Genomic DNA, 57,671 nt, shown 5'->3' on the forward strand with positions numbered 1-57,671 from the left:
GGACAAAAGATAAGAGGAATGGTGAAAACCTGAACATCTCGTCTTCTATGGTAAACAGTACTTCCTAAGCGTCGTCAACATACGAAGACTCCTGTGGGAACAGCACGTGTCTCGAGACCCCGCAGGAAGGGATTTTCCCCGAGGGCCCGCAGGATGCGGGTCAGATCGGCGTCGGCACAGGATGTGCCGTTCTTAGCCGATCCTCCTTTATTCGAGCCGTGCCCACGGAAAGCGAAGTATTTTGACGGAGCGATAAATAGGACAGAACGAAAATTTCCGAACGATTTATGGATTAATCGTTCGGAAATTTTTATCTTATAATGGTATTGTCCCAAACTCTTTTTGTTCTTCACTTATAGGGGAATTTCGATGCTGTCCCCGTTAAAAGATTCCTTTTAACGATTCCGGACTTTCGCCAAGGATCAGCTGGCATAAAGGTCTATATTTAATAGGACGGCAGGTTTGGAAAAGCTTTTTCACTTCTTCGGCCTCCGGATGACGTTTCAGGCTTTCAATTTCCTCGTGATACAAACGAAGAACCGAAGAGCGGATGTGCGGCCTCCTGTACCTTTCCGGATCCTGATCCAGCAGCAGACACCCTAGATAATCACAGTGGAGCTGCATTTGTTTCGTCAGGCTGACGATGTGCACCAGCTTTTCAAACAACTCCGGATATCCGTCTTTCAGGTCTTCTATCCGCTGCCTCGCAGCATGAAGTTCTTCCAGACTGGACAATGCGATCATTAGAGATTCGCCTCCTTGTCTTCCCATGGTTTCTGCAGACTAATAGAGCCGGCCAGTTCCTTACTTTTTCTTCTCTTTAATTTCCGGATTTCTTCTCGTTCCGGCGCCGTCTCATACAGCTTTATTTCTTCCTCTGTTTCCGGCTCTATATCCGGCACTTCCATCGGCCGCTTTTCTTCATCCAATGCGACGAATGTTAAGAAGGCGGTTGTTGCGATTCTCCGCTCTCCTGACAGCATGTCTTCCGCAATCACTTTACAGAATATCTCCATGGAGCTTCTTCCGGTGTAGGAAACGAAAGACTCCACACATACGGAGTCGGATTGATAAATGGGGCTGAGAAAATCAATCGAGTCCGTGGAAGCTGTCACGCACTCTTTTGCTCTTGAATGACGTCTCGCGGACAGTACAGCACAGTTGTCGAGTTTTTTCATTAAGACGCCGCCAAACAATGTATTGTAATTATTTAAATCACTGCATAACACTTGGTCGGTGTTTACAATTTTACTTTCTTTGGGATGCTTTTTTTCCAATATTGATGCACCTTCCATCCTGTTTCATTCCTTATATATGATAACGGTGGAAGGGGGGACAGGTAAAATGGAATTATTTCATAAGGATGGATAACCTTTGTCTATGAAACCGTTCCCTTCTCCGTGAGGTGCTGCTTTGCAAATCGGATCCATTCTTCCGCAGCATGGGAAAGATAGCTGTCCTTCCGCCAAATGATGGCAAGGCGCCAATACATGTCTTCCTGCTCCACCGACAGAATACGGATATTTCCTTTCACTTCTCTGCCTATACTTTCAGGAAGCAGGGTCACTCCTAATTTCGAAGCCGCCATTTTTCCGAGAAGATCCCATTGTGAACTTTCGAATACGACAAACGGGTGAAAGCCTTCATGGCTGCACGCTTCCATAATACGATTACGCAGGGCAAAATCGCTGTTCAGCAGCATAAAATGCTCGTTTTTCAAGTCGGCCAGCGAAATGTTATCTTTTTCAGTTAACGGATGGCCGGCATCTACCACTAATTTAATATCTTCTGTCCCAAACGAAAAATGGGAGAAGATTTCTTCCTTGACTGGTTCTACCACGACGCCGATGTCCAGAATACCATCTTCTACATCACTTGCTATTTTGTTCGACCCGTCTTCCATTAACTCAATCGTGACTGCCGGATACTTCTCGCGGAAACGGCCGATAATCATCGGAAAGTAGCTGGACCCTACCATCGGCGGCAGGCCGATCCGGAGATGTCCCTGTTTTAACCCTGACAAATCTTCGAGCTGACTTTCCAAATCTTTAAAAGCCTGATGAATTACCTGCGCCTGTTCCAAAATAATTTTTCCGGCATCCGTGAGGACTACCTGCTTTTTTGAACGGTCAAACAATACCACATTAAATTCTTTTTCGAGGCTTTTTATCATCTTGCTGATCGTAGGCTGCGTGACGTATAGATGCTCGGCGGCTTTGCTGAAACTGTTAAACCGGTTAATCTCAATAAAATACTCGAGCTGTTTGATATCCACTTCGAATCACCTGACTTATCATTTTTGTGTCCTTATCTTACTATAAAAAGCCAGACTTTTTCACAATGAAAAAACCTGGCCGGCTTGTATTGTTTGGATTTGTTACGGGGTGAGCCGCAAGATGATTTCTTCTGCGATCATCTTTGATGTTCTCGACTGGGCTTCTTCTGTCAGCCCTGCAATATGCGGGGTAATAAAACAATTCTCCAGGCTGAGCAGAGGGTGAGTTGGATCAATCGGTTCGTTTTCGATGACATCCAGGAAGGCTCCGCTAATCTCTCCGTTTTCAACAGCATGAAACAAATCGTCTTCTTTTATAACCCCGCCTCTTGAAGAATTAATAATCCAGCTTGCGGGTTTCATCTGCTGCAGCCGATCTCGATTCATTAAGTACTGGGTAGCCGGGGTTAACGGTACATGGAGACTGACAAAGTCTGCGTGCTGTAAGACCTCATCCAGCGCCATCATCTCTATCCCTGTTTCCATCACAGCGTAATCGTACGGCTTAACAAATGGATCGTAACCAATCACCTTCATTCCCAAAGCTTTTGCTCTGCCGGCTGCGCGCAGGCCCGTTTCTCCCGTGCCCACCAGACCAAGGGTTTTGCCGTACAGCTCCCCTTTCGTAAATCCTCTGCGGTCCCAACGTCCGGCTTTCACATCCTGCGCTGCTGCTCCCAGAGGCCGCGTGACATGAAACATCGCTGACATCACGTATTCTGCCACCGAAGCGGCATTCGCGTTTTTCGCCGTGATCACTTCGATATCCGCCCGTTTTGCCGCCTCCAGATCTATGTTATCCAGGCCCACTCCCAGCCTTCCTACTGCTTTCAGATGGACTCCCTTCTGTAAAAGACGTTCATCGACGCTGGTCTGGTTTCGGACGATAAGGGCGGCGGCGTCTTGGAGGGCATCTTCCAGCTCCCCTCTTTTTTTCCACAAGTCCGGATCATAGAGGACTTCAAACCCTTCCTCCTTTAATAAATCCATCCCTATCGGCCAATTGAGCTCCGTAATGACTATTTTCATAACACCACTCCTTTTTACAGCGGGTCAGGAAAGGAAACATTATATTTCTTTCCTAACTGCTGCAGTTCCTTCTCTATGTTTTCTGTTACAGGTATTCCTTCCCGGGCACTCTTATCATACGAACGCGCCCTTCGTTCCCCCGGGTATAGAATTTCTTCAAATCCGTCAGCTAAAGGTGACTGTTTTATTTCTCCCAGCATCTGTTCCACCCTGTCTTCATATACATTCAGATCCATCCAATGCTTGATATCCAGCAGAATAAAACCGTGTCCCACGTTGGCGGGAGGGTTCCCGGATTGAAAAATGCTGTTGACATGTGAACCAAAAGCAGCCCCTGTCAGGACCCCTGCTATCATCTCAACAGCCATAGCCATTGCATATCCTTTTGCTCCCCCTAACGGCAGAAGCGATCCGGCAAGTGCTTCCTCTGGATGGTTGGTTGGAGCCCCATTCTTATCAAGCGCCCAGCCATCCGGCAGGTTTTTTCCTTCTTTCTCCGCGACTAATATATTGCCTCGTGCGACCACGCTCGATGACATATCAATGATAATGGGCGACCCTCTTCGATGAGGAAAACCAAAGGCAAGGGGATTGGTCCCAAAATAGGCCCGGCTCCCTCCCCAGGGGGCAATGCCGGATGGCGAATTCGTCACAGCTATTAACGCCATATCGTGTTCAAATGCTTTTTGACAGTAATAGGCCGCCGTCCCGAAATGATTGCTTTCCGAAATAAATATACTTGCTGACCCGTAGTTTTCAGCAATCGAGAATCCTTTTTCCAGTGCTTTTTGGGAAACCACCTGCCCTAATCCATTATCTCCTCTCACCTTCAAAACCGCACCCTTCTCTTCAAAACCGGGTTCCGGATGAGGGTTTATCTGTTTTTCTTCCAGACGCGGGACATACATGAGCAGCCGATTCACACCATGCGTCCCTGCTCCTTCCATATCCGCACGAACAAGCGAACCGGCTGTTACTTCCGCTTCCTGCAGGGGCATGCCTGTTTTTTGCAAAACAGCTGTGCTGAACTGCTGCAAAGCTTTGCTGTCATAACGTTTATCCAATGCGATACCTCCTTCTTCGCTCTATTGAAAAAAGCCTGTTGGAAGCTGTACTAAAAAGATATAGCGGAATAATAAAAAGAAGACCACCGTGACAGCAATAGAGCTTCCTGCTGCATTCACCAGTCTTTTTCTGCCGGAAACATATCCCCCCTGTAAATACCAGGTCATGATCCCTAAAAAGAGTAGACTGGCTAAGAGAAATCCTATCAGCCATATTAATAAAATATATCCCAGCAGCCCCAGCGAAGTCATCAATGCTTCCCTGGAAAATATTTTAGACGTTTCCTCCTCCTGCTGTCCCGCCTTAAATAAGCTGACCATCAGATAGACAATGGAAAAAAGGAGCAGAAGGCCTAAAATAAGAATTGGAAAAACAGCACTCATCGTATTGAACGTCCTAGCGGACCAGAGCCCTCCGAGTGCAAGGATAATGAAAAAAACAGCATTCCCTGTATCTTTTGTCATTTTCTCACCCCGCTTCTTCCTTTTCTTCTTTTTGCTTTTGGTTTTTTAACAGTTTTCCCAAGTAAGGACTTAACAAGGAGAGAACACACAATATCATGAGAAGAACGGTGATAGGCCGGGTGAAAAACATGGCAAGCAGACTTCCTGTTCCTTCACTGATTAAAATAGACTGGGAGAGTCCTTCTTCCGCAATCGGACCAAGGATGAGCCCCAGCACAATAGGCGCTGGGCGGAAGCCTCTTTCTGCCAGAATATATCCAATTAACCCAAACACTATTAACGTCACGACATCCATGAAATTGTTTCGAATGGCATAAGAGCCGATAATAGTTAGAAAAACGATAGCCGGCGCCAAATAATAGGTAGGAATATTAATAACCCGGCCGATATATTTCGAACCAAAAATAGCCAATATGAGCATCACCACATTAGCCAGTATAAACGCGCTGATGAAGGTATAGATCAGATTTGCATTTTCTTCAAAAAGATTCGGGCCGGGCTGAATTCCCTGCATCAGCAGTGCTCCGATAATTACTGCCGCCGGCGGGGCTCCGGGAATACCCAGTGCTAATAAAGGAACGAGAGAACCGCCTACTTCTGCGTTATTAGCCCCTTCTGAAGCTGCCACTCCACGAACATCGCCTTTGCCAAATGTCGACTGATCTTTGGATAGCCTCACCGTGGCGTCATACGACAACAGACTGGCAACATTTCCCCCCGCTCCGGGAATGATGCCAACGATTATACCTATAACAGCCGATCGTAAAATAAGGAAGGGACGGATAAACAGCTGTTTAAAAACATATCCGATCACCCCTTTCTGAGATTGAAACGGCTCGACCTGCTCCTTAGCATCTGTTTGATTTTTTATCATTTTAATAACCTGGGGGATACAGAAAAAGGCAATGAGCATGACGATCAATTCAAATCCGGCCTGCAGCTGCGACAACCCAAAGGTGAACCTGGAAGATCCCCCAATCGGGGCCAGACCGACAGTACTTAAAAGAAGTCCGATGGTGCCACCGATCAGCCCTTTTAACAAGGAGCCTGCTGATAAGGTGGCAACCATGGTCAACCCTAGTAGGGCTATCCAAAAAAATTCCGGCGGGCCGAATTTTAAGGCAAGGGCTGCGAGAAGTGGGGTTAAAAAGAGGAGAGCCAAACCTCCGATGACCCCGCCTATCCCTGAACTGACGGCAGCGGTAATAAGCGCCTGGTCCGGTTTTCCCTGCTGCGTCATGGGATAGCCGTCAAAGGTAGTGGCAATGGAAGATGGAGTCCCGGGAGTATTAATTAAAATAGCCGCAATACATCCTCCAAATATCGCCCCAATATAAATGCCTCCTAATGTAATTAATGCTGTATCTGCCGGCATGGAAAAGGTAAAGGGAAGCATAACGGCAATCGCCATTGTTGCTGTTAATCCCGGCAGCGCTCCTACTATCATTCCGGCCGCCACCCCGAATATCATGTAAATGATAGTAAAAGGCTGACTCAGAGAGCTTAACACTTCTTGGAAAATCTCCATCGTTCTACCTCCTCATTGGACAGCATGATGATGTTATTCAATCTCACCCAGCTCTCTCATCGTTTCTTCGAATTCTTCGGTACGTTCCTCGATATAGTTCTGCGTGTCTTCCCGGCCCATAGCAAGTGGTTCGAATCCTTCATTTATCATTTCTTCCTGAACACTTTCATCATTAGCGATTTCTAAAAATGTATCTTCCAAGGTTTGAATAATTTCTTCCTCTGTATCAGGCGGTACGGCAACCCCCCTGTCAATACTGGCAGTAAAGTCCACCCCTTCCTCCTGGAAGGTCGGTACATCCGGCAGGGCTTCAAACGTTTCCTCTGATCCAATGGCCAGGATATTCATGTCATCTTTATACTTCACCAGATCGTTGGAATTGGCAAAAATGGCATCCGTATTGCCGCCAAGAAAGTTTTGAATCGATTCCGCCGCCCCCGTTGAAGGAACATATTCCATATCTAACTCTTCGAGACTGGATAACTGCATAAATGCCAGGTGGTGCCCGGAGTAGGTGCCAGAACCTGCTATCGTCACTTGGCCCCCGCTGTCAGCTTCTTCAATAAAATCATCCAATGTTTCAATCCCGCTGTCTGCCGGAACAGCCAATCCTATCGGCGTTCCTTGGAAAATGGCGACCGGATTAATCTGCTCGGTCTCATAGCCGGCATCATCCTGTGTCATCGGCTGTAAAATAATGTGTGGGATATTCATCCCGGAGATGAAGTATCCGTCCGGCTGTTCACTCACCAGTTCGGTCCAGCCGACAGCCCCGCCAGCTCCTTCCTTGTACGTAATATTAACCTCCGTATCTAATTTTTCTTCCAGCATTGGCTCCTGTCTGCGCGCTTCCACATCAGACTGGCCGCCCGGGCCGAACGGAATACTATACGTGATGGTTTCACTCGGATAATCCCCCGCTCCTCCACCTGTTCCACAGCCGCTCACGGCAAGGATGGCTGCAGCTGCTGCCACCGTAAAGGAAAACCTGCGTTTCATGGATGAGTCCCCCTTTTGTTAAAATCATAATAGAAAACGCTTACAGTCTAATCGAAAAAAACAGCCTCTTGATAGAAATAGTATTTTCTTCACGAGACTGTTTTTTCCTCTGGTTTACGCACTGCGATACAATTTCGTCATGACAAACTCCTGGTGGCCAAGCGCTTCCGCACTGGTTAAACGGCCGTTCACCGTCCGCTGCAGGCATGTCATCAATTGATCTCCCGCCTGGGTCAGGTTAATCTCTCTCGATAGCAGTCCTTTCACATCTACATCGATATGCTCGCTCATGGTTTCCGCGGTGTCCGGATTAGCCGTTACCTTAATGACCGGTTCAATCGGGTTGCCAATAATATTGCCCTGGCCGGTTGGGAAGAAATGAACGACTGCTCCCCCGGCTGCCATTAAGGTAATGCACTCGGCAGCAGCAGAAGAAGTATCCATAAAATAAAGTCCGTTTCCATTCGAAGGCGCTTCCGCTGGGTCAAGCACCCCTATGACTTCCTTATCGCCGGTTTTTGCGATATTGCCGAGGGCTTTCTCTTCAATCGTGGAAAGGCCGCCTTTAATATTTCCCTGGGTTGGCTGTGAACCTAACAAATCTACCGCCTGGGACTCAATTTCTTCAATATAATTGTTATATACGGCCATGAACTTATCTTTTAAATCAGGGGTGGCCATCCGATCCGCAATAAGATTTTCTCCGCCGGTTAACTCCGAGGTCTCCCCGAAAAATACCGTTGCTCCAGCATCTACCAATCTATTAACGGCCTGGGAGACGGTTGGGCAGGACCCCAGCCCTGTCGTAGTGTCGGATTCTCCACATTTGATGCTTACCGTTAAATCCTTCAGTTCCACCGGCACTTTTTGTAATTCGGAGGCCCACTGGACGTATTCTTTTGCTTTCCATGAAGCCTGCCGGACCGTTTCCAGATCACCAAACCCTTCAATCGAAAAACCAGTGACGGGTTTTCCGGTTTCGGCTATCCCATCTACGATTGTTTTCGTCCAGTTTTCTTCAATGCCAATGACAATCACCGCTGCCACATTAGGATTAGATCCGGTTCCTATCATCGTCCGGAAATGAAGGTCAAGATCAGCTCCGTACTGCAGACGACCATAAGCATGAGGGAGAGGAAGGGTCCCCTTTATTTGATTCGCTACTGCTTCACAGGCTGCATTGGAAATATCATCGACCGGTAAAATAACAACATGATTGCGAATCCCTACTTTTCCATTTTCTCTGCGGTATCCGAATAATTGATCCATGTTACCACCTCTTTGTTTTAATATTATGGGTGTGCACGTAGTCGCCTTTTGCCAACGGTTCCGTCGTTTCTCCAATTGCCACCTGGTACTTGACAACGCTTTCACCTTTTGCCAAATCCACCACGGATATCTTATGTCCTAAAGGTATATCTCCATGAGACGTTACTTCCATCGACTCGTCATTATCCATATAAACCCCTGTTACTTTTTCGCCCTCCTTAATAGGAGAGGTCGCTACTCCAACGTGATCGCCCTGATTGTGAATCAAAAACTTATGCAATCTGCCTGCCTCCTTTATCGGTATATAGGTTAGGTGACCCAACCAATTTGCCCTTATAATATATGAGTATTCAAAAAATTTCAATACAACTTTTCTTAATTCTTTATTTCCCGGCAGTAGTAAAATGCCTGAAAATCCTTCTATATCAGTGAATCTAAAAGAAAGAAGCGGGAATTATAAAGGTTCTCTATATCTTTTATCAGTCGTTTTAATCAATGAGATTTATCCTTCCGTCCCAAAGTCTTCCTGCAGGCTTTCTGTGATCGACCTTTCCACACTTTCTAGATGTTCGGCCATATAATGTTGGGCTTGATCCACCTTTCTTGCCTGAACAGCTCCCACTATCTTTACATGTTCATCCACAGACTTCACCGGCCTGCTCGGTATTTTCATAGATTGAAGCCGTGATTCCTGAAGTAAATCAATCAAGTTATGCATGACGTGAATCAGGACTGTATTGCCAGACAAGTGAGCTAACGCGAGATGAAATTTCTGGTCCAGTTCGGCCAGATTGTGGTGATCATTTTTATTTTTCGTTTCACCTTTTGCTTCTTCTACAATACCAGCCAGTTCATTTACCTGGGACGGTGACGCATGTTCGATGGCCCATTCCACAGCACTGTTTTCTAAAATTTTTCGTATCGCAAACAAATCCTTCAGTTGATCCGTGGAGACAAAGAAAAAAGAAGCCATTTTACTGATTTGATATTCTTCTGAGGCAACAAATATACCTGTTCCATGCTTTATGGTTATATAGCCATAAGCCTCCAGAATTTTATAAGCTTCTCTCACTGTATTGCGGCTCACCTTTAAATTGGCGGCCATTTCTCTTTCGCCGGGAAGCTTTTGGTTTACTTTATATTTTCCTTCCACAATAAACTGTTTAATATAGTCAGCGGCCCTCTCCGAAATTCCTTTTCTTTCAAACTCAAACGATTCAAACATTAGAAGAACTCCCCTTTCCGGTTTACAAAATTGGATGATAGACCCAACCACTTTATTAATTATTACTATATCAAAAATGAAAAATTCCTGCTAATTTCTATTTAAATTAATGATTACTTTTTATTGTTAATCCTAATATATTAACTAGAAACATATTTTTCCCCGTTGAACACCAGCAAGGGAATATTTGTTAAAAAAGATAGTATTTATTACTTTTACTGATAAATAATATAAAAAACCTTCATAACCACTGCTGCTGATCTTGTGCTATGGTACGTTTAATCATTCTTTTAACGTATGGAAGAAGGAGGGATGTTTTATGCTGTCCGGGCAGCGTATTCCATATGGGGCAGAGCATTCTGCCGCGGTGAAAAAAGAAAAAGCCCTGGGCCTTTATCAAGGGATCCTCTTAACCTTTATTCTGGCTATGCTGGCAAACAGCTTAGCAAGCCTTCCATTTTTCTCTATTTTAGGTGTTATGATTATCGCTATATTGCTGGGCATGACCTGGAAAGCAAGTATGGATATTCCCGTGCATGCGGCTGCCGGCATTACCTTCAGCAGCAAATACATTTTGCGTGGCGGTATTATATTGCTGGGTGTCCGTTTAAATTTAATGACGATCGTCGATATGGGCTTTACCATTTTGCTTATCGATGCTCTCGTCATTGCCGGCACCCTGAGCTTTATTGTTTACCTGGGACACGTGTTGAACGTCAACAAAGGGCTCACTCTTTTAATCGGAGTTGGAACAGCTATCTGCGGAGCAGCCGCTATTGTGGCTGTGGCTCCGCTATTAAAGGGAAGTGACAGGGGAAATGCCCCCCTTGCTGTAGCCTGTATTGCCATTCTCGGAACCGTCGGCGCCCTTGGATTTATTGCCCTGTATCCTTTTCTTGATCTGACCAATGAATCGTACGGTATTCTCGTTGGTTCCACCCTGCATGAATTAGCTCATGTGGTGGCGGCATCCGTTCCGGGAGGTGACATCAGCAGCGAATCGGCCATCGTTGTCAAGCTTGGAAGGGTGCTGATGCTGGTGCCTGTGGCTTTTCTGTTATCCATTATCTTTAATAACAGTACCCAAGAACGGACAAAAATAAAGGACATCCCATTTCCCTGGTTTATTATAGGATTTTTAGCCATGAGCATCATCAATACGACAGGAGTATTTACCGCTGCGGTGCAGGATTTTCTCACGACCTCCAGTGTTTATTTGATGGCCATGGGGATGGCCGGTTTAGGGCTGAGCATGAACTACCGTGATTTTCAGAAGGCAGGATTGCGCCCTGTCATTGTAGGAGTCCTTGGCTCTATCTTTATTGTTCTTCTCGGCAGCATCCTCCTGCTTTTGATATGATAAAAGAAAGAAGGAGGCTGGGACATGAATCTAGAACACTTGAAAGCCTTTTATATTCTAGCGAATCATCAAAACTTCTCGGCAACAGCCAAAATTTTACACCTAGCCCAACCGACGGTCAGCCTGCAGATTAAAAACCTGGAGCAGGCCCTCGATGCAACATTGTTTGAGCGTACCACAAAAAGTGTGAAGTTAACTCCCTCCGGCGAAATCCTGTACAAATATGCCGATCAGATCTTTTCCTTAGTAAGACAGACAGAAAAGGAACTGGATATGCTGTCGGAAACGATTCATGGGGATCTGAATATCGGAGCCAGTTTAACCATCGGAGAACATATCCTTCCTTATGTTTTAGGCCGTTTTCGTAAAGAATTTCCTCATATCCATTTGAACCTGAAAGTATATAACTCCGAACAGATCATGGAGCATCTCGGCAATGATGAAATTGATCTGGGCTTTATTGAATCCACAAAATCCTATCCGGACTATAATCAGCTTGCTTTTTTAGAAGATGAGCTGGTCGTGACAGCTTCTGCCTCCTCGTCTTCTCCGGTTAACCCGCAAAAACAGGAAATATGGCCGGAAGAACTGTTTGATTTTCCTATTATTATGCGGGAGCGGGGCTCCGGTACCCGTCAGGTTGTAGAAAATCATCTCCAAAACCACGGCCTGGATCCCGGAAAACTGGATGTGATTATGGAGCTCGAGCATACGGAATCGATCAAATCCGCCGTCGAATCCGGACTGGGTATTATGATCATTTCAAAAAATGCCATAAAAAAAGAGTTAAAACTTGGCACGCTGCGACAGATCCCTATCCACGGCATCCGGCTCCGCCGTTTCTTTCATGCCGTTTATAAACAGGAAAAGCTCACCCTGCCAAGTGAATCTTTCTTATCCTTTATACAAAACTACTATCTGGAAGAGAAATTCCATCTTTAAGAAACAGAGCTTGGGAAAACCGCTCAAGCACGGCAGCCATCTGATTCACTCCTGCGTCTTGAAGGGACTGCCATAAAAAGTGGTGGACAGTGCAACGAAGTTATTTTACGCTGGTCGGTTCCATGTATGGGTTGGAGGACAGCAGGGTTCTCCTTTTTCTGTTTGTGGTTTCAAAGAGCATTTGGAGGACACTACTTCTCGATTCGTTCCCGCTGATGGGTTCAAAAACGATATGGAGGATGCTAAGTACATCAATCTGTTGATTAACGGCCTCCACCACTCTCCCTGGAAAAGGGGAAGGGTCTGAAAAAGCAATGTTCAACTGACTTCGGAATAAGCACCTCTGCGGCATTTAAGGAATTTTTCTATCAAGCAAATGGAGACACTCCTTTCTTAAAAGAGTGCCTCCTTCTTCTACCCTTATTTCACCTGAACCTGTTGCAGCATGTCGTGGATATCCACGACTTCCCCTGTCTTGATGGAGCGTTCCGCTGCTTCTCCTATCACAATGGACCAGAATCCTTCTTCTGCTGTAGCGGTGGACCTGGTATCGCCCTGTATATTATCAATAAAATATTTGTGTTCATAGTACGTCGCTCCGTTGTGCCCGCTGTCCTGAATGACCTTGGGATAACAGGGGGAGCCGACCCGGGCTGTCCCATTTTCGCCGCTCAACACTTCCATATGGGTGGACGGTCGTTCCAGGGGCAGAAAGTCTTCGTTTTCATAAGCCTTCAACCTTCCCTGGCTTCCGCACAAGGTGATTTCTTCGTAAAACATCGGAGCAAACATACATAAGTTAAACTGGGCTTTCATTCCGTTTTCGTATTTCACTGTGACAAACGCGTCATCAATAATGTCAGCGTCCTGTCCATCATAGTGAAAATCACGGAAATTAACGTCCATGTCCCCCACCGCATAGACACTGACCGGTTTGGACTGGGCGAATAAATTCATCAGATCGAAATAGTGACAGCATTTTTCCACAAGGGTCCCGCCGGAGTATTTGGCAAACTTGTTCCATTGATTGACTTTATCTAAAAATGGGATGCGGTGTTCCATGATGCTGATCGTTTTAATATCTCCAATCGTTTTTCTTTCCAGAGCTTCATGCACCGCTTCCCTGTAAATTGCCTTATACCGGTATTGCAGTCCGATTTGGAATACAGCTTGATACTTCTCCGCCATTTCTTTCAGTTCGACCGCATCTTCTAAGGTCGTCGCCATCGGTTTTTCCAACATAATATGCTTGCCGGATTTGACGGCTTCTTTTACAATCTCCAGGTGAGTGAAGTTGGGGGTGCAGATAATTAAACCATCTGAGGCCGGATCCATACAGGCTTCCTGCAAGGAATCGTACACGACCAGGCCGCGCCCCGGGAATTCCTTTTCAAACATTTCCTTCGTGTTCTGCCGGCTGTCTGAGTTGCTGTCATAAATGCCATGGATCCCCCCCCGGCCTTCCAGCATCGTCACTCTAATATGCTCCTGCCCGATCATTCCTGCACCGATAATCGTAAATTTCCAATTCCGTTGTGTCTCTGCAAAAATATATTTATCTTTGTCTAACAAATGATCCGATTTAAAAAAGCTGCTGTAATAGTTGGTGCTGCCCTGCTGCATCAGCACGCCTCCTTCTCCCCTGTCGTTATAAATTAAATACGATGAGCCGTTCTTCCGTCATTTCCCGTATCGCATATTTCGGGCCTTCTTTTCCATTTCCGCTTTGTTTCACCCCGCCGTACGGCATATGATCCACGCGATACCCAGGGGTGTCATTGATGATTAACCCGCCGACTTCCATTTCATTGGACGCTTTCATCGCAAAATCCAGAGAATTGGTGAACACCCCGGCCTGAAGCCCATATTTTGAATCATTCACCCGCTGGATCACTTCTTCCTCCGAGGAATACACAGCAACAGAGACGATTGGTCCAAATACTTCTTCTTTGCAAACTTTCATGTCATCCTGAATATTGGTGAGTATCGTTGGTTCATAAAAAGGGCCGTTTCTTATGCCGCCTGTCAGCACGTCCGCCCCGGCTTCGACCGCTTCTGAAACCCATCTTTCCACACGGATGGCTTCGCTTTCCGAAATCATTGGACCAACATCTGTTGTTTCCTTCCCCGGGTCTCCTGTTGTTAATTTTTCCGTTTCCTGTTTCAACTGCTGCACGAACGTGTCGTAGACCTCCTTATGCACATAAATCCGCTGCACCGAAATGCAAACCTGCCCCGCATTGTTAAAACTTTTCTGAGCCAAAGCTTTAGCCGCCGTTTCAAGGTCGGCATCATGGTGAACCACGGCTGCTGAATTATTTCCAAGTTCGAGCATTACTTTTCGCAGGCCGGCCTTCGCCTGCAGATGGCTGCCTACTTCCGGACTTCCGGTAAAGGTATACATGTTCACATCGGGATTTCCGCAAAGCCAGTCCCCAATGTCCGATCCGGAGCCTGTTACCACATTCAGCCGTCCGGCAGGAAGTCCAGCTTCATCAAGTATTTCAGCAAGACGAATGGCGGAAAGAGGTGTGGCACTTGCCGGTTTCAGCACAACACTGTTGCCGGCAGCCAAAGCAGGGCCGACTTTATGGCAGACTAAATTAAGCGGGACGTTAAAAGGGGTAATGGCTGCTACGACACCCACAGGCACCCGTTTTGTAAAGGCCTGCCGGTTTTCAGAGCCCAGTGCTGCTTCGACCGGCACGCCATGACCGCTGAGTCGTTTCGCTTCTTCTGCTGAAATTTCCATCGTTTGCGCAGCCCGGATTACTTCTCCTTTCGATTCTTTTATCGGCTTGCCCACCTCGGCCACCAGAATGGAAGCTAGCTCCTCCTCGTTATCCTTGATGAGCTCGGCGGCCTTTGTTAAAACTTCATAGCGCTCATAAGGCGTAAATGTCGTGTGATACGCCTTTTTGGCAGCGGCAGCTGCTTCATCCACTTCTTCTTTGCCGGCGCTTGCCGTTTGTAAAAATACAGTCTGCGTAAATTTGTTATATACATCTTGTGTTTCCTCTGACGCTTTCCACTCGCCGCCTATGAACAATCCGGTTTTTATTATCGTTTTCGTCATGACAGTACCTCCTTTTCCTTCTCTTCCTGAAGCAAGCCCGCCGCTTTTCGATTGCTGTGAAAAATTCTGATTTTTTCCTTCACTTTTTCTTTCATAACTGTTTTTCCACGGCCCAGCGAGTGGGCCAGGACAATTTCATCCTTGTTTTCCTCGAAAATCTCCTGAACGCCCCGGGTGAAAGCCTGCCGCAGCTCTGTATCGACATTTATCTTGGCCACTCCGAGAGAAATAGCACGCTGGACCTGCGCATCCGGAACATCAGAACCGCCGTGCAGGACAACGGGCCGCCGGATTTCCCTTACAATGTCAGCCAGCCGTTCAAACCGAAGATTGGGCGTTTCTTTATAAATTCCATGGGCCGTCCCAAGAGACGCAGCTAAATAATCTACATTTGTCGCTTCGACAAACGCTTTGGCCTCTTCCGTCGTGGTAATCATAGCATCCTTTTCGTCCACCGTGATCTCATCTTCTGTCCCCCCGATTTTCCCGATCTCCCCTTCGGAGCCTATGTTCAAGGAAGCGGCGATGTCTGCTGTTTTTTTCGTTAAAGCCGTATTCTCTTCAAAGGAAAGGGCGGAGCCATCAAACATAACAGACTGGAAGCCGAGCTGAACGGCTCTCATCGTCTGCGTAAACTCTCTGCTATGGTCCAGATGAATACAAATAGGAACAGCTGCATGGCGTCCATACCAGTCAATCAGCATTTTCATAGGCTCCATGCCGATCGTTTGAATAACCTTCTGCCCCACTTGAATCATAATCGGGGCCTGCTCTTCTTCTGCTGCTTCGATGATCGCCTGAACTGTTTCTGCATTATGCGCACTAAATGCGCCGATGCCATATCCATTCGCAAAGGCATGGTCCAGCATCGTTTTTCCATTCATAAAAGTCATGCCGTCTCCTCCTTTCGTCATCGATTCAGTTCAATATCGTAATGATACTGATCGCTGCGGTATTTTGTTTTCGTGAATTCCATCGGGTGGTCATTCATCCCAAAGCTCAGCCGGGTCATCTCAAGCAATGCTTCCCCGGGCCGTATTCCAAGCAGATCTGCTTCGTGCTGGGTGGCGTTAATGGCAATGATTTTTTCTGATGCCTTTTTCAGAAAAATATTGTGATCTTCAAGGATTTCATAATACCTGGCCTCATTCAGGTCGTATTCCATTAAGATGCTGCCGATGGGATACGGCCAGCATGTTCGTTCCAGAGCCACAGGGACTTGATCGGCAAACCGGATACGTTCTACGAGTAAAATAGTGTCTTCTTCATCGACTTCAAGCATTGTTTTCTCCGTATAAAGCTGATCGCTGAATTCTGCCCGGATCAGCTTCGAGCGTGGAGTCTGCCCTTTTTCCACCACTTCTTCGGCAAACCCTTTCAACCGGCCGAGACTGCCTACCAGCTTCTGCGGTTTTACAATCGTTCCTCTCCCCTGCGTTTTTTCCACCAGTCCTGTCTGTACAAGAATAGAGATAGCCTGACGGATGGTGCTCCGGCTGACATCAAACTCTTTCATTAACTCCTGTTCCGTTGGAATCAAGGAATGAGCTTCCCATATTCCTTCTTGAATCCGCTGGATTAAAATATCCTTAATCTGGAGATATAACGCTTCGTTTTTATTTTGATTTATCTTGTTCGAAGACATGAGAATTCCTCCTTTGCAGCGGGGGAGGGTAGGCTGCTGCTTCCTTTCCAACTAAAGGCCGGAGCCATTCATTATACGCCTGCTGGTCCTTCATAAAACGGGCAGGAAGTTTCCGTTCTCCGCTGCTTCCTACTGCTTCAAGAGAAACAGGAATATATTCAATACGGTAGGGGGTTTCGCTCACACGTTGCAACGCTGCCATGACACCGGTTCTCTCCTCCCGCACCCACTCTGCTCCCATTTCACCAGTTTCCAGAGCTTCCTGAAAATCTGTGGAGGAAACGGCGGCGGAAAAACTTCGTTGATTCATCCCCAGCAGTTCGGCACGGACCATGACGTTCAAATGGGTTTTCAACACCTGCTCCACTTCATTTGAAATCCCGCCTAGGACTGGCCGGCCGCGGACATAATCCCGCTCCACCTGATACGCTTCGTCCCATACTGCTCCTTCGCTGACAATGACAAGGGCGCAGCCATATTGTTCAATGGCCCTGGTTGTACCTTTTATCAATGCTTCCGGCGCAAGCGGGTCCTCGGGAAGACTGATAACGTGCGGACCGTCCTGGGGATGATCATTCAGCAGCCCTGCTGCCGCTGTCAGCCAGCCGGCATTTCTTCCCATCGTTTCCAGAATGCGAACCTGTTCGAAATTATTCATCGCCTGCAAATCACGACTCATATCCCGTGCGGCGTGGGCCACATACTTTGCCGCACTGCCAAACCCCGGCGCGTGATCTGTTTCTCCCAAGTCATTGTCCACCGTTTTAGGCAGACCAATTACCTGAAGAGCATAGCCCTGATATTCCGCTTCTTTTTTTAACCGCGCCAGGGCCTGCATCGTTCCATTTCCACCTATGAAAACGAGGGTGTTTATTCCGCGGCTGCGCAGATTTTCAACGGATACTTTTATTTTTTCCCGGTCGAATTCATAACGGCCGGCCCCAAGAAAAGCTCCGGGAACTTTCTCATGCTGAAGCAGATTGGTGATTGTATCCTTTTCAGCATCCATCAATAAATTGTCAGCCAATCCTTCATATCCGTTGATAACGAAGGAGAGAGCGTGGTCTTTATATAATTTACGGACAAAACCGGCCAACGTCGCATTGATGACTGCTGTGGGACCTCCGGATTGCCCAATGGCAATATGTTTCATCATTCCGCAGCTCCCTTCACCATAACTTGTAGACAGATACCGGCAGACCCAGCTGTTTTCCAAGCATCGTCAAATCTTCCGTGACGTCTTCATATACAAGCCCGTAATGAGGTTCAAACCCTTCCTCCATCAGCCCATATAATGTTTCTGTTACATTTGTTTCAAGCTGGACCTCCACCGATGTGCCGTTGAATCGCTGCGGTGTATCCAGTGCTTCCCCTCTCATCACTAATAACCGATAGCCCTGCGGCGTCCAGCCGACTCGGAATATCGTTACTTTTCCAGGTTTCAACCCAAATTCCATCGTGAATCCAAGTTTACGATTCGGATGAACGCCGGGGCGTGCTCCCTGCTCCGGATGGGCCAAAGAGTAAGCACCAGCGCCGCAATGCCAGTACACAACGGAATTACTGGCTTCATTTACGTGAACCATGTCTCCCAAGTATGGTGATTTCCCGCCGGCAAGCTCCTGTAAAATAAACATAGTCACCGCCCCGTGAATATCCGATTCACAGGAGGATACCACTCCTTCTTCTGTGAATTGAGACAACGTAGAGCAGGCTGCCGCTCCCAATTCATTGAAAAATTCCGGCCAGCATCGGATCGCAAGCGCCGAGATATTCTGTTCGTATACCTCCTGTCTCACATAGGAAGAAAACTGAGCAAAACGCTGGACCGTTTCATCCGATCGCTGCAAGCCGGCGACCTGTTTTTCGGCCCGCTCTATTTCCGGCTCCCATTTTTCCTGCGGCATCTGTTTGCTTTTATCAAAGGCCTTTTGCAGATCCAGCCTCAGGACATCAATGCCGAACTGCTCTTTCAACTGCTTTTCATCGGTGCCGGAGAAGAAAAATCCCGGTTGATAGTCTCCTATCACTCCAATTTTAAAGTTCTGCAGCTCCGTAAGAAGGGCCTGGATTTTCACATGCTGTTTAATCCGCTGCTGGACCTGCGCTTCTTCCGTGTTGCCGAACACAAACGTATATCGGTGACCGGCGCATTTTAAGACATGACTGGTACTGTTTCCTCCGGTCAGGGAATTCAGGCGCAGTCTTGCTCCCACCGCCGGTTCCCTGATTGACCAAACAATAATAGAAGCAGAAAGTTTATCGAGCACGGTTTGGATAAACTCCCCATCTGCAAAGGTAATACTCTGATAGATTACGACCGACACGTGATGAGGATCTATCGTCTCGAGAAAGTTTTCCAGCTCTTCTGGAGAAGTCAAAATTCCTTCTGGTTCCAAGATCTGCTCTGTTATTTGATGCAGAAAGGCAGAGCTTTTCTTCCTTTCTTCTTCTCCCGTTTCCAAATCAAATGTTTTTCTTCCAATCGGAAGATATACTATATTCTCCACTCCGTTCCCCTTCCTTTCTTTCTAGTAAGATGGTTCCATCCATTGTATTTCCAGGTCAGGCCCCTCCAGTCCGGCATGGGCTCCTTTCGCGGTGAATTTTTTATTTTCAGGATGAGACAGCAGCCATTTATTTTTCATGAAAAGGAGCTTATCATCTGCTGTTTTTTCCAATGGAGCATTGGTCCCGCGGGGAAGAATGACCATGCATTGGAATCCAGCCCCCGTTGTTTTACATGGGGCCAGATGCAGGGTCGTCTGAAATAATTCCACCGCTGTTGCTTCTGGAACATAAAAGGCCTGGATGTTCTTCGTATGAAACCGGTCCTCTTCGATATCGAGCACGGAGCCAAGCAGCAGGACAAAATCTGTGGCTCCCACATTGATTTCACTGCCTTTATGAAATTCGAGACCTTGAAGCGATGAACTGTTTCCATTGCAATATCCGATCTGAATCGGCATTTCTCCGTAATACATTTTTTCGATGTGCTGACGAAAAGTATCATTTTCCCACCTGTCCACCGAAGGGATATAAACATTTCCCCCGGCCGGAATGTCTGTTTCTTTCAGTCTATCCACCGCCTCTGCTGCAGGAAAACGGGGAAGGACCCGCCCAAAAGTGGAAAAAGAACGGTCTTCCACGTGCTGGATGGCAAGGTGAGAATTCAGGGACTGCAGCTGTTTCAGCATTTCTTCTGCCTCCTCTATCTAAGAAAAATACGTCTTATAAAGGGAAAAGGACTCCGCTGCAGGCGGACATTTTCCGCAATCTTAAAAACGCGAAATTTTCTACTTTTTGAGCCATGAAAAACAATTATCCTTTGACAGCGCCTGAAGTCATACCCGCGACAAAATAACGCTGCAGGAAAATATAAGTAATAACCATCGGCGCGGAGGCGATCAGTACACCGGTGAACAACATGGGGTAGTTCGTGGAATACTGTCCCTGAAAATCCAGAAGCGCCAGCGGCAGTGTTTTATAGGAATTATCCGTGATGAACAACAACGGATACAACAAATCATTCCAGTGCATGACAAACAAGAATATGGCCGTCGCGGATAAGGATGGTAAAGACAGGGGTAGTGCCACTTTCGCATACATTTTCCAGTTGCCGGCCCCGTCTACCGTTGATGCTTCAAACAACTCTTTTGGCAGAGTTTTCATAAAACCGGTCAAAATGAAGACAGCCACCGGCAGCGTCGACGCGATATTTACTAAGATAAGGCCGAGCAGGCTGTTCGTTAACCCAAGGTTCAAGACCACAGAATACAGCGGGACCATATTGACCTGGGGCGGCACCATCATTCCAAGAGAAAACAAGACAAACAGAGCATTTCCTTTCCAGTTGTTCAAGCGCGTAATGCCATATGCAATCATCGAAGCAAAAAATAAGGTGAGTGATACCGAACAAAGGGTTACCGTCGCACTGTTCACGAAATAGCCCGCCATCGTCTGCTCGTAGAAAATAGAAACAAAATTATCCGTGTTTATACCTGCTTCCGGGAGCCCTAACGGGTTTTGAAAGGTTTCTTCCCGGGTTTTCATTGAGGTCAGCATTACCATAATAAGCGGTATCAGAATTAACACCGCGTATATGAAAACAGCAAATCTTCTAAAAAACATGGCCACCCTTCCTTTCCTTAATAGGACACCCGGTTCGAACGAAGCACTTTAAACTGAATAAACGTAATTAGCGCGATCATTGCCATGAAAAGAACGGAAATCGCAGAAGCATACCCAAAGTCATACCCCCGGAAGGCAATTTCATAAATATAGGTGGAAATGATCTCTGTCGTATTATTCGGACCGCCGCCTGTCATCGCGAATACTAAATCAAACGCCTGGAACGATTGGATCGTAGTATACGCAATAACAATCGTGGCAGAGGGGGCAAGCAGCGGCCACGTTACCTTCTTAAACGTCTGCCACTTGGTCGCTCCTTCTATTTTTGCCGCTTCATACAGATCAAACGGAATGGCGTGCAAGCCGGCCACAAAGATGATCAACATCTGTCCCGCGTGAAACCAAACCTGCGTAAAAGCAAGCGAATAAATCGCTATATTTCCATTTCCGAGCCAGTTCTGCGTAAGAAATTCTAAACCTATTAAGCTCAAAAGTTGATTTAAAATCCCAAGCGAAGGATCATAAACAAAGGTCCAGATAAAAGCTACTGATACCGATGACAATATCGTTGGAAAGAAAAACAGCGCCCGCAGCAAGTAATTAACCTTCGTGTTTTTTACGAGCAGAATAGCAAAAATTAATGCGATGATGGTTTGAAAGATTACGACAAAGAGCATAAACTCTAAATTATTGCCGACTGACTTCACGAACACACTATCTCCGGTGACAGCTTTTTCATAGTTTTCTAACCCAACAAAATTGAAGTTTTCACTTATCCCATCCCAGTTCGTAAACGAGTAGAAAATCGCGCTGATGGTTGGATATAGAAAAAATAAAGCATAAAGGATCAACCCAGGGATAAAAAAGAAATAGATTGTTTTAGAGATTCTCATGAAATCAATCCTTTTAGTAGTTTACTTGCTGCGGGCTTTCACACAGCACTAATTTGTATTTTCCTCCACAATCTGCTGAGCTTCTTCGGCTGCCTCTTCAGGGTCTGTGCCGCCAAGAACATTTTCAATGGAACCCAGCACAGCATCTTCTACAGAAGCTTCTGTAATTAAATAGCGAGGCTGAAATCTTGTGTCTTTTTCATCAATCCAATGAGACGTATTCTGCAAGGCGTCCGACTCGTATTCTACATCGTTCACTGTTAAATGCTGTCCGGTTTCATTCGCATACTGAGAAGCAATATCAGGCTGGCTTAAAAACTCGATAAACGTCTTCGCCTCTTCTTTCTTCTCGGAGTTATCATTGACAGCCAGCATAAAGGTGGCGGTATGGATCCCTTCATATTCGACTTCGTCTTCCGGAACCGTGATCGGCGGAAGGAAGCCTAACTCAAGTTCTGGATTCAAGTCCTGCAGGGAAGCCATATGGTACGAACCGGTAGCCAGCATCGCTGCTTTTTCATCTGCTACCATCTGCATCGCTGAATCCTGGTTCGTACCCAACGCATCTTCCTGAAAATAGCCATTATCATTAAAATACTGAAAGTCTTCCAGAGTTTTGGTCCACCATTCATTCGTCAGGGTCTCTTCCCCGCTTTCCAATTTGGCGAACACGTCTTCATCCTTCGCATTGTTCATCATCATACTGTTCATTGTTTGGTTCGGTCCTATGTCAGCTCCCGGGAACGCAATCGGTGTGATGTCATTCTCCTTCAGCGTTTCAGCCATCTCCTGGTATTCGGACCAGCTAGTTGGAACGTCAAGGCCCAGCTCTTCAAACATTCCTTTGTTATAGACCGGCATATTGAATACGAGCTGATAAGGAAGGGCAAGCTGACTGCCGCCGGACTGACCAACTTCCAGAGACGTATCGGCAAAATTATTTACAAACTCCTCATCGGATAAATCCGTAAAAAATCCGGCGTTATTAATGGTTTCAAACTGGGTACCGGGGAACGATGTGAATACATCCCCAGTAGAACCATCCCGAAGCATCTGCTGGGCATTCGATTGATATTGCTCCGATGGATAAATGTTCATCTGAACGGTGATGTCTGGATGTTCTTCTTCGAATTGATCAATGATATCATCAAAAACTTCTTCATCTTCCCCTCTCCAGTGAATGAAGCTGATTTGGGTAGCATCTTCTTCCGCCGCTGACGATTCGGATCCCTGATTTTCATCTTCTTCCTGATTTTGCTGACTGGTGTCATCCGCACAGGCAGTTAATAATAAAATAAAACTAAAAAGACCAGCACTCCAGCTCACCATTTTCTTCATCATTCACAACCCCTTTTAATTTGTAATAACCAATACATAAAGGTACGTATCTTTTGATTCAAAATTTAAAGCGCTTTCAAAACGCTTTAAAAAATTTTTCCTCCCTTCTATTCTCTTTTTCATTACTCCCAGTCTCATGTCTTCCTTCGAAGTTAATTATAATTAAACCACCCTTCTTGATTTTTTTCAATACTTTTTTAATTTTGTAACAATTAAAATGATTAATAAACCTTATATATTTCTTTCATAAATGCGGAGAGGAAAGCGGCTGCCTTCCAGATAAGGACTGCCGCGTAATCGTTCCATCCTCCCGCCATAGTAATGGCTGGTGTCCACCACTTTCGGCGTTATTTTCACTCAAACCGTCACCTAACTCTTTTCAGCGTTTCTCTCTACCATTTTTTCACAGCAGCACATCGCCTTCCTCCATATGCTGAAAGGCCTGTTCCACGAAGTTCACCCATTCTTCTGCCGCATGAGACTGATAGCTCTGCCGGCGCCAGATCAGTGCCAAATTCCAGTGAATCGATGGATCGGTGACGGATAACACTGCGACATCGTGGAGATTGGCTTTTTTTACCACCGTTTCCGGTAAAAACGCCACACCAAGGTCCGCCATTGCTAATTCAATTAAAAAATCCCACTGGGTACTTTCGTGCTCAATCACCGGCTCAAACCCTGCTTGAATCGCTCCTTCCCGTACCCGGTCGTATAAGGAAAATCCTTTTCGGAACATGAGGAAACGTTCGTGCTCCAGTTCTTTCATCGTTACGTTCTCCCGCCCGGCCAACAAATGCTCCTTAGAAACAACGAGCAGCAGTTCCCGCTTTACGATCGGCCGGACTTCAAACTGTTCCTCATCGACCGGCAGGATCGCCACCCCGACATCGATATTTCCTTCCAGCAGGGACTGCTCCATAATTTTTGCCCCTTCTTCGACAATATGCATTTCTGCTTCGGGATACTGTTTTCGAAAGGAGGCAATAATAGAAGGAAAAAAACTTGAGCCGATTACCGGAGGCAGGCCAAATGTGAAGCTCCCTTTTTTACGAAACTTTATTTCATTCGCTGCTTTCGTTAGATCTTCCACATCCCGCAGCACTTTTTGCGCATGTTTTCGTATCATTTCCCCTTCTCCGGTAATTTTTAAATGCCGGGTGGAGCGGTCAAACAGACGGATATCCAGTTCTTCTTCGAGCTGATGAATGACTTTGCTTAATGCCGGCTGGGACACATGTAATTTTTCACTGGCTTTTGAAAAGCTTTCCTCTTGATGCACCTCTAAAAAATAACGCAGCTGTTTCAGTTCCATTGAATTCTCCTTTTATTCCTATAAAGAATAAATATATTATATTTATCTATTTTACGCATGTAAGCGCTTGTAGTAAAGTGAAAGAAAGAACTTTTACAGAAAAGGAGCGGGTAAAGGATGACAAAACGATCAACGTCCTTTGAAACCAGTGTTCGATCCATAAAAGACGGCGACACGATTATCGTAGGAGGCTTTGGTCTCTGCGGTATTCCGGAAAAAGCGATCACCGCCCTTGCCGAACATGGAGCCAAAGACCTTACTGTCGTCAGTAACAACTGCGGCGTCGATGACTGGGGCCTGGGTCTGCTGCTGGCGAACAAACAGATTAAAAAAATGGTAGCCTCTTACGTCGGGGAAAATAAAATATTTGAAGAACAGTATTTGAATGGGGAACTCGAGGTGGAGCTTGTACCGCAGGGAACCCTCGCTGAGCGAATCCGAGCCGGCGGAGCCGGGATCCGCGGCTTTTACACCCCGACCGGCGTTGGCACCCCGATTGCGGAAGGAAAGGAACACAAAGAATTCGACGGCAGAACCTGTATTCTGGAGGAGGCCATTACCGGCGATGCCGCTCTCGTCAAAGCATGGAAGGGCGATCCCTACGGCAACCTCATCTACAGAAAAACAGCCCGTAACTTCAATCCACTCGCAGCAGCTGCCGGGAAAAAGACGATAGCGGAAGTCGAGGAGCTTGTAGAAGTCGGACAGCTGGATCCAGATTTCATTCATACCCCGGGACTCTATGTCCAGGACATTCTTGAAGGCGGGGCATATGAAAAACGAATTGAAAAACGCACCGTAGCCCAGGCTTAATAAATAGAAGAAGGAGGACGAAAAAGATGAGTAATTCCCGCGAAAAAATCATTAACCGGGCGGTACAGGAAATCGAAGACGGTATGATCGTGAACCTTGGAATCGGCATGCCTACCATGATTGCTAATCATATCCCCGCAGGAACGGACGTCTTTTTGCATTCTGAAAACGGGCTGCTTGGCATCGGTCCTTATCCGGACGAATCCGAGCTGGATCCGGATCTCATTAATGCCGGGAAAGAAACAGTCACGGTGAAAAATGGCGGTTCCTTTTTTGACAATGCCGAATCATTTGCCATGATCCGGGGCGGTCATATTGATCTGGCCATTCTTGGCGGCATGGAAGTATCTGAAAACGGTGATCTCGCCAATTGGATGATCCCAGAAAAAATGGTAAAAGGCATGGGAGGAGCCATGGACATCGTCCAGGGTGCCCGCAAAGTGGTGATCATCATGAATCACGTGAATAAACACGGGGCCTCTAAAGTCCGGAAATCCTGCGACCTCCCCCTTACCGGTGAGCAGGTAGTCAGCCGCCTGATCACGGACATGGCAGTATTTGATTTCACCGAAAACGGCATGATTCTGAAAGAAGTGTTAAATGGTGCTGATATTGCATCTGTCCGCGAGAACACAGAAGCTTCCTTTACTGTGGATGAAGCCCTTATGCAGAAGGAGGATTCCAAATGACAATGGAAAACGTAGTTCTGGCCGGGGCAGTCCGCACTCCCATTGGAGGTTTTCGTGGAGCTTTCAAAGACGTATCTGCCGTTGATTTAGGAGCTGCTGTCCTAAAGGACACCCTGAAGCGCTCCGGTGTAGAGGCGGAGCAGGTCGACGAAATTATCATGGGAAATGTGCTTCAGGCCGGCCTTGGTCAGAATCCGGCCCGGATCGCAGCGATGCACGCTGGTTTTCCAGAATACACCCCGGCAATGACCATCAATAAGGTCTGCGGCTCCGGTTTGAAAGCGGTACACCTTGCCGCGCAGGCCTTGCAGACCGGAGAAGCTGATATTGTCATCGCCGGCGGCATGGAAAACATGAGCCAGGCCCCCTATCTCAGCATGAACGCACGGGAAGGCCTCGGTATGGGAGATAAAAAACTAATAGACAGTATGATTCACGACGGGCTCACCTGTGCCATGGAAAATTATCACATGGGCCTCACCGCCGAAAATGTGAACGATCAGTACGGTTTCAGCCGGGAAGAACAGGATGAATTTGCCGCTTCTAGTCAGCAAAAAGCGGCTGCCGCCCGCGATAACGGCTTCTTTCAGGAAGAAATAACCCCAATCGAAGTCCCCCAGCGTAAAGGAGATCCGATCGTGGTAGAGCAAGATGAGCACATCCGCGCCGGCACGACGGCAGAAAAACTGGGGCAGCTGCGCCCGGCTTTTCGCAAAGAGGGCAGTGTAACAGCAGGAAATGCCTCCGGAATTAACGATGGTGCAGCCGCCGTTGTGGTCATGAGTGAACGACGCGCCCGGGAAATGAATATCACCCCTCTCGCCCGACTACGCGGTAACGCCAGTGCAGCCGTGGAACCTCGCATTATGGGGACCGGTCCTATTCCGGCAACCAAACGGGTCCTCGCAAAAACCGGCTTGAGTATCCAAGACCTGGATTTGGTAGAAGCAAACGAAGCCTTTGCTGCCCAATCCCTTGCCGTGCAGCAGGATCTGGAAATCCCCAAAGACCGGCTGAACGTAAACGGCGGAGCCATCGCCCTCGGTCACCCAATCGGCGCAAGCGGGACCCGCGTGCTCGTCACTCTGCTGTATGAAATGAATCGGCGGGGCAGCAGCACCGGGCTCGCCACTCTCTGCATCGGCGGCGGCCAGGGGGTTGCCACTATCGTCGAGCGTCCGTAAAACCCAGACTCTATAGGACGCTGCGGACATATATTCCGTTAATCTCGGAGCTAATAGGTTTTTTAAAGTTCGGACATTTGTTCCTCTATTTGCAGCAATCGAGGCTATTTGGGCCCTGAAAACGGGGAATAACGTATTATATGTCCGAACCCCTTTCCGAAAAGGGAAAAATCCAGAAAATAACGTACTATATGTCCTATTATTCTCCCGGCAAGAAGGGGATGACCTCCATTTTGGTCATCCCCTTCTCTCATTTGCAAAAACAAGCTAAAAACGCTTTTTAAAACATATGTTTTATCTGCTTCACGATATTTTATACTGTAAACCCGTATTCTTTCAGGATGACACTGCCCGGTGCGGAAGCACCGAATGTTTCGATTCCAAACACTTTTCCGTGATCTCCTGTATATCTTTCCCATCCTAATGGGCTTGCCATTTCTATAGCTGCCCGGTGTTTCACTTCCGGAGAAATAACAGCCTTTTTATATTCTTCCGATTGCTTCTCAAACAAATCCCAGGATGGCATACTATCCGAGCCGGAGGCTAATAGGAGCAAATTGGGGTCCTCTGACTCTTCAACCAAATACCGCCGTGAAGCACAAGTGGCTTTTCGGTCTGATTATTGATCGCTTCCTTCACGATATGAACAGCGGTATGAAAACCTCCCATATAATTCATAGCTCCTTTGGAAAGGCCGCATATAACCGGAGATTTTTCATCGCGGGCTGCTTTCAGAATAGCCTGGACAAATTCAAGATTGTTGATATTGAACTGACCTACGGCATACTTTTCTTTTTTCGCTTGTTTCAGCATCTCCGTCATAGAAACGAGCATGATACTATTCCTCCTGTTTTACCTAACGTTTTCTGAAAGCTGCGACTTTATATGGACAGATTCAATGACATGATACTGCTGGGCCGCCGCTAGAAATGTCTGAGACTGCAGCATGTCACCGCTTTTAGATTTTACTCCTTTTAACAATGGTCCATCGGTAATTCCTGTCGCTGCAAAAAAACATCGGTCCGTAGAAACGATATCATCGAGTGTTAAATATCTCTCCGGATCTGCGATTCCCATAACCCGACAGCGGTTATATTGTTCTTTATTTGAAGGCTTGAGCCTTCCTTGAAAATCGCCGCCCAGACTTTTCATCGCAGCAGCCGCAATGACACCCTCTGGGGCACCTCCGGTTCCTACAAGCATGTCGACATCTTTGCCGTCCACGGCTGTGGAAACGATGCCGGTAATATCCACATCCGAAAATAAGGTAACACTGGCTCCCATCTTTTGAATAGCTTTAATAAGAGAATAATGTCGTTTTCTGTCCTGGACCAGAACGTTTAGTTGGGATACTGGCTTCCCGAGTGCTTCTGAAACCGCTGTTACGTTTGATTCTATCGGGGCGCTGACATCAATTCTGCCTTTAGCTTTTGGACCGACCGCTATTTTTTCCATATACATATCCGGAGCATGCAGCAGGCCTCCACGTTCGGCGGCGGCTAATACAGCAATGGCGTTCCCCTGCCCTTTTGAAACAAGCGTGGTTCCGTCAATGGGATCCACTGCAATATCGACTTTAGGCTCATCAGATGCTCCAAGTTCTTCCCCGATATAAAGCATCGGAGCATTGTCCATTTCCCCTTCTCCGATAACCACTCTTGAATGAGCATTCAGAGAATGAAGCGTTTCCCTCATCGCTTCCGTCGCTTTATGATCGGCAAGTATTTTGTCTCCTTTGCCGATATGGGGAAAAACAGAAATGGCTGCTTCCTGTGTAACGTTCAGAAATGACATCGCTAATGACTGCATCCCAATCCCCCTCTCTTTTTAATAAAGCGTAAGCTCCCTGAATAGAGGAAGTTTAGCAAAGAACACCACCTTCTGGTGCTGAACGGACCTGCAGGCCTTCGAGCGAGCGGCTGGAGGTTGAAGCTGGATCTCAAAAACGCCAAAGTAATCTTCCTAACTACTGAAAAATAATAACCGTCAGGCTGCCCCCAACGGTTAAGATAACCCATTCGAGATTTGTACCCACTATTACCTCTTAGCCCCGTATTCTTTTTCTCTATCTATGATTTTTTGAATCTTTCTTTCGGAATTACCACCGTCAAATGTGACATTTAAATAACTTTCAACTATTTTTTTTGCTACTTCCACTCCAATAATCTTAGCGCCCATGGTTAATATTTGGGCGTTATTACTCAGTTGAGCTCTTTCCGCAGAATAAGTATCATGACAAAGAGCTGCCCGGATCCCCGGTACTTTACCAGCAGCAATTGCCACCCCGATTCCAGTCCCGCAAATTAATACACCACGTTCCGCCTTTCCATTTGAGATGTCCTGGGCTACCCCAAACGCTACATCAGGGTAATCCACCGCGTCGCAGCTGTAGCAGCCATAATCCTCTACATCGTGGCCCAGGTTATGAATATATGCTTTTACTTCTTCTTTTAAATCGAATGCATGATGATCACTACCTAGCGCTATTTTCATTTAAGTTCGATCCTCCTTTATTATTTTTCATTTTATAACTTTTATTTTCATATGTCAATTTATACTTTCGTTTATTTTTGTTATTCGTTTTATTGTAATTCATTTCTAATTATTATATAGAATGATAATCTTATTCCCGCAACAATCGTAATCCTGTACAACGTTCTCGAAGAAGATAAGCTTTTTGCAAACTTTTCTTCACTAATTCTCCGTCAATCCCTAATTCCTTCGTTGAATTTGGCCCTCCGGCCATTTTTAACCACTCCGCTAGTTTTTCGGGAGTGGGGAGATCATTTATACGAGAATTTATTTCATTCCAATGATTTATTACTGTTTGCTGATATTTGGATTCTTTCGTTTTTAAACTTTTTATAAAGGAGGTGAATTGCTCTTTGTATATTTTGGTAATAAGTATCGTAGCTACCCCTACTTTGGCACCGTGAAGCAGCTGTTTTGCATTTTTGTCTAACAGCTCCATTTCCCAAAAATGCGACAAATGATGTTCGGCTCCGGAAGCAGGTCGGGAGTAATCCAAAACGAGCATTACCAGACCCGAAGCAATTAAAGCATCCATTAATATTTCAACCCCTTCAACATCATGACTGGATATTTTATCTACGTTATTCACACATTGCCGAAGAGCCTCGTTAGTAATTTCTGCTGCCTCCGGAACGTATGGTTCATTCGCAAAACAGGAGGAAATATACCAGTCTAACAGAGACGTATATTTTCCAAGCATATCTCCAAAACCACTTGCTGTCATCTCTGGAGGCGCTTTTTCGAGTACATCAAGATCTGCAATAACTGCTATAGGAGAAGCAGTTTGTATAGTTTTCTTGAATCGCTGTAAAAGAAGGGGAGAGCCTTTTGAAGTAAACCCATCAACAGAAGCAGCTGTAGGAAAAGAGATAAATGGTATTTTCATTTTACTTCCAATAAAGCGAACAATATCATGAATCGTACCGGTTCCCACAGCAATCAGTACATCAGTATTATCAGGCAGTGCCACCATACAATCCATAATGGTTTCTTCATTTGGAACAACCTGATGATGCTGATCGGTTAACAGGGAATACTCAAAAGTTTCAAACACTTTCGTTTTATTATTTTTTAAAAGATCGCATACCATATCTCCTGCTGCCATAAACGTATAATCATCATAAATAACGGCAGGTTTTTTGTAATTGTATTCATTTAATAAATCTAACAAAAAGGATATCGCGCCTTTTTCCATAACGATATCCGGAAGTTGAATATTATGATTACCTATTTTACTTATAAATGTTTTCATTTGTTGAGATGTTGATAACAAAAGATATTCCTCCCCTTGGGAAAAGTCTATAATTGAACAGCTGCAATAGAAGAAAAAATGTAGTCCGGAGGTTTTACAGCTGAGTCAGCTTCCGCTTTGGTTGTATTTCCGGATAACACCAATGCTGTTTGATATCCAAATGCATACCCCATAACAATATCCGAAAACAAACTATCGCCGATAATCATACATTGCTCCGGGGGATGAACCATTTTTTTTCATGACAGCTTCCATCATAAAATGAGATGGCTTCCCGATAACTATATCTGTCTGCCGATTGGCTGCTGTCTCAATTGCTCCAATCATTCCAGCAACATCAATGGATTCTTTTCCTTCCTTATCAGGTACAGATTTGTCTTTATTTGTGGCCAAAATATTCGCACCTGATTTGACCGCGCGAAAAGCTGCATTTAAGTCCTTGTAAGTCAAGGTCTCATGTAATGTAATAACAACCCAGTCTGCATCTTCAGGTTTGGCTGCCAGCTTAATTCCGTCTGCTTCCATCTCTTCTCTTAATCCCTTATCACCAAATAACCAAACTTCTTGAGTAGGGTAATAGGTTTTTAAAAAACAAGCGGAAACGTATGAAGAAAGAATCATCTGCTCGTAGTGAACATTCACTCCAGCTCGTTGTAAACGAGCCGCAGCTGTTTTCCTGGAGATGTTTCCCCTATTACTTAAAAAGACCATTTCCATGCCACGTTGATCCCAAAAATTGAGTATTTCCGCAGCTCCATCAATGACTTGTTCTCCATGAAAAACCGTACCATCTATATCAATTATTAATCCTTTAATTTCTTTTTCCCTCATCGCTTCCTCCCAGCTGTTGCAGCTATTTAGCAACACTATACTTTCCATCAAACACCATCTATTGAGAAGAGCCTGTATAAATAGGAGGGGGCGGGCCCTGCCCCCCGCTCCTCCTGTAAATAAGAACAATACAAAATTAACTAAATTGTTCTACAAACAGCGAAAAAATTAAATAGGCAGAAGTTGCTCCAGGATCCTGATGACCAATAGAACGTTCTTTCAATCTACTGGAACGCCCCCTTTTGGATTCAAGCTGTTTCGTCGACTCCATCCCCTGTTTCGCCGCGTCCAACGCTTTTATCAAGTCCCCTGAACGTTTCAGTTCCTCCTGAATTGGAAGAAAAGTGTCTACCATCGTTTTATCACCCACTTGAGCCTGCCCTCTTTCATGTACACCTGAAACGAATTGTATCCAGAAAACGACTGCGTCTTGATGAGATATTTCAGCTTTTCCTTTTACTGCCTTTGCTCCACTAATTAATCCAGAAGCATATAACGGGCCTACAGATGACCCTACCGCACTAAGAAAGGTTCGCCCAACTTTCATTGCAACCGTTCCACAATCATTTTCGTTTTGTAAATTAGTTTGCAGTTCTTCCTTCACAGCTTTCCATCCAATGGACATCGTAACACCGTGGTCCCCATCTCCCAGCTTTCGATCCAGTTCGGAAAGATAGTCTTTCTCCTTTTCCACCATATTGGAAATCCTCGAAAAATATTGTTTCCACTCGTATGCATTCATTATATGTAACCTCCAGCTGCTAGTTTTGTTCAAACATGGGACAATGCGCTTGAGCGTCAATGAAAGGTTTCAAATCTTCTTCCATTTTCAATAGAGTAATGGAACATCCTCCCATTTCCAGCGACGTACTATAATTTCCTACATAGGATTTATAAATGTGGATTTCGTTTTCACTCAGGATTTCTTCCACTCTTTTATACATAATATATAGTTCCATCCGGGTGGTTGAACCAAGACCATTCACAAGGACCGATACCTCTTCTCCCTTATTTAACGGCATATCCTCTAAAATGTCGTTCATTAATCGATCTGTCACCTCGTTTGAAGATAGCAGCTTCTCTTTTTCAACTCCAGGTTCCCCGTGATGCCCCAGTCCTATCTCTATTTCATCTTCCATCAATTCAAAACTCGGCTTGCCGGTTTGGGGAAGCGAGCATGGAGTCAGCCCAACTCCCATCGATCTGACATTCTGATTTGCTTTTTCCGTTAATTCATAAACCTGCTCTAAAGAATAACCCGTTTCAGCTGCTGCCCCAGCCACTTTTGTTACAAAAAATTCTCCAGCAATTCCTCTTCGCTTATCTGATTCCTCTTTAGGCGCCGAAGCCACATCGTCTTTTACGATCACCTGTTTCACCTGGATATCACTTTCCATTTCAGCTAAATCGGCTGCCATTCCAAAATTCAATAAATCACCTTGATAGTTCCCATATACCAGCAGCGATTCTTTTCTTGTGTCTACTGCTTTTACCGCTTCCAACACTGGATCCGGAGGCGGTGATGCAAAAATATTCCCGACAGCCGCACCATCTGCCATCCCTGTACCTACGTAACCCATAAATGCAGGTTCGTGACCAGACCCTCCGCCTATAATGACACTTACTTTCTCTTGTTTATTAGCGTCTGCACGAATAATACTGCGTGAATTTGCTTCTATTCCTTTGACTAAAGAAGGATGTGCTTTTAAGAAACCATCTATCATTTCATCTACTACGTTTTCAGGCACATTTATTAACTTTTTCATTTTTTCACCGCCTATGTTAGGATTGCTTCCTTTCAAACCAGTTTATAAATTAAACGCTTTCACACTTCCTGTAGAACGTTTTCAATTCTTTCTCCTGAAGATGGGTGAAAGATATGAATTCGGTGTTGTTCAAATTTCAGCTTGACCGGATCCCCCTGTTTTAAATTCAACAGCTCGCTGCTTACTATACTAAACATGGTCTGCTCCTCCAGTCTTATGTGAACCCTGCATTCTTCCCCCAGATTTTCAAAAATAGAAACATTTGTTTCAACCGAAAAATCTTCCCCCTCTACTACGGAAATATCAGTTGGTCTGATCCCAAAATGATAGGTTTCATTCTCTCTTACATATTGTACATAGTTATCAGGGACCGGAAATGAAATAACATTGTTTTTTGTTTTAAAAAATAGCCGCCCTTTATTCCTAATTGTCAGCACTTCCATGATATTCATAGGTGGTTCCCCAATAAAACCAGCGACGAATTCATTTTGCGGATGATTAAATACTTCATAAGGCGTGCCAAACTGCTGCAACTCCCCTTCTTTAATAATAGCAATTCGATCAGCAAGCGCCATAGCTTCCAATTGATCATGCGTTACAATAATCGTTGTTGAATTAATTTCGGTGTGAAGATGTTTAATTTCTGTCCTCATTTTTTGTCTTACTTTTCCATCTAAATGGGAAAGAGGCTCATCAAGCAGCAATACTTCTGGTTCTCTTATAAGTGCCCGGGCGATGTTAACCCGTTGTTTCTGACCGCCTGACAACATTCCTGGTTTGAAGTCCAATAAGTCCTGAATATCCAGCAGTTCCGCAATTTTATTGATGCGTTGTTTAATTTCTTTTTTTTGAACTCCCCCTGCTCTTAAATTAAAGCTGATATTGTCGTAAACCGATAATGGAGGGTACATAGCATAATTCTCAAACGCTAAACCTATGTTCCTGTCTTTTGGATGAAGATCATTCACTTTACGACCGCCGATAAGAATGTCTCCCTCTGTAATTTCTTCTAAACCAGCGATCATTCGTAACGTGGTTGATTTTCCACAACCAGAAGGGCCGAGTAATGCAACAAATTCACCATCGCTGCAATCAAGATTCAAATTTTTTACCGCATAAACTTTTTCATCTTTCTTGGCATATATCTTTTTTAATTGATGTAAAACTAATTTTGCCATGCCATCCCCCTCCTTTTTGCTGAAAATTGGCTCAGCAAATTATTGCCCAGCTCATCAAAATAGATCGCAGTATTTAAGTCTATTTTGATATAAACATCCTGGTTGATAGAAATATCTTCATTGTACTTCATCGTGATTCGAATATACTTGCCATTAATTTCAACGGTGAGTACTGCTTTTGCTCCAAGAGGTTCAAAGCTGAATACTTTCCCTTTTATATATTCCTTGCTGTTAACTGGTTCAAATTGAAAATGGATATCTTTTGGACGCAGACCGATTCTAATTGTTTGCAGCCCCTTATTGCCCAACACTTGCTGTTTTTCTTTAGGCAGGAAACCGAATGCGGATTGGCCAAAAAATGGGCTGAAATCCACTTGTTCACTAGTCATAATATCGCCTTCAAAAATATTGATTTCAGGTTCCCCAAAGGAACCCGCCACAAATTCATTCTCTGGAAAAAAATAAACTTCTTCTGGTGTTCCTACCTGCATAATCTGTCCTTCATTAATTACGGCAATTCTATCCCCTAAACTCAGGGCTTCCAGATAATCGTGGGTGACATAGATCGTAGTAGTATCCAAACTTTTTTGCATTTCTTTCAACTCCGCCCGCATCTGATGTCTTAATTTAGCGTCAAGGTGAGTGATCGGCTCATCCATTAAATATACATTGGGTTCTCTAACCAATGCTCTGCCTAAGCCCACCCGCTGCCGCTGCCCATTTGACAGCTGATCCGGAGAGCGCTCCAGCAGCCACTCTATATTTAAAATTTCTGCTACACGTTCCACTTCTTTTTTTATTTCCGGTTCGGGTTTTTTGTAACGAGGACTTCTTAAAGGAGAAGCGATATTATCAAAAACGGACAAATGGGGATACAGCGCATAATCCTCAAACACCATTGCAATATTTCTATCTTCCGGTTCCACGTGATTAATATATTGATCTTGTAAATATACAGCACCATGGTTCGGCATATGGATTCCAGCTATTACATTTAATAAAGTCGTTTTGCCTGCGCCGGCGGGGCCAAAAATAATAAAAAATTCTTTATCTTTCACCTCAATATTCACGTCATTAAGAGCAATATCATTATTAAAACGTTTAGAGATATTCTCAAGTCTAATATCAGCCATCACTTATCCCTCCTTATCCTTTAACTGCTCCCATACTTAAACCGCGTACCAAATGCTTTTGAATCGCCAACGCAAGGATAATAATAGGCAATGCAGATATAAGTACGGCAGCTGCCATCTGTCCATAATGAACGGTATCTGATGATAAGTAACCGACCATTGCAACAGTTGTAGTCATCACATCCTGGCCGGCAAGCAATAATGAAAACGTAAAGTTGTTCCATACAAAAATTAAGGATAATAAAGCTGAAGCAACCAGCCCTGGTTTAATTAACGGCATTATCATTTTTAAAAACACTTGCCACCATGTATATCCATCCATTCTTGCCGCATGTTCCATCTCCACTGAAATATCTTCAAAGTAACCCCGCAGTATCCAGATCATTAAGGGAAGGGAAAGCACCTGGAAGACCCAGATCAGTCCAAAATAAGTATCGTACAAACCTATCTGCTGATATATTAAAAAAATCGGCAGTACAACAAAAATTTCTGGAGCAAATCGAAAGGAAAGAAAAGTAAAGGCAATCGTCTCCCTCCCTTTAAAATTGAATCTGGCCAACGCATATGCTGCCGGGACTCCTACAATTACGGATAAAGCAATGGCACCACTGCTCACGATTAAATTATCGATAAAATAACCAATAAAACTCCCATCAGAAAAAATGATTTTATAGTTTTCTAAAGTAGGGTTGAAAATAAACGTGGTGGTAAACATGTCCCTGTCGTGCTTAAATGAGATAATCACTAGCCACACCAAGGGAAACAGTGCAAACAGCGCATATAAAAACAATGCCAGGTCTTTAAAAAATTCTATTATTTTATTCCTTTTCATTCTAAACCTCCTATTTTCCTGATGCCCTTCGTTGAGTTCTGGTCCAATATTTAACCATGTAATGGCTCACCACATAAACAAATACCCATAAAATGACCATATAAGGAAGGGATGCCCCCAACTCCTTATAAGAAAATGCTTCAAAATAAGCGGTCAACGGTAGTGTCATTAGCGTATCGCCAGGCCCTCCACGAGTTAAAGCAAAGATAATATCAAACATTTGTAAGGAAAGCATTAATCTAAACAATATGGCTATTAAGAGCATAGGCATGATCATCGGAAGCGTTAAATTTTTAAATGTGAACCACGCCGAACCCCCGTCAATCATTGCAGATTCAAAAGGAGCTTTGGGCAGCGATCGGAGGCCTGCGAGAACTAGAATAATAACAAAAGGAGTAAACACCCAGGCATCAATTATTAATACCGTAAATAATGCTGAACTTGGATCAGCCGCCCATTTGAATTCAGTAATGCCAATCATTCTTAACCATTTGCTTAAAATACCTACTGAATTATTCGTCATAAGCTGCCAGATTAATGTCGCGATAACCGGGGCAATGACAAGTGGAAAAATAAGTACAATTCGTAAGGAACGTGCCAAAAGATTCTCTCTATTTAACAGCATAGCTATTCCAATACCAAGCAGTGTTTCAATTAAAGTGGCCAATCCTGCATACATAAACGTCACTTTTACACTCTGCCAAAAACTGGCGCTTTGGAAAATGTAAAGATAATTAGACAACCCTACAAAGTTATAGGAAGGATATTGAAACGAATAATTTGTAAATGAAAAAATAACGGCCATTCCAAATGGAATTAAAATACCCACTGTCAGTAAAAAAGCAGGACCTAAAATCAGGTATGGCCGTAATTTTTTCGAAAGAGGTATTTTGTGTTCTTTCGTATAAGAAGGAACGGGTGGTTCATTTAGTCTGCCTGCATGCTCTGAGGAAAGTTTTTTCTCAGGTGCTGCCATTATTACCCCTACTTTCTATTCGTGAATCTATTAAGCGAAAAAGATGACAAAGACCCGCCTCAAAAAGTATAGGTTTGTTCGCTTAGGTCTAAGTCATCTCCCCAACTAATTAATCTACCGTATTCTCGACACCCGATTTTCAATACTATCGTTTAGCTCATCGAGCCGCTCCTGTGTATCGTCCCCATTAACAATATCCTGGAGTGCTTCTGCCCATTCCGTTGTTGCATTAAAAAATTGAGGCTGCGGTGTGAATTCTATGGTGGCATTATCAATCATTGTCTCAAATGTTTCTTTATAACCATCAATGTCGGCGATACGATTTTGATATCCATCAGATTCATAGGCCGATTGACGAACGGGTTCAATAACATCCATGTTTTCTGCTCCCCATTTGGTGTGTTCCTTTCCTGAGAAATATTGCATAAATAACCAGGCTGCATCCTTCTTTTCTGAAGTACTATTCATTGCTAAAGACCATACCCACATGTTTGACCCTAGCTCTCCATCCTTTGTTTTAGGAGGAGGAGCCAGTGCCATATTACCTGCTTCTGCAGTGGCACCCTCTTGGTTATTAAAGAAGGAGAAAGTGTTTGCATCATAAGTAATGGCCGCTTTACCTGCTCCTAAATCGGAAGAAACTTGATACCAGGTGTAGTTTGTCCAGTCCGATGGTCCTGCTGTACGAATCATTTGTGCAAATTTATCGGTAATTTCAACGGCTTCCGGTGAATTAAGCTGCGGTTTTAGTTGATCATCCTCTACTACGAAATCTTCGGCTCCATGGTTAGCAAAAGAAGTCATAAACCCCGGGTGAATCGTTGCCCAGGAGCGGGTTCCACGCACCCCGATGCCGTAAGAACCTTCACCGTTCCAACCATTCAACTGCTCCCCGACTTCAATTAGTTCATCTAAGGTTTCTGGGACTTCATCAATCCCTGCTTCTTCTAATGCACGTTTGTTGTAGCTTAATGCATTGTATTCAAAGCCAAGCGGCAAGGCCCACAGATCCCCCTCCCCAACAGGATTTCCAGGTACCCCGTCCCAACGATTGGCGTTAAGCACCCCTTCAAAATAGTCTTCCTGATCAAATTCTTCTCCTGTACGTCTTTCATCTTCTATAAATTCATCTAAGCTCTGGATGTAACCAGAAGGTGCGTATTCCCAGATTTGATAAGCCCCCGTCATAAATACATCCGGGTTCCCATTCCCTGCATTTAAGTTTGTTGATAACTTATCAAAGTAATTTTCTTCAGGGGTAACAGAGTCGTTCACTGTTATTCCTGTCTTTTCTTCAAATTCCGGCAAACGTTCCAATATTGCTTCCGTATACGGATGGTCATTTAAGGCTACATTGATTTCAGATCCTTCAAATCTTTTCCAATCGAATTCTCCATCAAGCTCATCCAAATCGGCTTCTGCCGTTCCACCACTTTCTCCGCTTTCTGTCCTTGCCTCATTATTTCCACTTGAACATGCAGAAAGTACGGTAATTAATGCAATTATAAAAATTAAAAACAGCCGCTTTTTCATTGTTATCCCTCCAATTTTATGAATTTTCTGTACATTCTAAGGCTCTAAAATTATTTTTAAAGATTCTTCGCCTTTTTTCATTAATTGAAAGCCTTCTTCAAATTTATCCAGCGGCAGCCTGTGGGTGACTACCCCTTCCGTTGGCATATCTCCATTTTCAATATTATTAATAACAATCTCGTAGCAATACGGCCCAAGATGAGATCCCAGTACGTCTAATTCCTTACGGTCCCCTATAATACTCCAATCTACCGTTACTGGATCTTTAAAAACACTAAATTCAACAAACCGGCCCAGTTTTCTAATCATGGAAAGACCTTGTTCGACAGAAGCTGGGTGACCCGTTGCTTCGATGTAAACATCACAGCCATAGCCTCCCGTCAATTCTTTTACCCTTTCTTCTACTGATTCTTCCGCAGGGTTCATTACTAAATCTGCTCCGAATTTTTTCGCTAACTCCAGGCGGTCTTTCTTCAAATCAAGGGCTATTAACGTCTGAGCCCCGGCTTTTTTAGCAGCTCCTACCATTCCAAGACCCAGCGTACCGGCGCCAGAAATCACAACAACATCTCCAAGTTGAATGTCAGCCCGCTGCACTGCATGCATACTGCAGGCATATGGCTCAATTAATATCGCTTTTTCAATAGGAAGGCCTTCCGGAACCTTATAATTTATGGCTTCTTTTGTGAACTTCATATACTCAGCCATTCCACCGTTCACATTATTTTGAAAACCATATAGATCATGTTTTTCACACATCCAATACTGCCCCCGGTTACAAAACCGGCATTCCCAACACGGGACAATCTGCTCTGATATAATTCTGTCTCCTATTTCATATTGTGAGACAGCATCCCCTTTACTAACTACTTCACCAATAAATTCGTGTCCTGGAATTACCGGGGCTTTAATATAGGAAGGTTGGTTTTCACTCCCCCAGAAACTTGGAGCTCCATCATATGCTTTAATATCCCCGGCGCAGATACCGCATGCTTCTACTTTCACAATAATTTCTTTCTCATTTTCTATTTTCGGCATCTCCACTTCTTCTAATCTGTAATCCCCCGGAGCGTAGGCCACAAGAGCTTTCATTTTTTCAGGTAAAGCTGAATTAGCATTTATCGCTGACAATATGTACTCCTCCTTTTTAATAATAAAAAATTCGAAATCTTTAAAATAGTTAGCGCTTTCAATGATATAAGTAAATCTTAGATTATGCGGTTTCGTTTGTCAACACAATTTATAATATTTTTTCGTTTAATTACATTTTATTGTGTTTTTGATTTCAATTCATTATTTAAATAGATATTTTTTACATATATAGAAGATGTTATTGATCTATCGACCTTGCTCTTCTTTCCTTGTGGAAATTCGCTTTTTGGGCGGACCTTACTTATTTATTCCGCCTTCCAAAGTATAATTTTATAATTTTTTCATTTATATTTTTGATTATCTTCTTTTTTTTTCATATGATAGTATGTAGAATGAAAAATAAGAAGGTGAAGTTTATGAGTAAATTATTTGTTACAGAAAGACGTCATAAAATTATGGAAATATTAAATAAAGAAATGCGTCTCACTGTTAAACGGTTAGCTGGAGAATTGGATGTTTCGGAAGTGACTCTTCGTTCGGATTTAAAAGAAATGGAAAAGGAAGGACTTCTTAGAAGAACTCATGGCGGAGCTATGCTTCCCAGCTATCCTGGAGAAGAGGTTTCATTTTCAGCCAGGGAAAAACAGAACAAAAATGAGAAAGTCATCATTGCGCAGCAAGCTTTAGATATTATAAAAGAAGGGCAATGCATCTTATTGGATGCAAGTTCCACAGCTCTAGAACTGGCCAAACTGCTGAAACAGAAAAATATCAAGCTGACAGTGGTTACAAGCGGGATCTATACCGCTTTAGAGCTAAGAGAAAATCCTGATTTAACAGTAATCCTGCTGGGAGGTGTAGTGCGAAAGGGTTCCAGTTCCTTAGAAGGTATCCTTGGCTCAAATATTTTGGATCAAGTATATGTGGACATTATGTTTACTTCCGGGAATGGTTTTACTTTCGAAACAGGGCTCACGGATTTTAACGTTTATGAAGTAGAATTAAAAACCGAAATGGTTAAAAAAGCGACCTCGCTTGTCGCTCTCATGGATCACTCCAAGATAGGAAAAAGTTCTATCTCTTCTTTCGCCAGAACAGACGATATTTCATATTTTATCACAGACCAAACTTTAACCAAGGAACAGTATAATAACTTTGAAAAAAGAAACATTGAAGTCCTATGCCCGGTAGAAGCCTAGTCTTTATCAGGTTTGTTTCAGGGATAAATAACTTATGTGAATTCAAAAAAAGCAGCCGTAATGTTTTTTCTATTATGGCTGCTTTTTCGATATGTTTCGATTTTTTTGTACGGCCAATTGTTGAAGTCTACGAGCAAAGACAGCCTATTTATAGGCGAAGACATGGGGTGGCAGTTCTGCAGCAGCTTCTGCATCAAGCACTACTTCCACATTGGAGTGAAGCTGGAGAAACGAGGCGGGGTGCCAGGGGGAAATAGGCGAGCACAGCATTTCTTTAACGGCGTGAGCTTTTTCTTTACCGCTCGCCATCAAAACAATATGACGGGCCTGCAGAATTGGAGCCATGCCCATCGTAATCGCCTGCTGGGGAACGTCTTCCCTCCAAGCGAAAAATCGGGCATTGGCTTCCATCGTTTCCCGAGAGAGCTCCGCATAATGCGTATCGGCCCAAAGAAAGGAGCTGGGTTCATTGAAGCCGATGTGCCCGTTTTCTCCAATCCCCAGCAGCTGCAGGTCGATACCTCCCGCTTGTTTCAGCTGCTTATCGTAAGCTGTGGCGGCTTCTGCATCACCGGCAGTGGTGCTGAAAGGCAGATGAATGCGGGCCGGGTCAATGTTTACTTGGGAGAAAAAGCGAGACCACATATAAAAAGCGTAGCTTTGCGGATGGTCCTGTGGCAGACCGATATACTCGTCTAAATTAAAGGTTTGCACCTCCTGAAAATCAATACGCCCGAGGTGATAACGCCGGACCAGCTCCTCATATAAACCCTCCGGGGTGCCGCCTGTGGCAAGACCTAGTATGCTGGCCTTTTTCTTTTTTAATTGATCCTCTATCAGGTCCGCGGCATCGTTGCTCATCTCCTGATAATTGTTTACCATCTTTATTTTCATTTTGACCCCCGCTTATTTTAATCTGCGGCCGGCAGCATCATAGGTTCCCATCAACACCGGAGCGTCTGCCGTATTTTTGATTAAGGCAACCTGCGCGTTCGTAACAAAAATCTGGGTGCGGAAGGAAAATAGAACCGTATCGCCAACTGTCGTCTGATCTCCTTTTAAAGCACCATAGTAATCAATACTTCCCGGCTCATTGGGGATAACTTCCACTTTTTTCATTTCTGAAAATCTCTTCCCCGTCAGAGCGGCTTTGACATTCGACCGGGCATAAAACCCACCGCCATAGACGTACGATTGGTGATTGTACGTATGGGAGATTTCGGAGACATACGCGATGGCAGGCTTTTCCGGCTGATCCCTTTTGACATGAAGAGGGGTGGTGCCTGTGAAGGCATGACCGGGCTCGGCCTGCGTGCCGCCCTGTTCTGCGATGAGTTCAAAGGTTTCTGCAGTATTCAGGCTTGGTGCATTAACGATAGGAGCCTCATACCCCTTTTCTTTCAAAAAAGCTGCCGCCTGTTGAAGAGTCTGAAAGTTGAACGTAGGCTCTGCCTTTTCCTTCTCCACTGCCAAACATGGAAAGTTGGTAACACCGATGACCTTTACCCCTGGCAGGGCCTCTATTTTTTTCAATTCTGCTTCCAAATGTTCCAGGGGGACTCCGCCTTCCTGACCGGGGTGAATAAAATCATGTTTCGAAATAACACGCAGGAGAATGGACTGCGGCCGCATTTTGAGAACCTGCACCGTCTCTGACATGTATTTTGCGTTTTCATAACTAAATACAGTCAGCTGCGAAGGATAAAGCTTTAATATACGCTCCATCATATTTTTAGGAATTTGGACGAGATGACCGGCGTGTCCGATGTGGATGCCGTTCTCAGCCAGACTTAATGCCTCCCAGGGATCGACAGCCACAGCCCCGGGGATCCCGGCTTCCTTTATCGCATGCGCAAGTACTGGATTTCGGCCTATCTGTTTTGTCATAAAAAACAAATCCAGCTTGTTTTGTCGTGCCGACTCTACAATGATTTTTGTATTTTCCACCACAGCATCCATATCAATCACATACGTGTTTGGATCAATTTTTCCCTGCTGATGATAGAATGCTCCTGCTTCCAATAGTGCTGGATTTCTATGCTGTATGGTTTCCAAAAACATTCCTTATCCTCCTTGATCCTGTCTCTCCTGCTCTCCTAAGAAGCTGGTCCCATTTTCTGTTTTTTCCAGCCCAAAATAATCGGTGATGGCCGCGCCAAGATCGGACAGTGTTTTTCTCTCTCCAAGAACTGAGGTGTTCCTACATTTTCCATACGCCAGCAGAAATGTTTTTTCTCTCGTATGCTGGCTGTGGCCGATGGTGGGATCATTTCCATGGTCTGCGCTGATCAACAGCAGATCCTCCGAACTCATTTTCTTTATGATTGTAGATAAATAATCATCTACGGTTTTTATTTTTTCCGCATAGCGTTCCGTATTTTCCGCATGGCCGGCTAAATCCGTTTCCTGTACGGTCGCAGCCATAAATCCTTCTTCCATTTCGTCCATCTCCTGAACGATGCTGTTCATGACAAACGCTGTATCAATCCCTGGGATTTTTTTTGCTCCTTCACAGGTGATCACATCCTGCATCTTCCCTATCAATGTGACATCCCGTCCACTTTCCTTCACGATCGCAGCAGCCTGTGTTTCCGGATTAATTCCATACCCCAGGTGCCTTACCTGATATCCTTTTTCATACAGGCCGGATTTTGGTGAATTTACACCAATCAAACCGTCTTCTCTTTTTTCAATCGCCTGCAGGAGCTGCCCGCGGCTGACATTCTCGCCGCCGAGGGCAATCACCCGGTTTACTTTAACGCAGCGGCGGATCTCTTCTCCTATCTTCAACACTTCTTCAAAAGGAATAAAATCCAGCGGAGCCGAGACGTTGTAGATCTGGCCATAGTCGGTTTCAATATTATCCGCTGCCACCACTACATCATTGATTAATAGATAAGGAAAGCTTTCATCGGGGATTTCCGCTTTGTATCCCTGTTCTTTCATATAAGCCTGGACCTCTTTTATCACTTCGGCAAACGGTGCCGAATATGGCGTTTTCGGTTTTGTTCCCATAATTTCATTATGCCCGGCAAAGCTGTCTGCCCCGTCGTGCTGGAGCAGCACACTCCCGGTACTCGCGGCAGGCACCGGACTGTTTAGGGCAGGATGGTGAAGGAGCTGATTAATTCCCAGCTTTTCAAATGAAGGAATCGCAAGGTGTTCCGCCTCATCCAAAATATGATAAAACGTATTGGCTCCCACATCCGCCGGCCTTGTCTGCCTGACATCTTCCATGCTGCCGATGCCAAGGCTGTCTATAATCAGAAGAATTGCTCGTCTTGCCATAGGTCTCACCCTTCTCCTGTAATATCTTTGAGGGCACGTGCCAGTATTTGAATCACCAGCTCAGCATCTGCCCGCATTGGGTTAATGCGGATGGCAGTTTTTAATAAACCTGGGTTTTCATCGAGAAAGCTTCCGGATACCCTGTAAATCATCGGAAGTACTTCAAATCGGGATTCTGCTCCGACAGGGTAAATCGCTGCCCCATGTTTCTCACAACGTTCTATCACTTGGTCGGCGATTGGTTCCTCCAACTCCGCTACCACGTTTTTGGATTGGGAATTCGTAACATAGGCTTGTTTTATTTGTGGTATTTCTCCATGATTCAGCCTTTTTTCCAGCTTATCCGTTTCCTCGTTCTGTACCGCAATTAAAACAGGCGCCGACACCAGCGATCGAAGTAGTTCCATCGCTTCATAACCCTGCACCTGGCCTCCGCCAGAATAGTTCCTTTCCTGTATAGCATCCACTGCGGTTTTCCTTCCGACAGCGATGCCAATGCCCGGAGGACCGAGCAGCTTAAAGCCTGAAAAACAGGAATAATCCGCCCCCAGTTCCACTCCAATATCTTTCACTTTGAAAACCGTGTAGTTATCATCCACCACAATAGAAAGATCCGGACGTACTTCCTTTACAAGCTGGATTATTTCCCTTAAATCATAATGGTCATTAGGTTTCTGGCGGGAATGCTGCACATAGAACACCCCGCATTGCGGGGACTTTGGCAACGCTTGTTTTAACTCGGCAGAATCGTTGTAGTTTACATAAATCGGAGAAAGTCCCATCATATCTACTGTTGATTTTGTTGTTTTATAAATCGGACTGGCGTGCATAAACAAGGAATCTCCGGCATTCAGCAGCGAAGCCAGCAGTTCCCGGATGGCACCTGTCCCTGCCCCTCTTACCAACGCGCAGCGTTCCGTTCCAAAGAAGGAAGCCAGGGTTTTTTCCACTTTTTTTGTTTGAACAGGCGAGCCTTCGCCCGGTACCACCCCGAGGTCTCCCTGTTGAAAAAACTGACTGCCGTTGAATTCCGCTGAAATGGCCTGTACCAATTCAAACTGTTTCTGTTTTGCTTCTTCCATGTTCATGACTTCCAATATGGATGTCTGCATCATGCCGCCTCCTAAAACGCAAGAAATCTTCTCGGATTTTCGACCATCATCAAATGAATTTCTTCCTCGGAAACGCCTCTATTTTTCAGCTCTGGAATAAATGTGGTGAAAAGATATTCGTAACCGAAGCCTTCGTTCACTTTCAAATAGGATTTTTTGGTAATATCCGTCGACAGCATGATTTGGGAGGCCCAGCCTTTTTCCAATAAAAACAATACATCTTCGATTCTTTCTTCGTTCGTTCGATAGCTGTTCTTTCCTATCGTATCGAACTGAATATAAACACCGGCTCCAAGCAGGTATTCATATTCCTCCCGGCTGCCGTTCAAATCCTGGTGTCCGAGCGATATTTTACTAAAATCAGCATTGATCTGGTTCATAAGATCCAGCTGGGCAGAGCCCATCGTGCCCAGTTCACAATGGGTACTCAATGGAGCTCCAGTTGCCTTCTGAGCCTTCAGGGCTGCACGGAACACTTTCTTCTCGTCTTCTGTTATGTCATCCAGGCTGCTTCCGATTTCCGAAATGATTCCTGCCCGGATCGAAGTGCCTTCTATTCCTTCGATCAATTCTTTTATAAATAGTTCAGTGATTTCTTCCTCTGTTTGTTCAAAGACTTCTTTTGGATAATAGTCCTGCTTGTAGTATCCTGTTGCCGCTACAATAGGGACTTTATTCTTGGCGGAAACCTGGTACAGCGACTCCACGTCTCTTCCCATTCCGCGGTTGGTGACTTCTACAATCCCGCCGCAGCCTGCCTGCATGAGACGGTTTATTTCTTCGTTCATCATGGCATCATCCGACAGAATGGGATCCTTATCCTGTCTGATGTGGGATAAATCCAAAATTACATGTTCATGAATCATCGTTTGGCCCAGTTGATGGGGAGGAATGTCTCCCTGTACCGTTCTTATTTTTTTCATCGTTCATTCTCCTCTATTATCCACCTGGAGTGAAAAGCTGCAGGAAATATAGAATATTTAAGATAACACCGGTACCGATAGCGGCTAATGGATAAGCAGCCAGCCGGATGACCGGTCTTCCGGTTGCTTCATTAAATAAATATAATAAGGCAAAAATCGTAAAACCAGTAACGCTTCCCATCTCCAATACTGCCAGAACTGAACCTACCAATAACGCTATTTCCATCACCGTACTGATAGAGGTTCGGATATTATCGGAAGCTTCCCGTAAAGACGGAAACCGTTCCATCACCTTCCCGAGCCTCGAGAGCATTAACACCTCAAGACTTAATATGAGGGCTCCGGCAATACCTGCCAAAACCGGATTTGGCATAAGATAACCGACCGGAAAGACAAAGGTCAAGCCGACTACGCCAAATACCCCTGTTGTCAGGGCAGTGGTTGCAATTAACGGGATAAATCCTATAGCACGCAGAAGATCACTTAAAGCGGCCTGCTGAATCAGGGCGTTGGTTTCTGCGGCATCTTCTGTAGTGTAGGCGTCATGCAGAGTAAAGACGGAAACTTCAGAGCCGGCAAAGTATTGCAGGTTGGAAACAATGGCTACAAGAGCCCCCACTGCAGCGAAAAAAGGAAGCCCTTTATATAACCGCCTCGTCCTTTCTACAAAAATGGATTCGCCTTCCTCTACTTCCGTTTCCCCATTATTGATACGATCCTTTCTATCCTTGCTCAAAGCAAAAATGACAAGCAGAATCGTTCCGATAAATAATTGGCCCGCTTCCGGCAGTAAGTTAAGACTTTCCGGAAGAAGTCCCTGTTCAATAATCGTCCGTACCAGTAAGACAAGACTTCCCGCGATAATACCTTTTCTCCAGCCGAATTGATAAATAATGGCGAGGACCGGAAAGAGAGCAAAACCCGCGAGAACAGGACTGCTCAATTCTCCCAGAGCCCCAATGAAATCTACAGGAAAGACCGTTAAAGCAGCCTGAACCCCTGTTAAACCAACAACCACAGCAATGCCCCAGCCTGCTCCCAGCAGGCCGGCGAGCCACGCTGATCCCGCGAAAACCCCTAAAATATCTGTGGGTAAAAACAGCAGCCAGGGATTAAGCAGTCCTGTGGATAATGTAAACGAAATACCGATGGACGCAATGAAACCGACACTTAGACCGAAAGCGACGGAGGACATTTCCCCCCGGTTCATGCGCCCTTCTATAAATTCCGGCATGATCGGACGAAGCCCGTCATGAAATACCGCTCTTCCGTAATGCGAAAGCAGGGCTGTTCCTGCTGTCAGAAGTGTAATGAGAATCAGCTTTGTAATCGTGAATTCCAAACTCCTCTACCCCCTGTTTTTCAAAATTTCTTCGACAATCATAGGTACTGCGGTATCGATAGATTCTACCGCTGTTCCAAAAGCCAATTTTCCTTCTTTTACTAATTTTTCAATCGTTTCCTGCTTCGGCCGACCTCCTGCTTTGGCTACGGTGGAACAGTTATTATAGCCGAGAATACCGATCAACACAGAAAGAGCAGCTCCTCCCCCGCTGTTGCAGGCGCCGATGTAATAGTCAGCTTCGTTTGCCTTTATTTTTTTAGCTCCTTCAAAATCAGTGGAAACGACTGCTTCTACTTGATCGCCGCCAGCTTTTTCAATCTCCTGCTTAATCTGATTTTTTTCCAAACCGCCAATCACAAATCGAACCATAGTTCTCCTCATCCTTTCTTTTTTGAATTATTGCTGAGTGAACATCCCCAGGTATAAAGTAATAAATCCATTTTCTGCTCTGGTAGAGACAGCTCCCTCTTTCCACAGGCAATGTTCTAAAACGCTTTCAGACTTTTTAAAAAGAACAGGGTTGGCATGTATCACATCCTCTATTTCTGACGTTGTACTTTCCAAGGCTTCCCCCTGATTGATACGCTCTGCAGCGATGGCTAAATGATTGGTAAAGGAACCCGCCTGCTCATGTTCCAAATCAATAAAGTCATGTTCTATTAAACGGTGTAATTCCCGTTTCACAAGATCATACGTCCCGTTTTCAATTTGGCCGCTGTCCAGCAGCAGCGTCAATCTTTCCTTCATTTCTTCCGTTAACAATGGCAGTCACCTCTTATTAAATTCAATGTACAGTATTTAGTATTTTAAGGGTAAAATAAAACTCAATAACGAGGAAAACGTTCTCCCCCCTCTATGCTTTGTTGAATGCTTGTTATGTTATCATTTGTTAATGATTCGATCTGGTCGATAATATCGGTCCGATTTTCATCCACGACCACCACAGCCTCGGAAGAAAGCTCTGTTAACTTCTTTGCCTTTTCTGAAGAAAATTCCGCGGCATTAAAATGATTGACAGACTTCACTTCATCCATGTTCCACACGGCAGCATCTATCTTCTTTTGCTTCAGCATATTGAACAACTGCATGTAATTTAGATCTACCAACTCAACATCCAAATCTTCACACTCATGTATCGTACACATCGACTGGTCCGGTGAAGACCTGTCTATCCCTACTCTCATCCCATTTTCGATTTTTTTCTTCTTGGGATCAGCGAAAAAAATCTTATGGCCGGTGACATACGTTTGAGGGCCGAATTGTTTGATGATCTGTAGCCCCTCGTGTGACTCTTTTCCTTCTAAAGCGGCCAGATGCGATACAATGGCAAAGTCATATCTTCGTATTTTCAGAGCTTCCAGACGATTACTCGCTCCCCTCATATAGGCAAGGCTGACTCGTCTGTCCATTCGCTCAAATTCATCCACAATTCCGGTAGCCAGGCCTTCATATTTCACGGAATACGGAAGCGGCATAACACCTACGACCGGGCCTTCTTCAGAAATATCCAGCAGAACACTGACATCTTTTTTCACTAAAAAAGTACCAAGGTGCCCTCTGGAGTCCAACCCAATTCCGCCAAGCTCTTCTAAAAGTTTAATAGCTCCCTGGACCGTCCCTCTCCCAAGCGCCAGTTTATCGCAGAAATCAGTAACCCTGGGGATGCGCTCCCCTGTTTCAATTTTGAGAAGCTCTTTTGCGATATATTTTGCAGCCAGACCGTTTTTCGAATATAAACTCTCCCAAATACGCACCATCAATACTCAACGCCCTTTTAATTTTCAATGTACAATATATTGTATATTATCATAGCAAACATGAAGGTTTTTGTAAATGCCTGAATATTATCTTTTTTTATGATTCATGCTGCGGAGAGTCAGATTTATAACTTTGTGCCCCCTTTTCCCTTATCCCCTTCGATAAAAAACCGCTTGCAATTTCAAAAACTATTTGACAATTTCTAATGTTATTTTTATTATATATATTAACTGGTATACCGCATACCGAATATCACATATCAGTTTTTGTGTCATGAGGGAGTGGAGAGTTTGAAAAAAATAGGAAAGTTCGTTTCATATACAGACCAGGTGTACCGCGAGCTTAAATCTGCAATTGTGAGCGGGGATATCCAGCAGGGAGAATTTCTGCAGGAGCGTTCGATCGCAGAACAGCTTGGAGTCAGCCGCACCCCTGTACGCGAAGCGATAAAACGGCTTGAATTCGAGGATTGGGTGGAGACACTTCCTTGGAAAGGAGTGGTAGTCAAAGATATCGACCGCCAGGATATTATCGAAGTCTTTCAATGCCGCTATGCAAACGAAGGTTTTGTTGGAGAGCGGGTTGCTTCTACTATTACCGATGAAAATATGGCAGAGCTGAAAAAAATAAAATCAACGATGGAGGAATTAGCTGACGAAAGCAGGCAAGAATTTATAAATGAGGACAGAAAATTTCATATGCATCTGGCTCAGCTTACCAATAACAGCCTGTTGATTCATTTTCTTGATCGTCTCAGCGATCAAATGCTCCGTTTTGGCATCTTGGCTGTCAAAGATAAGGTAAGGATCAAGGAGACGCTGGAGGAGCATCAGGCTATTATTGATGCCCTGGAAACACGTTCTCCGGAAAAAACAAAAGAAGCGATACAGCGGCACATCGATAACAGCCAGGATGTTCTGCTCCACCAAACAAAAGAGAGAGAATAGGAGTGTCCGATTTGTCATTACCACACATACCTTTCACCTTTCGTGTGAATCAAACCGAGCATACGGTTTCTGTCCGCCATATTTTTTGTATTGGGTATACCGGACGAAATCAGGAAAAAGTTCAGGCACATGTGGACGAGCTTGCAGAATTGGGAATCCCACGGCCGGATAATATTCCTGCGCTTTATCCGATTAGGCTTTCGAGCCTGAACACCTCCTCAGGGATTCAGGTTTCTGGAGCGCAGACATCTGGGGAAGCTGAAATTACGTTGATTTTCACCCCGGAGGATTCCTTTGTCACAATCGGAAGCGATCATACCGACCGGGAACTTGAAACCGTGGATATCGGAAAGTCCAAGCAAGTCTGTGATAAACCGATCGCACCAGAAGCATGGCCGATGAAAGAAGTTCTTCCACATTGGGATGAACTCCTGCTGCGTACAGAAATTCTGATAGACGGAAAATGGGAAGCCTACCAGGAAGATTATCTTTCTGCCATCCTTCCCTTCCACGAGATTGCAGCTATGCTGAAGAAAAGAAACGTTCCTTCCACAGACGCCGTGTTTTTCGCGGGGACGGTTCCGCTATTGGACGGTTTTAAGTTTGGCACTGCTTATAGCATGACGCTGCAGGATCCGGTGCTGGACCGCACGATTCAATTAAATTACGAAGTCAAGGATTTAAATGAGGAAAAAGGGGAGGTGAAACAATCGTGATTGTTTCTTCTCTGCAAATGGATATCGTACCAGGAGACCCAGCTGCGAACCGGGCCAAAGTGGAAGTATTCATTCAGAAGGAAGTTGAACAGACACGTCCGGATGTGATTGTACTGCCGGAAATGTGGACAACGGCGTATACCCTGCCAGAGCTTCCAAAGGTTGCCGATCACCAGGACAGTAAAACAATTCCTTTTCTGCAGCATCTGGCAGCGAAACATCAAACCCATTTGATCGGCGGATCGATTGCTTATCAAAGCGGCGATGATATGTTTAACCGCGCCCTAATCATTAATAATAAAGGAGAGCTCGTCTATCATTATGACAAGCTCCATCTTGTTCCAATGCTTCAGGAGCCGGCTTATTTATCCGGCGGGCAAAATAAAGCGCAGGTTTTTGAACTGGATGGTTTAAAAATGGGAATTATTATCTGTTATGACCTCCGTTTCCCGGAACTTCTCCGGGCTCTGGCTTTGGAAGGGGCTCAGGCCGTTTTCATTGTGGCAGAATGGCCGGAAGCAAGACGCAGTCACTGGTACCACCTACAAATCGCCCGGGCTATTGAAAATCAGTGCTACATTATTTCGAGTAACCGCATTGGGTCTTATAACGAAGTCGAGTTTGCCGGCACCTCCATGATCATAGATCCCTGGGGAAACGTCCTGGCAGAAGGAAGCCAGGACCAGGCTGAAACCGTCCGCGCCGAAATCCATCCGGAGCAGGTAACGGACGTACGCAGACAGGTCCCTGTTTTTGACAGTAGAGTGCCGGACTTTTACACCTATTACTAATACAAAAAGGAGTGTTCACTAATGAAAAAATGGATTCTTTCTTCGCTCGTAACAACTTCATTACTCTTTACTGCAGCCTGTGGAGGCGGTGATGATACAGGGAATGCAGAAGGCGGAGACTCCGGAGGAGATTCCCAGGACGATGTCACCCTTCGTCTAGCCCATACCGGTTCTGACTCCCATCAATACAATATTGCTGCAGAAAAATTTAAAGAACTTGTAGAAGAAAAAACAGATGGTTCGGTTACTATTGAGATTCACGGAAACGCAAACCTGGGCAGTGAAGATGAAGCGGTGGAACAAATACTCGATGGCACCCTTGATATGACTACCGTGGCGGCAGACAGTTCTTTTTCCAACACTGTTCCGGTCATGAACGTCTTCGGCATTCCATATATTTTCGAAGACCGTGACCATGTATACAGCGTACTGGATGGAGAAATCGGCCAGGATCTCCTTTCCCAGGCCGAAGAAAAGAATATGAAAGCTCTCGGGTATTGGGAAGTCGGCTTCCGTCATCTGACGAACAATGAAACGGAAATCACAACTCCCGGAGATATGGAAGGCCTAAGCATCCGTGTGCAGCCGTCCAAGGTATGGGAAGCCCACATGGAAGCACTCGGCGCAAGTCCTACTCCAGTAGATTTCAATGAGCTTTATTCCGCCCTCGATCAAGGTGTAGTAGACGGTCAGGAAAATCCGCTTCCAACCATTGACTCCATGAAATTCTATGAAGTTCAGGACTATGTGTCCTTAACAGCTCACACGTACTCCCCCGCCATTACCGTGGCAAGCAGCAACGCCTGGGACAAGCTGAGCGAAGAGCAGCAGACTGCTGTGCAGGAAGCCGTTGATGAAACGACAGAATATCAGCGCGAAGAACTGCAGAATAAAGAAGAAGAAATCATGCAGACACTCGAGGAAAATGGTGTTACCATCACGGAAGATCCAGACCGTGAGGCCTTCCGCGAAGCAACATCCGGCGTGAAAGATGTCCTTTCGGAAGAAGTACCGTCTTCTCTGCTTGAAGAAATTGAAGCAGCCAAATAACAAACTAATGAACTTCCGGGTGTTTTCATCAAACACCCGGAACCTTTTCTATTTCCACTTTAGAAAATGGAAAGAAATGAGGGGGAAAACATGCAGAAACTGGATACCCTGCTTATAAAAATTATGGAATACATTATGTTTCTATGCCTTAGTGTGACCGTACTTGTCACCTTCGTGCAGGTATTCTACCGGTACGTTCTCGGGCAGTCCCTTGCCTGGTCCCAGGAATTCGTGTTGATTACGTTTGTTTATGCGGTATTAACAGGTGCTGTCGTTTGTATTTATCACAAGGAGCATCTGCAGGTCGATCTGCTCGACAACAAACCAGCCTGGCTGCAAAAGACAGCCCATGTGCTGGAGTTTGGCATCGTGTTATTTTTCATTATTATTTTTACGTATTATGGCATCGAGCTTGTAAACAGTAATCTGACGTCCGGTCAGACCGTTGGCATTCTTCCCATTCAAACCGCATACGTGTACATGGCTATGCCGGCAAGTGGGATTTTAATGCTTTACTTCCATGTTAGGCAGGTGATCAAATGATCTGGCTCATCCCTCTTTTATTCGTTTTAATCCTGCTTCGCGTCCCTATTGCCTTCGCCCTTGGCGGGGTTTCTATGCTGGGTATTATTTTAACGGACCCGAACCTGCTTATTAATGTACCACGTCAGATTTACGGCGGAATGGAAAGTTTCAGCCTCGTGGCTGTCCCATTGTTTATCCTTGCCGGCGAAGTAATGACACGAGGCGGAATCTCGGAACGATTAATCCGATTTTCGCAGATGCTTGTCGGGTTTATGCCGGGAGGGCTTGCCATGGTTGTTATCGTAGCAAGTATGTTTTTCTCCGCACTCACGGGCACCGCCATTGCTGCGGCTGCTGCGATCGGCGGCATGATGCTGCCGGCGATGAAAAAAGAAAATTACGATACTGGTTTTTCGGCCAGCCTTGTTGCTACATCGGCCACCATCGGCCCCATTATCCCTCCAAGTATTGTGCTTATCTTATTTGGCGTAATTGCCAGTGTTTCCATCGGGGATCTTTTCATCGCGGGATTCGTTCCTGGAGTTTTGATGGGCATCGGCTTGATGGTCTACAGCTACATTGTGGGGAAAAAGAAAAATTACAAAGCCCGGGAATCCCTGCCGCGACCCGGTGAATTTTTCAGGGGTCTATTGGATGCCATGCTCGCTCTTATCATGCCGCTCATCATTATCGGCGGTATAATATCAGGGATTTTCACTGCTACGGAATCCGGAGTTGTCGCTGTTTTCTATGCCTTTATCATCGGCATGTTTGTCTATAAGGAACTGGGATGGAAGGATGTTAAAAATGTGTTCATTTCCACCGGTAAGACGACAGCTTCTATCGTTTTTCTGATTGGTTCTGCCTCTCTGTTTATCTGGTTTTTATCGTTTGAAAGCATTCCGCAGCAGTTGACGAATATGCTTGGTCCAGTTGCAGAGAATCCCCTCCTGCTTCTGCTTGTGATTAATGTTATTCTGCTTTTGGCTGGCACGTTCATCGATACAATCAGTGCTGTATCGATCTTCACTCCATTATTTCTTCCGCTGATCACAACGGCCGGCATTGACCCGATTCATTTTGGCATTATTATGGCTGTGAACTTAACAATCGGTATGGCGACACCGCCGCTTGGGGTCACCTTATTCGTGACAGCACGAATTGCAGAAATCAAGGTCCAGCACATGTTCCGGCATCTAGTTCCGCAGGTGGGCATACTAATTGCCGTTCTGTTGATTATTACCTATATTCCAGAAATCAGCCTTTATCTCCCGGAACTGTACCAAAACGTTTTTGATTCATAGAAAGAAGGATGCTTATGCAGACTCCAGCTATGCTGCGCGAAAAAATAAGATACGGTTCGTTCCAAGGGCCGACGTCCGGTCAATGTCCGGATTTTGTACAGGCGAATGTAGTTATTGTCCCTAAAGCCTATGCTTTTGATTTTTTCCTGTTCGCCCACCGTAACCCGGATTCTTGTCCACTTGTGGACGTATTCGACGCAGGCGTGACAGAATCCCGTTTCGCCCCCGGATCCGATATACGCAATGATGTCCCGCGCTATCGTATCTACCGTCATGGAACGTTAACCGAAGAAACCACCTCTATCAAAAATATTTGGCTGGAGGATTGGGTTACCTTTTTGATCGGATGCAGTTTTACTTTTGAAAGTATTCTACAGCAGGAAGGCATCCCTCTCCGGCATATCGAAGAAAACAAAAATGTAGCGATGTACGTGACCGATCGGCCAACCAAAGCTACCACGATGTTTCACGGACCGCTCGTCGTATCCATGCGCCCTGTGCCGCAACAGCTGGTTCAGAAAGCAAGTGAGGTGACAGCATCCTACCCAAATATGCATGGCGCACCCGTTCACGCTGGGAACCCGTCTGTCCTCGGCATTGCAGACATAGAAGCTCCTGATTTCGGAGACAAGATTCACATTAGAGATAACGAACTTCCTGTATTCTGGGCCTGCGGGGTCACCCCGCAGATGGCCGCGATGGAAAGCCGGCTCCCCTTCATGATTACCCATGCCCCGGGTCATATGTTTGTTACCGATGTGACAAATGAAGAATTTCTAAAGCAAAGATAGGGAGGAACTAGAGATTTCCTTATCTATGAACGTTTCGATAAAGCGGGACCAACTCTCTGGGCAGAGCTGGTCTCCTTTTTCAAAAACAGCCCCCTATCGAAAAAAAGGCATTCCGTCTCTTTCAAACACTTTAATATCCTCCAGCCTTTGTTTTTGTGAAGCTGTCATGGGAAGGTCTCCAGCTTTCTCAAGAGAAACCCAGGCCCAGTCGGTGGATTCTTCATCCAGCTGGAGCCTGCCCCGGACTATCCGGGCTTTATACAAAATTAAAAATTCCTGCCGCACCTCCCCATCAGAATAGGCAATTACCGTGTTGGGATTCGAATACGTCCCAATAATACCGGTAATTTCCACCGTATAGCCCGACTCTTCCTGCACTTCCCGGACGGCACAGCTCTTCAGGTCTTCTCCTACGTCCATGGTGCCGCCGGGGAGTGTCCATTTTCCATTGTCCCGGCGCCTCACCACCAATATTTCCTGCTTGTCATTTACAATTGCTGCGGCCGCCGCAGGTTTCAACCCATTTGGGACAGGGGCTTCGGGGTCGTTTTGGTAATCCGTGCGGGTGGTTTCGAGAGGCGTTTCCCTCCACGCTGTCACTTCACGCGTTTCTTCCACCACCACCTTGTCATTGCCTGGCGGAGTTTTAATAAACAGCAGAGCCGTGCCGGGTTTGGACCGCTGGGCATATGACGTCCCCGGACGGATTTGAAAAAAATCTCCCTTACGAAACATGTAGGTCTGTTTGGTGTCCACCTCCATATATTCCGTCATACCGCTGATTATGTACATATACTCACTGGCCCGGATGTGGTAGTGGGACTTCTCGGAAGTAAACGTATCATAAGAAGTGATCCCTATTTCGACATTTTCTTCCGGGAAATGGGACAGTTCCTGCGGCCGCTGCAAATTCCCGGCTAAATACTGGCGGGCTGTGTTTTCCAGTGTCCTTTGCATATCTTTATTGCTTATAGCTTGAAAGGACTGATTCATGAAACCACCTCTGCTTTCTTGTATCAAAAAAACCAGCTGCACCAGCTGGTTTTCTTTTAACCTGGATTAATTCATCAGTATTCTTCTGGGCTGACAATACAAAAGAGCTTTGTATTTTTCCAGTTTGGAAATCTATTATTAAAAACCCCCGCGTTTACGCATCTGCTCCTCTAAAAACCGGCGAAAGGCTTCTTTGGTCACCCCGGAATCCATTGCCGTTTCCACCAGAGCAAGCCATTCAGTATCAAGCTCCTCGTCTTCCAAAGAAGAGCTATCTAAAAAACCATCGGGAGGAAGGTCCAGACCCTTCGCCACTTTTTCCAGAAAGGAAACAGACGGAGTTTGATTCCCGCCCTCTTCTACCGCCCGCAGGCATTCTTCTTCTACCCCGGCTTTTGCAGCCAGCTCAGGTATCGTCACCGACTGTTCATGCCGCTCATATCGTATCCGGATCCCTATCATCCCGCGTACACCCTTTTTCTACTATCATACAAAACTTCCAATAGCATACCAATATTTTTTTACAATAATATTCAGCCGAAATTCAACTTCTTACATATAGATGAA

At 45.2% G+C, this 57,671-nt stretch carries 61 protein-coding genes and 2 pseudogenes (1 of these 63 running past the window's edge); 13 read left to right on the top strand and 50 right to left on the bottom strand.

Annotated features, from left to right (window positions below; translation table 11 throughout):
• Nucleotides 1-381: 381 nt before the first annotated feature.
• From G475_RS0100010 to G475_RS0100060, 11 genes are all read right to left on the bottom strand, one after another.
• Complete coding sequence (locus G475_RS0100010) at nt 382-744, bottom strand: hypothetical protein (RefSeq protein WP_051301981.1); 363 nt, start codon at nt 742-744, stop codon at nt 382-384.
• A complete protein-coding gene (locus tag G475_RS0100015; protein ID WP_156911589.1) occupies nt 744-1,295 on the bottom strand; it encodes an acyl-CoA thioesterase in 552 nt (183 codons plus the stop codon). The genes G475_RS0100010 and G475_RS0100015 overlap by 1 nt, the downstream gene beginning before the upstream one ends.
• A gap of 83 nt (nt 1,296-1,378) precedes the next feature.
• Nucleotides 1,379-2,275 carry a LysR family transcriptional regulator gene (locus tag G475_RS0100020; RefSeq protein WP_026699497.1) on the bottom strand — a complete coding sequence of 299 codons (897 nt, stop codon included), beginning with the start codon at nt 2,273-2,275 and terminating at the stop codon, nt 1,379-1,381.
• Nucleotides 2,276-2,377: 102 nt separating this feature from the next.
• Complete coding sequence (locus G475_RS0100025; RefSeq protein ID WP_026699498.1) at nt 2,378-3,304, bottom strand: hydroxyacid dehydrogenase; 927 nt, start codon at nt 3,302-3,304, stop codon at nt 2,378-2,380.
• Between the two features lie 14 nt (nt 3,305-3,318).
• Nucleotides 3,319-4,368: an Ldh family oxidoreductase gene (locus tag G475_RS0100030; RefSeq protein ID WP_051301982.1), complete on the bottom strand. Its 1,050-nt coding sequence runs from the start codon at nt 4,366-4,368 to the stop codon at nt 3,319-3,321.
• Between the two features lie 21 nt (nt 4,369-4,389).
• Entirely contained in the window at nt 4,390-4,833 is a 444-nt protein-coding gene (locus tag G475_RS0100035) for a tripartite tricarboxylate transporter TctB family protein (protein ID WP_026699500.1), read from the bottom strand.
• A 4-nt stretch (nt 4,834-4,837) separates the two neighbouring features.
• Nucleotides 4,838-6,361 (bottom strand): tripartite tricarboxylate transporter permease, encoded by a 1,524-nt coding sequence (locus tag G475_RS0100040; protein ID WP_026699501.1) that lies wholly within the window; start codon nt 6,359-6,361, stop codon nt 4,838-4,840.
• A gap of 33 nt (nt 6,362-6,394) precedes the next feature.
• On the bottom strand, nt 6,395-7,360 hold the full coding sequence (locus G475_RS23805; RefSeq protein ID WP_035709687.1) for a tripartite tricarboxylate transporter substrate binding protein: 966 nt from the start codon (nt 7,358-7,360) through the stop codon (nt 6,395-6,397).
• Between the two features lie 114 nt (nt 7,361-7,474).
• Nucleotides 7,475-8,629 carry a UxaA family hydrolase gene (locus tag G475_RS0100050; RefSeq protein ID WP_026699502.1) on the bottom strand — a complete coding sequence of 385 codons (1,155 nt, stop codon included), beginning with the start codon at nt 8,627-8,629 and terminating at the stop codon, nt 7,475-7,477.
• Between the two features lies 1 nt (nt 8,630).
• Entirely contained in the window at nt 8,631-8,909 is a 279-nt protein-coding gene (locus tag G475_RS0100055) for a UxaA family hydrolase (RefSeq protein ID WP_026699503.1), read from the bottom strand.
• Between the two features lie 222 nt (nt 8,910-9,131).
• Nucleotides 9,132-9,854, bottom strand: a complete 723-nt coding sequence (locus G475_RS0100060; RefSeq protein WP_026699504.1) for a FadR/GntR family transcriptional regulator — start codon at nt 9,852-9,854, stop codon at nt 9,132-9,134.
• Between the two features lie 319 nt (nt 9,855-10,173).
• Between G475_RS0100060 and G475_RS0100065 the strand changes: the two genes are divergently transcribed.
• The gene (locus tag G475_RS0100065) at nt 10,174-11,214 is read left to right on the top strand and encodes a YeiH family protein (protein ID WP_035709690.1); all 1,041 of its coding nucleotides are present in this window, start codon (nt 10,174-10,176) and stop codon (nt 11,212-11,214) included.
• A gap of 24 nt (nt 11,215-11,238) precedes the next feature.
• Complete coding sequence (locus tag G475_RS23810) at nt 11,239-12,156, top strand: selenium metabolism-associated LysR family transcriptional regulator (protein WP_035709693.1); 918 nt, start codon at nt 11,239-11,241, stop codon at nt 12,154-12,156.
• 420 nt (nt 12,157-12,576) lie between these two features.
• Here G475_RS23810 and G475_RS0100080 read toward each other — a convergent pair whose 3' ends face one another.
• The 12 genes from G475_RS0100080 to G475_RS0100140 all read right to left on the bottom strand — a co-directional run bounded on the left by G475_RS0100080 (nt 12,577) and on the right by G475_RS0100140 (nt 24,551).
• On the bottom strand, nt 12,577-13,779 hold the full coding sequence (locus G475_RS0100080) for a Gfo/Idh/MocA family protein (protein WP_035709695.1): 1,203 nt from the start codon (nt 13,777-13,779) through the stop codon (nt 12,577-12,579).
• A gap of 25 nt (nt 13,780-13,804) precedes the next feature.
• The gene (locus tag G475_RS0100085; RefSeq protein WP_035709697.1) at nt 13,805-15,232 is read right to left on the bottom strand and encodes an aldehyde dehydrogenase family protein; all 1,428 of its coding nucleotides are present in this window, start codon (nt 15,230-15,232) and stop codon (nt 13,805-13,807) included.
• Nucleotides 15,229-16,125: a class II fructose-bisphosphate aldolase gene (locus tag G475_RS0100090; RefSeq protein ID WP_026699509.1), complete on the bottom strand. Its 897-nt coding sequence runs from the start codon at nt 16,123-16,125 to the stop codon at nt 15,229-15,231. The genes G475_RS0100085 and G475_RS0100090 overlap by 4 nt, the downstream gene beginning before the upstream one ends.
• A gap of 17 nt (nt 16,126-16,142) precedes the next feature.
• Nucleotides 16,143-16,877, bottom strand: coding sequence for a GntR family transcriptional regulator (locus tag G475_RS0100095; RefSeq protein ID WP_026699510.1), 735 nt, complete (start codon nt 16,875-16,877; stop codon nt 16,143-16,145).
• Nucleotides 16,849-18,033: a diphosphate--fructose-6-phosphate 1-phosphotransferase gene (locus G475_RS26190; RefSeq protein WP_051301984.1), complete on the bottom strand. Its 1,185-nt coding sequence runs from the start codon at nt 18,031-18,033 to the stop codon at nt 16,849-16,851. Before G475_RS26190 ends, G475_RS0100095 begins: the two co-directional genes overlap by 29 nt.
• Before the next feature lie 13 nt (nt 18,034-18,046).
• Nucleotides 18,047-19,387 carry a sulfoquinovose isomerase gene (gene sftI / locus G475_RS0100105; RefSeq protein ID WP_026699511.1) on the bottom strand — a complete coding sequence of 447 codons (1,341 nt, stop codon included), beginning with the start codon at nt 19,385-19,387 and terminating at the stop codon, nt 18,047-18,049.
• Nucleotides 19,388-19,408: 21 nt separating this feature from the next.
• Nucleotides 19,409-20,074: a DUF4867 family protein gene (locus G475_RS0100110; protein WP_026699512.1), complete on the bottom strand. Its 666-nt coding sequence runs from the start codon at nt 20,072-20,074 to the stop codon at nt 19,409-19,411.
• A 124-nt stretch (nt 20,075-20,198) separates the two neighbouring features.
• On the bottom strand, nt 20,199-21,008 hold the full coding sequence (locus G475_RS0100115) for a carbohydrate ABC transporter permease (protein WP_026699513.1): 810 nt from the start codon (nt 21,006-21,008) through the stop codon (nt 20,199-20,201).
• A gap of 17 nt (nt 21,009-21,025) precedes the next feature.
• Nucleotides 21,026-21,901 carry a carbohydrate ABC transporter permease gene (locus tag G475_RS0100120; RefSeq protein WP_026699514.1) on the bottom strand — a complete coding sequence of 292 codons (876 nt, stop codon included), beginning with the start codon at nt 21,899-21,901 and terminating at the stop codon, nt 21,026-21,028.
• Nucleotides 21,902-21,949: 48 nt separating this feature from the next.
• Entirely contained in the window at nt 21,950-23,242 is a 1,293-nt protein-coding gene (locus G475_RS0100125) for an ABC transporter substrate-binding protein (protein ID WP_324603194.1), read from the bottom strand.
• A gap of 228 nt (nt 23,243-23,470) precedes the next feature.
• A complete protein-coding gene (locus G475_RS27850; RefSeq protein ID WP_267880090.1) occupies nt 23,471-23,596 on the bottom strand; it encodes a hypothetical protein in 126 nt (41 codons plus the stop codon).
• A gap of 46 nt (nt 23,597-23,642) precedes the next feature.
• Nucleotides 23,643-24,551 (bottom strand): LysR family transcriptional regulator, encoded by a 909-nt coding sequence (locus G475_RS0100140; protein WP_026699516.1) that lies wholly within the window; start codon nt 24,549-24,551, stop codon nt 23,643-23,645.
• Nucleotides 24,552-24,668: 117 nt separating this feature from the next.
• On the opposite strand from G475_RS0100140, the gene G475_RS0100145 reads away from it, so the two are divergent.
• The 3 genes from G475_RS0100145 to G475_RS0100155 are packed head-to-tail and all read left to right on the top strand — an operon-like array spanning nt 24,669 to nt 27,237.
• Nucleotides 24,669-25,364: a CoA transferase subunit A gene (locus G475_RS0100145; protein WP_026699517.1), complete on the top strand. Its 696-nt coding sequence runs from the start codon at nt 24,669-24,671 to the stop codon at nt 25,362-25,364.
• Nucleotides 25,365-25,390: 26 nt separating this feature from the next.
• Nucleotides 25,391-26,053, top strand: coding sequence for a 3-oxoacid CoA-transferase subunit B (locus G475_RS0100150; protein WP_026699518.1), 663 nt, complete (start codon nt 25,391-25,393; stop codon nt 26,051-26,053).
• The gene (locus G475_RS0100155) at nt 26,050-27,237 is read left to right on the top strand and encodes an acetyl-CoA C-acetyltransferase (RefSeq protein ID WP_026699519.1); all 1,188 of its coding nucleotides are present in this window, start codon (nt 26,050-26,052) and stop codon (nt 27,235-27,237) included. The genes G475_RS0100150 and G475_RS0100155 overlap by 4 nt, the downstream gene beginning before the upstream one ends.
• A 313-nt stretch (nt 27,238-27,550) precedes the next feature.
• Here the strand turns inward: G475_RS0100155 and G475_RS0100165 are convergent.
• The 15 genes and pseudogenes from G475_RS0100165 to G475_RS0100230 all read right to left on the bottom strand — a co-directional run.
• A pseudogene (locus G475_RS0100165) lies at nt 27,551-27,808 on the bottom strand (transketolase-like TK C-terminal-containing protein); the annotation flags it as partial.
• Between the two features lie 20 nt (nt 27,809-27,828).
• Nucleotides 27,829-28,074: pseudogene (locus tag G475_RS0100170) on the bottom strand (class II fructose-bisphosphate aldolase); the annotation flags it as partial.
• Between the two features lie 15 nt (nt 28,075-28,089).
• Nucleotides 28,090-29,046 carry a class II fructose-bisphosphatase gene (gene glpX / locus G475_RS0100175; RefSeq protein WP_026699522.1) on the bottom strand — a complete coding sequence of 319 codons (957 nt, stop codon included), beginning with the start codon at nt 29,044-29,046 and terminating at the stop codon, nt 28,090-28,092.
• Nucleotides 29,047-29,274: 228 nt separating this feature from the next.
• On the bottom strand, nt 29,275-29,730 hold the full coding sequence (gene rpiB, locus G475_RS0100180) for a ribose 5-phosphate isomerase B (RefSeq protein WP_026699523.1): 456 nt from the start codon (nt 29,728-29,730) through the stop codon (nt 29,275-29,277).
• 130 nt (nt 29,731-29,860) lie between these two features.
• Entirely contained in the window at nt 29,861-31,042 is a 1,182-nt protein-coding gene (locus G475_RS0100185; protein ID WP_051301985.1) for a sn-glycerol-1-phosphate dehydrogenase, read from the bottom strand.
• A gap of 26 nt (nt 31,043-31,068) precedes the next feature.
• On the bottom strand, nt 31,069-31,230 hold the full coding sequence (locus tag G475_RS27695) for an HAD hydrolase-like protein (RefSeq protein WP_233275706.1): 162 nt from the start codon (nt 31,228-31,230) through the stop codon (nt 31,069-31,071).
• Nucleotides 31,214-31,852: an HAD-IIA family hydrolase gene (locus tag G475_RS23820; protein WP_233275707.1), complete on the bottom strand. Its 639-nt coding sequence runs from the start codon at nt 31,850-31,852 to the stop codon at nt 31,214-31,216. Before G475_RS23820 ends, G475_RS27695 begins: the two co-directional genes overlap by 17 nt.
• Before the next feature lie 136 nt (nt 31,853-31,988).
• A complete protein-coding gene (dhaL, locus tag G475_RS0100195; RefSeq protein WP_026699525.1) occupies nt 31,989-32,594 on the bottom strand; it encodes a dihydroxyacetone kinase subunit DhaL in 606 nt (201 codons plus the stop codon).
• Nucleotides 32,595-32,613: 19 nt separating this feature from the next.
• On the bottom strand, nt 32,614-33,618 hold the full coding sequence (locus G475_RS0100200) for a dihydroxyacetone kinase subunit DhaK (RefSeq protein ID WP_026699526.1): 1,005 nt from the start codon (nt 33,616-33,618) through the stop codon (nt 32,614-32,616).
• Between the two features lie 59 nt (nt 33,619-33,677).
• The gene (locus tag G475_RS0100205; RefSeq protein WP_026699527.1) at nt 33,678-34,796 is read right to left on the bottom strand and encodes an ABC transporter ATP-binding protein; all 1,119 of its coding nucleotides are present in this window, start codon (nt 34,794-34,796) and stop codon (nt 33,678-33,680) included.
• Nucleotides 34,784-35,929, bottom strand: coding sequence for an ABC transporter ATP-binding protein (locus G475_RS0100210; protein WP_026699528.1), 1,146 nt, complete (start codon nt 35,927-35,929; stop codon nt 34,784-34,786). Before G475_RS0100210 ends, G475_RS0100205 begins: the two co-directional genes overlap by 13 nt.
• 13 nt (nt 35,930-35,942) lie before the next feature.
• A complete protein-coding gene (locus tag G475_RS0100215; protein ID WP_026699529.1) occupies nt 35,943-36,761 on the bottom strand; it encodes a carbohydrate ABC transporter permease in 819 nt (272 codons plus the stop codon).
• 10 nt (nt 36,762-36,771) lie between these two features.
• Nucleotides 36,772-37,737, bottom strand: coding sequence for a carbohydrate ABC transporter permease (locus G475_RS0100220; RefSeq protein WP_026699530.1), 966 nt, complete (start codon nt 37,735-37,737; stop codon nt 36,772-36,774).
• Nucleotides 37,738-37,851: 114 nt separating this feature from the next.
• A complete protein-coding gene (locus tag G475_RS0100225) occupies nt 37,852-39,270 on the bottom strand; it encodes an ABC transporter substrate-binding protein (protein ID WP_026699531.1) in 1,419 nt (472 codons plus the stop codon).
• Between the two features lie 36 nt (nt 39,271-39,306).
• Nucleotides 39,307-40,362 (bottom strand): MDR/zinc-dependent alcohol dehydrogenase-like family protein, encoded by a 1,056-nt coding sequence (locus G475_RS0100230; RefSeq protein ID WP_035709813.1) that lies wholly within the window; start codon nt 40,360-40,362, stop codon nt 39,307-39,309.
• 416 nt (nt 40,363-40,778) lie between these two features.
• Between G475_RS0100230 and G475_RS0100235 the strand changes: the two genes are divergently transcribed.
• The gene (locus tag G475_RS0100235) at nt 40,779-41,561 is read left to right on the top strand and encodes a DeoR/GlpR family DNA-binding transcription regulator (RefSeq protein WP_026699533.1); all 783 of its coding nucleotides are present in this window, start codon (nt 40,779-40,781) and stop codon (nt 41,559-41,561) included.
• A gap of 144 nt (nt 41,562-41,705) precedes the next feature.
• On the opposite strand, the gene nagB is transcribed toward G475_RS0100235, so the two are convergent.
• From nagB to yhfZ, 9 genes are all read right to left on the bottom strand, one after another.
• Nucleotides 41,706-42,455: a glucosamine-6-phosphate deaminase gene (gene nagB / locus G475_RS0100240; RefSeq protein WP_026699534.1), complete on the bottom strand. Its 750-nt coding sequence runs from the start codon at nt 42,453-42,455 to the stop codon at nt 41,706-41,708.
• A gap of 12 nt (nt 42,456-42,467) precedes the next feature.
• Entirely contained in the window at nt 42,468-43,622 is a 1,155-nt protein-coding gene (locus G475_RS0100245; protein ID WP_026699535.1) for an alanine racemase, read from the bottom strand.
• A 3-nt stretch (nt 43,623-43,625) separates the two neighbouring features.
• On the bottom strand, nt 43,626-44,849 hold the full coding sequence (locus G475_RS0100250; RefSeq protein ID WP_026699536.1) for a phosphopentomutase: 1,224 nt from the start codon (nt 44,847-44,849) through the stop codon (nt 43,626-43,628).
• A gap of 5 nt (nt 44,850-44,854) precedes the next feature.
• Nucleotides 44,855-45,961, bottom strand: coding sequence for an aminotransferase class V-fold PLP-dependent enzyme (locus G475_RS0100255; protein WP_026699537.1), 1,107 nt, complete (start codon nt 45,959-45,961; stop codon nt 44,855-44,857).
• An 11-nt stretch (nt 45,962-45,972) separates the two neighbouring features.
• The gene (locus G475_RS0100260) at nt 45,973-46,884 is read right to left on the bottom strand and encodes a phosphotriesterase family protein (protein WP_035709701.1); all 912 of its coding nucleotides are present in this window, start codon (nt 46,882-46,884) and stop codon (nt 45,973-45,975) included.
• 16 nt (nt 46,885-46,900) lie between these two features.
• Nucleotides 46,901-48,226, bottom strand: a complete 1,326-nt coding sequence (locus G475_RS0100265; RefSeq protein WP_026699539.1) for a YhfT family protein — start codon at nt 48,224-48,226, stop codon at nt 46,901-46,903.
• A 6-nt stretch (nt 48,227-48,232) separates the two neighbouring features.
• The gene (locus G475_RS0100270) at nt 48,233-48,598 is read right to left on the bottom strand and encodes a DUF2620 domain-containing protein (protein WP_026699540.1); all 366 of its coding nucleotides are present in this window, start codon (nt 48,596-48,598) and stop codon (nt 48,233-48,235) included.
• Nucleotides 48,599-48,625: 27 nt separating this feature from the next.
• A complete protein-coding gene (locus tag G475_RS0100275; RefSeq protein WP_026699541.1) occupies nt 48,626-48,991 on the bottom strand; it encodes a hypothetical protein in 366 nt (121 codons plus the stop codon).
• A gap of 62 nt (nt 48,992-49,053) precedes the next feature.
• On the bottom strand, nt 49,054-49,986 hold the full coding sequence (yhfZ, locus tag G475_RS0100280) for a GntR family transcriptional regulator YhfZ (RefSeq protein WP_035709706.1): 933 nt from the start codon (nt 49,984-49,986) through the stop codon (nt 49,054-49,056).
• Nucleotides 49,987-50,277: 291 nt separating this feature from the next.
• On the opposite strand from yhfZ, the gene G475_RS0100285 reads away from it, so the two are divergent.
• The 7 genes from G475_RS0100285 (at nt 50,278) to G475_RS0100315 (ending at nt 56,111) form a co-directional block, all read left to right on the top strand.
• A complete protein-coding gene (locus G475_RS0100285; RefSeq protein ID WP_026699543.1) occupies nt 50,278-50,934 on the top strand; it encodes a GntR family transcriptional regulator in 657 nt (218 codons plus the stop codon).
• A gap of 11 nt (nt 50,935-50,945) precedes the next feature.
• Nucleotides 50,946-51,650 carry a DUF2848 family protein gene (locus G475_RS0100290; protein WP_026699544.1) on the top strand — a complete coding sequence of 235 codons (705 nt, stop codon included), beginning with the start codon at nt 50,946-50,948 and terminating at the stop codon, nt 51,648-51,650.
• Nucleotides 51,647-52,441 (top strand): carbon-nitrogen family hydrolase, encoded by a 795-nt coding sequence (locus G475_RS0100295; protein ID WP_026699545.1) that lies wholly within the window; start codon nt 51,647-51,649, stop codon nt 52,439-52,441. Before G475_RS0100290 ends, G475_RS0100295 begins: the two co-directional genes overlap by 4 nt.
• A gap of 21 nt (nt 52,442-52,462) precedes the next feature.
• Nucleotides 52,463-53,491 carry a TRAP transporter substrate-binding protein gene (locus G475_RS0100300; RefSeq protein ID WP_026699546.1) on the top strand — a complete coding sequence of 343 codons (1,029 nt, stop codon included), beginning with the start codon at nt 52,463-52,465 and terminating at the stop codon, nt 53,489-53,491.
• Between the two features lie 90 nt (nt 53,492-53,581).
• Nucleotides 53,582-54,034 carry a TRAP transporter small permease gene (locus G475_RS0100305; protein ID WP_026699547.1) on the top strand — a complete coding sequence of 151 codons (453 nt, stop codon included), beginning with the start codon at nt 53,582-53,584 and terminating at the stop codon, nt 54,032-54,034.
• Nucleotides 54,031-55,320 (top strand): TRAP transporter large permease, encoded by a 1,290-nt coding sequence (locus G475_RS0100310; RefSeq protein WP_026699548.1) that lies wholly within the window; start codon nt 54,031-54,033, stop codon nt 55,318-55,320. Before G475_RS0100305 ends, G475_RS0100310 begins: the two co-directional genes overlap by 4 nt.
• A gap of 14 nt (nt 55,321-55,334) precedes the next feature.
• Entirely contained in the window at nt 55,335-56,111 is a 777-nt protein-coding gene (locus G475_RS0100315) for a putative hydro-lyase (protein ID WP_084413922.1), read from the top strand.
• A 93-nt stretch (nt 56,112-56,204) separates the two neighbouring features.
• Here the strand turns inward: G475_RS0100315 and G475_RS26615 are convergent, their stop codons facing one another.
• The 3 genes from G475_RS26615 to G475_RS0100330 all read right to left on the bottom strand — a co-directional run.
• Nucleotides 56,205-57,104, bottom strand: coding sequence for an NUDIX domain-containing protein (locus G475_RS26615; protein ID WP_026699550.1), 900 nt, complete (start codon nt 57,102-57,104; stop codon nt 56,205-56,207).
• Between the two features lie 138 nt (nt 57,105-57,242).
• On the bottom strand, nt 57,243-57,566 hold the full coding sequence (locus G475_RS0100325; RefSeq protein ID WP_026699551.1) for a helix-turn-helix domain-containing protein: 324 nt from the start codon (nt 57,564-57,566) through the stop codon (nt 57,243-57,245).
• Nucleotides 57,567-57,656: 90 nt separating this feature from the next.
• A protein-coding gene (locus G475_RS0100330; protein WP_026699552.1) for an SLC13 family permease crosses the window boundary here: on the bottom strand, nt 57,657-57,671 show its final stretch. Its footprint extends 1,761 nt past the window's final position; the window shows 15 of its 1,776 coding nt (coding positions 1,762-1,776); the start codon falls outside the window, past its right edge; its stop codon occupies nt 57,657-57,659.

The sequence above is a fragment of the Salibacterium aidingense DSM 18341 genome, assembly GCF_000429685.1.
GTDB lineage: Bacteria > Bacillota > Bacilli > Bacillales > Marinococcaceae > Salibacterium > Salibacterium aidingense.

Coding starts and splice junctions, on each gene's coding strand:
- G475_RS0100010 (WP_051301981.1), bottom strand. CDS start 744: ATGATCGCATTGTCCAGTCTGGAAGAACTTCATGCTGCGAGGCAGCGG.
- G475_RS0100015 (WP_156911589.1), bottom strand. CDS start 1,295: ATGGAAGGTGCATCAATATTGGAAAAAAAGCATCCCAAAGAAAGTAAA.
- G475_RS0100025 (WP_026699498.1), bottom strand. CDS start 3,304: ATGAAAATAGTCATTACGGAGCTCAATTGGCCGATAGGGATGGATTTA.
- G475_RS0100035 (WP_026699500.1), bottom strand. CDS start 4,833: ATGACAAAAGATACAGGGAATGCTGTTTTTTTCATTATCCTTGCACTC.
- G475_RS0100040 (WP_026699501.1), bottom strand. CDS start 6,361: ATGGAGATTTTCCAAGAAGTGTTAAGCTCTCTGAGTCAGCCTTTTACT.
- G475_RS23805 (WP_035709687.1), bottom strand. CDS start 7,360: ATGAAACGCAGGTTTTCCTTTACGGTGGCAGCAGCTGCAGCCATCCTT.
- G475_RS0100050 (WP_026699502.1), bottom strand. CDS start 8,629: ATGGATCAATTATTCGGATACCGCAGAGAAAATGGAAAAGTAGGGATT.
- G475_RS0100060 (WP_026699504.1), bottom strand. CDS start 9,854: ATGTTTGAATCGTTTGAGTTTGAAAGAAAAGGAATTTCGGAGAGGGCC.
- G475_RS0100065 (WP_035709690.1), top strand. CDS start 10,174: ATGCTGTCCGGGCAGCGTATTCCATATGGGGCAGAGCATTCTGCCGCG.
- G475_RS23810 (WP_035709693.1), top strand. CDS start 11,239: ATGAATCTAGAACACTTGAAAGCCTTTTATATTCTAGCGAATCATCAA.
- G475_RS0100080 (WP_035709695.1), bottom strand. CDS start 13,779: ATGCAGCAGGGCAGCACCAACTATTACAGCAGCTTTTTTAAATCGGAT.
- G475_RS0100085 (WP_035709697.1), bottom strand. CDS start 15,232: ATGACGAAAACGATAATAAAAACCGGATTGTTCATAGGCGGCGAGTGG.
- G475_RS0100090 (WP_026699509.1), bottom strand. CDS start 16,125: ATGACTTTTATGAATGGAAAAACGATGCTGGACCATGCCTTTGCGAAT.
- G475_RS0100095 (WP_026699510.1), bottom strand. CDS start 16,877: ATGTCTTCGAACAAGATAAATCAAAATAAAAACGAAGCGTTATATCTC.
- G475_RS26190 (WP_051301984.1), bottom strand. CDS start 18,033: ATGATGAAACATATTGCCATTGGGCAATCCGGAGGTCCCACAGCAGTC.
- G475_RS0100110 (WP_026699512.1), bottom strand. CDS start 20,074: ATGCTGAAACAGCTGCAGTCCCTGAATTCTCACCTTGCCATCCAGCAC.
- G475_RS0100115 (WP_026699513.1), bottom strand. CDS start 21,008: ATGTTTTTTAGAAGATTTGCTGTTTTCATATACGCGGTGTTAATTCTG.
- G475_RS0100120 (WP_026699514.1), bottom strand. CDS start 21,901: ATGAGAATCTCTAAAACAATCTATTTCTTTTTTATCCCTGGGTTGATC.
- G475_RS0100125 (WP_324603194.1), bottom strand. CDS start 23,242: ATGATGAAGAAAATGGTGAGCTGGAGTGCTGGTCTTTTTAGTTTTATT.
- G475_RS0100140 (WP_026699516.1), bottom strand. CDS start 24,551: ATGGAACTGAAACAGCTGCGTTATTTTTTAGAGGTGCATCAAGAGGAA.
- G475_RS0100145 (WP_026699517.1), top strand. CDS start 24,669: ATGACAAAACGATCAACGTCCTTTGAAACCAGTGTTCGATCCATAAAA.
- G475_RS0100150 (WP_026699518.1), top strand. CDS start 25,391: ATGAGTAATTCCCGCGAAAAAATCATTAACCGGGCGGTACAGGAAATC.
- G475_RS0100155 (WP_026699519.1), top strand. CDS start 26,050: ATGACAATGGAAAACGTAGTTCTGGCCGGGGCAGTCCGCACTCCCATT.
- glpX (WP_026699522.1), bottom strand. CDS start 29,046: ATGCAGTCATTAGCGATGTCATTTCTGAACGTTACACAGGAAGCAGCC.
- rpiB (WP_026699523.1), bottom strand. CDS start 29,730: ATGAAAATAGCGCTAGGTAGTGATCATCATGCATTCGATTTAAAAGAA.
- G475_RS27695 (WP_233275706.1), bottom strand. CDS start 31,230: ATGATTATCGGCGATAGTTTGTTTTCGGATATTGTTATGGGGTATGCA.
- G475_RS23820 (WP_233275707.1), bottom strand. CDS start 31,852: ATGAGGGAAAAAGAAATTAAAGGATTAATAATTGATATAGATGGTACG.
- dhaL (WP_026699525.1), bottom strand. CDS start 32,594: ATGAATGCATACGAGTGGAAACAATATTTTTCGAGGATTTCCAATATG.
- G475_RS0100200 (WP_026699526.1), bottom strand. CDS start 33,618: ATGAAAAAGTTAATAAATGTGCCTGAAAACGTAGTAGATGAAATGATA.
- G475_RS0100205 (WP_026699527.1), bottom strand. CDS start 34,796: ATGGCAAAATTAGTTTTACATCAATTAAAAAAGATATATGCCAAGAAA.
- G475_RS0100210 (WP_026699528.1), bottom strand. CDS start 35,929: ATGGCTGATATTAGACTTGAGAATATCTCTAAACGTTTTAATAATGAT.
- G475_RS0100215 (WP_026699529.1), bottom strand. CDS start 36,761: ATGAAAAGGAATAAAATAATAGAATTTTTTAAAGACCTGGCATTGTTT.
- G475_RS0100220 (WP_026699530.1), bottom strand. CDS start 37,737: ATGGCAGCACCTGAGAAAAAACTTTCCTCAGAGCATGCAGGCAGACTA.
- G475_RS0100225 (WP_026699531.1), bottom strand. CDS start 39,270: ATGAAAAAGCGGCTGTTTTTAATTTTTATAATTGCATTAATTACCGTA.
- G475_RS0100230 (WP_035709813.1), bottom strand. CDS start 40,362: ATGAAAGCTCTTGTGGCCTACGCTCCGGGGGATTACAGATTAGAAGAA.
- G475_RS0100235 (WP_026699533.1), top strand. CDS start 40,779: ATGAGTAAATTATTTGTTACAGAAAGACGTCATAAAATTATGGAAATA.
- nagB (WP_026699534.1), bottom strand. CDS start 42,455: ATGAAAATAAAGATGGTAAACAATTATCAGGAGATGAGCAACGATGCC.
- G475_RS0100245 (WP_026699535.1), bottom strand. CDS start 43,622: ATGTTTTTGGAAACCATACAGCATAGAAATCCAGCACTATTGGAAGCA.
- G475_RS0100250 (WP_026699536.1), bottom strand. CDS start 44,849: ATGGCAAGACGAGCAATTCTTCTGATTATAGACAGCCTTGGCATCGGC.
- G475_RS0100255 (WP_026699537.1), bottom strand. CDS start 45,961: ATGCAGACATCCATATTGGAAGTCATGAACATGGAAGAAGCAAAACAG.
- G475_RS0100260 (WP_035709701.1), bottom strand. CDS start 46,884: ATGAAAAAAATAAGAACGGTACAGGGAGACATTCCTCCCCATCAACTG.
- G475_RS0100270 (WP_026699540.1), bottom strand. CDS start 48,598: ATGGTTCGATTTGTGATTGGCGGTTTGGAAAAAAATCAGATTAAGCAG.
- yhfZ (WP_035709706.1), bottom strand. CDS start 49,986: ATGGTGCGTATTTGGGAGAGTTTATATTCGAAAAACGGTCTGGCTGCA.
- G475_RS0100300 (WP_026699546.1), top strand. CDS start 52,463: ATGAAAAAATGGATTCTTTCTTCGCTCGTAACAACTTCATTACTCTTT.
- G475_RS0100305 (WP_026699547.1), top strand. CDS start 53,582: ATGCAGAAACTGGATACCCTGCTTATAAAAATTATGGAATACATTATG.
- G475_RS0100310 (WP_026699548.1), top strand. CDS start 54,031: ATGATCTGGCTCATCCCTCTTTTATTCGTTTTAATCCTGCTTCGCGTC.
- G475_RS0100315 (WP_084413922.1), top strand. CDS start 55,335: ATGCAGACTCCAGCTATGCTGCGCGAAAAAATAAGATACGGTTCGTTC.
- G475_RS26615 (WP_026699550.1), bottom strand. CDS start 57,104: ATGAATCAGTCCTTTCAAGCTATAAGCAATAAAGATATGCAAAGGACA.
- G475_RS0100325 (WP_026699551.1), bottom strand. CDS start 57,566: ATGATAGGGATCCGGATACGATATGAGCGGCATGAACAGTCGGTGACG.